Origin of the sequence: Nonomuraea sp. NPDC049129 (genome assembly GCF_040648495.1) — a bacterium.
Lineage (GTDB): Bacteria > Actinomycetota > Actinomycetes > Streptosporangiales > Streptosporangiaceae > Nonomuraea.
This window is the reverse complement of the sequence record NZ_JBEZDU010000008.1, coordinates 111,935-168,313: the sequence shown is the minus strand read 5'-3', so window position 1 is coordinate 168,313 and position 56,379 is coordinate 111,935. Positions and strand designations below refer to the sequence as shown.

52 protein-coding genes (2 of these 52 only partly in view) are annotated in these 56,379 nt (G+C 68.9%); 35 read left to right on the top strand and 17 right to left on the bottom strand.

Annotation, left to right across the window (positions count from 1 at the left end; genetic code table 11):
- On the bottom strand, window positions 1-352 hold the 5' end (the start) of the coding sequence (locus AB0B64_RS26330; protein WP_357957394.1) for an IclR family transcriptional regulator. 440 nt of this gene lie to the left of the window's left edge; the window shows 352 of its 792 coding nt (coding positions 1-352); the start codon lies at window positions 350-352; its stop codon lies off the left edge, out of view.
- Between the two features lie 1,063 nt (window positions 353-1,415).
- Here AB0B64_RS26330 and AB0B64_RS26325 point away from each other — a divergent pair.
- Genes AB0B64_RS26325 through AB0B64_RS26310 form a run of 4 tightly spaced genes read left to right on the top strand, consistent with a single transcriptional unit; the run spans window position 1,416 to window position 7,375 of the window.
- The gene (locus tag AB0B64_RS26325) at window positions 1,416-2,720 is read left to right on the top strand and encodes a hypothetical protein (protein ID WP_357957396.1); all 1,305 of its coding nucleotides are present in this window, start codon (window positions 1,416-1,418) and stop codon (window positions 2,718-2,720) included.
- A 48-nt stretch (window positions 2,721-2,768) separates the two neighbouring features.
- Window positions 2,769-3,965: an OmpA family protein gene (locus tag AB0B64_RS26320; protein ID WP_357957398.1), complete on the top strand. Its 1,197-nt coding sequence runs from the start codon at window positions 2,769-2,771 to the stop codon at window positions 3,963-3,965.
- Entirely contained in the window at window positions 3,962-6,667 is a 2,706-nt protein-coding gene (locus AB0B64_RS26315) for an ATP-binding cassette domain-containing protein (protein ID WP_357957400.1), read from the top strand. Before AB0B64_RS26320 ends, AB0B64_RS26315 begins: the two co-directional genes overlap by 4 nt.
- Window positions 6,668-6,688: 21 nt before the next feature.
- Complete coding sequence (locus AB0B64_RS26310) at window positions 6,689-7,375, top strand: hypothetical protein (RefSeq protein ID WP_357957402.1); 687 nt, start codon at window positions 6,689-6,691, stop codon at window positions 7,373-7,375.
- Here AB0B64_RS26310 and AB0B64_RS26305 read toward each other — a convergent pair.
- Complete coding sequence (locus AB0B64_RS26305; protein ID WP_358180678.1) at window positions 7,343-7,612, bottom strand: GMC family oxidoreductase; 270 nt, start codon at window positions 7,610-7,612, stop codon at window positions 7,343-7,345. The two genes, AB0B64_RS26310 and AB0B64_RS26305, sit on opposite strands and share 33 nt — an antisense overlap.
- Between AB0B64_RS26305 and AB0B64_RS26300 the strand changes: the two genes are divergently transcribed.
- The 3 genes from AB0B64_RS26300 (at window position 7,605) to AB0B64_RS26290 (ending at window position 9,934) form a co-directional block, all read left to right on the top strand.
- On the top strand, window positions 7,605-7,865 hold the full coding sequence (locus AB0B64_RS26300) for a helix-turn-helix transcriptional regulator (RefSeq protein ID WP_358180259.1): 261 nt from the start codon (window positions 7,605-7,607) through the stop codon (window positions 7,863-7,865). The two genes, AB0B64_RS26305 and AB0B64_RS26300, sit on opposite strands and share 8 nt — an antisense overlap.
- 316 nt (window positions 7,866-8,181) lie before the next feature.
- Window positions 8,182-8,781: a DUF3887 domain-containing protein gene (locus AB0B64_RS26295; RefSeq protein ID WP_357957409.1), complete on the top strand. Its 600-nt coding sequence runs from the start codon at window positions 8,182-8,184 to the stop codon at window positions 8,779-8,781.
- A 34-nt stretch (window positions 8,782-8,815) separates the two neighbouring features.
- Window positions 8,816-9,934, top strand: coding sequence for an alpha/beta hydrolase (locus AB0B64_RS26290; RefSeq protein WP_358180256.1), 1,119 nt, complete (start codon window positions 8,816-8,818; stop codon window positions 9,932-9,934).
- A 56-nt stretch (window positions 9,935-9,990) separates the two neighbouring features.
- Here AB0B64_RS26290 and AB0B64_RS26285 read toward each other — a convergent pair whose 3' ends face one another.
- Window positions 9,991-11,616 (bottom strand): ABC-F family ATP-binding cassette domain-containing protein, encoded by a 1,626-nt coding sequence (locus AB0B64_RS26285; RefSeq protein ID WP_358180253.1) that lies wholly within the window; start codon window positions 11,614-11,616, stop codon window positions 9,991-9,993.
- A gap of 270 nt (window positions 11,617-11,886) precedes the next feature.
- Window positions 11,887-12,438: a TetR family transcriptional regulator gene (locus tag AB0B64_RS26280; RefSeq protein WP_358180250.1), complete on the bottom strand. Its 552-nt coding sequence runs from the start codon at window positions 12,436-12,438 to the stop codon at window positions 11,887-11,889.
- A gap of 117 nt (window positions 12,439-12,555) precedes the next feature.
- Between AB0B64_RS26280 and AB0B64_RS26275 the strand changes: the two genes are divergently transcribed.
- Window positions 12,556-13,404: an oxidoreductase gene (locus AB0B64_RS26275; RefSeq protein WP_358180247.1), complete on the top strand. Its 849-nt coding sequence runs from the start codon at window positions 12,556-12,558 to the stop codon at window positions 13,402-13,404.
- A gap of 18 nt (window positions 13,405-13,422) precedes the next feature.
- Here AB0B64_RS26275 and AB0B64_RS26270 read toward each other — a convergent pair whose 3' ends face one another.
- Entirely contained in the window at window positions 13,423-13,758 is a 336-nt protein-coding gene (locus AB0B64_RS26270; RefSeq protein ID WP_357957419.1) for a helix-turn-helix domain-containing protein, read from the bottom strand.
- Window positions 13,759-13,990: 232 nt separating this feature from the next.
- Between AB0B64_RS26270 and AB0B64_RS26265 the strand changes: the two genes are divergently transcribed.
- Window positions 13,991-14,341, top strand: coding sequence for an STAS domain-containing protein (locus AB0B64_RS26265; protein WP_358180244.1), 351 nt, complete (start codon window positions 13,991-13,993; stop codon window positions 14,339-14,341).
- Between the two features lie 173 nt (window positions 14,342-14,514).
- Window positions 14,515-14,775 (top strand): hypothetical protein, encoded by a 261-nt coding sequence (locus AB0B64_RS26260; protein ID WP_358180241.1) that lies wholly within the window; start codon window positions 14,515-14,517, stop codon window positions 14,773-14,775.
- A gap of 124 nt (window positions 14,776-14,899) precedes the next feature.
- Here the strand turns inward: AB0B64_RS26260 and AB0B64_RS26255 are convergent, their stop codons facing one another.
- Window positions 14,900-15,247, bottom strand: coding sequence for a luciferase family protein (locus AB0B64_RS26255; RefSeq protein ID WP_357653615.1), 348 nt, complete (start codon window positions 15,245-15,247; stop codon window positions 14,900-14,902).
- A gap of 161 nt (window positions 15,248-15,408) precedes the next feature.
- Here AB0B64_RS26255 and AB0B64_RS26250 point away from each other — a divergent pair, with 161 nt between their 5' ends.
- The 3 genes from AB0B64_RS26250 to AB0B64_RS26240 are packed head-to-tail and all read left to right on the top strand — an operon-like array spanning window position 15,409 to window position 17,448.
- Window positions 15,409-15,966: an RNA polymerase sigma factor gene (locus AB0B64_RS26250; protein ID WP_358180238.1), complete on the top strand. Its 558-nt coding sequence runs from the start codon at window positions 15,409-15,411 to the stop codon at window positions 15,964-15,966.
- Window positions 15,963-16,667: a hypothetical protein gene (locus AB0B64_RS26245; protein WP_357957427.1), complete on the top strand. Its 705-nt coding sequence runs from the start codon at window positions 15,963-15,965 to the stop codon at window positions 16,665-16,667. Before AB0B64_RS26250 ends, AB0B64_RS26245 begins: the two co-directional genes overlap by 4 nt.
- A gap of 37 nt (window positions 16,668-16,704) precedes the next feature.
- Window positions 16,705-17,448 (top strand): class I SAM-dependent methyltransferase, encoded by a 744-nt coding sequence (locus tag AB0B64_RS26240; RefSeq protein WP_358180235.1) that lies wholly within the window; start codon window positions 16,705-16,707, stop codon window positions 17,446-17,448.
- Between the two features lie 625 nt (window positions 17,449-18,073).
- Here the strand turns inward: AB0B64_RS26240 and AB0B64_RS26235 are convergent.
- A complete protein-coding gene (locus AB0B64_RS26235) occupies window positions 18,074-20,008 on the bottom strand; it encodes a glycosyl hydrolase family 18 protein (RefSeq protein ID WP_358180232.1) in 1,935 nt (644 codons plus the stop codon).
- Between the two features lie 231 nt (window positions 20,009-20,239).
- Between AB0B64_RS26235 and AB0B64_RS26230 the strand changes: the two genes are divergently transcribed.
- On the top strand, window positions 20,240-20,713 hold the full coding sequence (locus AB0B64_RS26230; protein ID WP_357957433.1) for a hypothetical protein: 474 nt from the start codon (window positions 20,240-20,242) through the stop codon (window positions 20,711-20,713).
- 42 nt (window positions 20,714-20,755) lie between these two features.
- Here AB0B64_RS26230 and AB0B64_RS26225 read toward each other — a convergent pair whose 3' ends face one another.
- Genes AB0B64_RS26225 through AB0B64_RS26210 form a run of 4 tightly spaced genes read right to left on the bottom strand, consistent with a single transcriptional unit; the run spans window position 20,756 to window position 25,481 of the window.
- Window positions 20,756-21,652, bottom strand: a complete 897-nt coding sequence (locus tag AB0B64_RS26225; RefSeq protein WP_358180229.1) for a hypothetical protein — start codon at window positions 21,650-21,652, stop codon at window positions 20,756-20,758.
- Window positions 21,649-22,710, bottom strand: a complete 1,062-nt coding sequence (locus AB0B64_RS26220; protein ID WP_358180226.1) for a CU044_5270 family protein — start codon at window positions 22,708-22,710, stop codon at window positions 21,649-21,651. The genes AB0B64_RS26225 and AB0B64_RS26220 overlap by 4 nt, the downstream gene beginning before the upstream one ends.
- Window positions 22,703-23,311 (bottom strand): RNA polymerase sigma factor, encoded by a 609-nt coding sequence (locus tag AB0B64_RS26215; protein ID WP_357957438.1) that lies wholly within the window; start codon window positions 23,309-23,311, stop codon window positions 22,703-22,705. Before AB0B64_RS26215 ends, AB0B64_RS26220 begins: the two co-directional genes overlap by 8 nt.
- Window positions 23,312-23,363: 52 nt before the next feature.
- Window positions 23,364-25,481 carry a glycoside hydrolase N-terminal domain-containing protein gene (locus AB0B64_RS26210; protein ID WP_358180223.1) on the bottom strand — a complete coding sequence of 706 codons (2,118 nt, stop codon included), beginning with the start codon at window positions 25,479-25,481 and terminating at the stop codon, window positions 23,364-23,366.
- A gap of 92 nt (window positions 25,482-25,573) precedes the next feature.
- Between AB0B64_RS26210 and boxC the strand changes: the two genes are divergently transcribed.
- The gene (gene boxC, locus AB0B64_RS26205; RefSeq protein ID WP_358180220.1) at window positions 25,574-27,169 is read left to right on the top strand and encodes a 2,3-epoxybenzoyl-CoA dihydrolase; all 1,596 of its coding nucleotides are present in this window, start codon (window positions 25,574-25,576) and stop codon (window positions 27,167-27,169) included.
- A 1-nt stretch (window position 27,170) separates the two neighbouring features.
- Window positions 27,171-28,571, top strand: a complete 1,401-nt coding sequence (gene boxB / locus AB0B64_RS26200; protein ID WP_358180217.1) for a benzoyl-CoA 2,3-epoxidase subunit BoxB — start codon at window positions 27,171-27,173, stop codon at window positions 28,569-28,571.
- Window positions 28,572-28,575: 4 nt separating this feature from the next.
- Here the strand turns inward: boxB and AB0B64_RS26195 are convergent, their stop codons facing one another.
- Window positions 28,576-29,982, bottom strand: coding sequence for a polysaccharide deacetylase family protein (locus AB0B64_RS26195; RefSeq protein WP_357957444.1), 1,407 nt, complete (start codon window positions 29,980-29,982; stop codon window positions 28,576-28,578).
- 130 nt (window positions 29,983-30,112) lie between these two features.
- Between AB0B64_RS26195 and AB0B64_RS26190 the strand changes: the two genes are divergently transcribed.
- The 10 genes from AB0B64_RS26190 (at window position 30,113) to lysS (ending at window position 40,179) form a co-directional block, all read left to right on the top strand.
- Entirely contained in the window at window positions 30,113-30,619 is a 507-nt protein-coding gene (locus AB0B64_RS26190; protein WP_358180214.1) for a DinB family protein, read from the top strand.
- A gap of 189 nt (window positions 30,620-30,808) precedes the next feature.
- Window positions 30,809-32,434: a TIGR04028 family ABC transporter substrate-binding protein gene (locus AB0B64_RS26185; RefSeq protein WP_357957446.1), complete on the top strand. Its 1,626-nt coding sequence runs from the start codon at window positions 30,809-30,811 to the stop codon at window positions 32,432-32,434.
- Complete coding sequence (locus AB0B64_RS26180; protein ID WP_357957448.1) at window positions 32,431-33,363, top strand: ABC transporter permease; 933 nt, start codon at window positions 32,431-32,433, stop codon at window positions 33,361-33,363. Before AB0B64_RS26185 ends, AB0B64_RS26180 begins: the two co-directional genes overlap by 4 nt.
- Entirely contained in the window at window positions 33,360-34,139 is a 780-nt protein-coding gene (locus tag AB0B64_RS26175) for an ABC transporter permease (RefSeq protein ID WP_358180211.1), read from the top strand. The genes AB0B64_RS26180 and AB0B64_RS26175 overlap by 4 nt, the downstream gene beginning before the upstream one ends.
- A 25-nt stretch (window positions 34,140-34,164) precedes the next feature.
- Entirely contained in the window at window positions 34,165-35,739 is a 1,575-nt protein-coding gene (locus AB0B64_RS26170) for an ABC transporter ATP-binding protein (protein ID WP_357957452.1), read from the top strand.
- Complete coding sequence (locus tag AB0B64_RS26165) at window positions 35,736-36,719, top strand: putative FMN-dependent luciferase-like monooxygenase (protein ID WP_357957454.1); 984 nt, start codon at window positions 35,736-35,738, stop codon at window positions 36,717-36,719. Before AB0B64_RS26170 ends, AB0B64_RS26165 begins: the two co-directional genes overlap by 4 nt.
- Window positions 36,716-37,312, top strand: a complete 597-nt coding sequence (locus AB0B64_RS26160; RefSeq protein WP_357957455.1) for a CMD domain protein — start codon at window positions 36,716-36,718, stop codon at window positions 37,310-37,312. The genes AB0B64_RS26165 and AB0B64_RS26160 overlap by 4 nt, the downstream gene beginning before the upstream one ends.
- Entirely contained in the window at window positions 37,309-37,884 is a 576-nt protein-coding gene (locus AB0B64_RS26155) for an alkylhydroperoxidase domain protein (protein ID WP_357957457.1), read from the top strand. Before AB0B64_RS26160 ends, AB0B64_RS26155 begins: the two co-directional genes overlap by 4 nt.
- Complete coding sequence (locus AB0B64_RS26150) at window positions 37,881-38,507, top strand: VOC family protein (RefSeq protein ID WP_358180208.1); 627 nt, start codon at window positions 37,881-37,883, stop codon at window positions 38,505-38,507. The genes AB0B64_RS26155 and AB0B64_RS26150 overlap by 4 nt, the downstream gene beginning before the upstream one ends.
- A 49-nt stretch (window positions 38,508-38,556) precedes the next feature.
- Complete coding sequence (lysS, locus tag AB0B64_RS26145; protein WP_358180205.1) at window positions 38,557-40,179, top strand: lysine--tRNA ligase; 1,623 nt, start codon at window positions 38,557-38,559, stop codon at window positions 40,177-40,179.
- A 296-nt stretch (window positions 40,180-40,475) separates the two neighbouring features.
- Here the strand turns inward: lysS and AB0B64_RS26140 are convergent, their stop codons facing one another.
- Window positions 40,476-40,967 carry an Lrp/AsnC family transcriptional regulator gene (locus AB0B64_RS26140; protein ID WP_225300123.1) on the bottom strand — a complete coding sequence of 164 codons (492 nt, stop codon included), beginning with the start codon at window positions 40,965-40,967 and terminating at the stop codon, window positions 40,476-40,478.
- A 113-nt stretch (window positions 40,968-41,080) separates the two neighbouring features.
- Here AB0B64_RS26140 and AB0B64_RS26135 point away from each other — a divergent pair, with 113 nt between their 5' ends.
- The 3 genes from AB0B64_RS26135 (at window position 41,081) to AB0B64_RS26125 (ending at window position 43,380) form a co-directional block, all read left to right on the top strand.
- Window positions 41,081-41,545, top strand: coding sequence for a DUF2000 domain-containing protein (locus tag AB0B64_RS26135; RefSeq protein WP_357957463.1), 465 nt, complete (start codon window positions 41,081-41,083; stop codon window positions 41,543-41,545).
- Between the two features lie 121 nt (window positions 41,546-41,666).
- Complete coding sequence (locus AB0B64_RS26130) at window positions 41,667-42,389, top strand: glycosyltransferase family 2 protein (RefSeq protein ID WP_357957465.1); 723 nt, start codon at window positions 41,667-41,669, stop codon at window positions 42,387-42,389.
- Between the two features lie 19 nt (window positions 42,390-42,408).
- On the top strand, window positions 42,409-43,380 hold the full coding sequence (locus AB0B64_RS26125; RefSeq protein ID WP_357957466.1) for a 2-dehydropantoate 2-reductase N-terminal domain-containing protein: 972 nt from the start codon (window positions 42,409-42,411) through the stop codon (window positions 43,378-43,380).
- Here AB0B64_RS26125 and AB0B64_RS26120 read toward each other — a convergent pair.
- The gene (locus AB0B64_RS26120; RefSeq protein WP_357957468.1) at window positions 43,346-43,873 is read right to left on the bottom strand and encodes a DUF6886 family protein; all 528 of its coding nucleotides are present in this window, start codon (window positions 43,871-43,873) and stop codon (window positions 43,346-43,348) included. The genes AB0B64_RS26125 and AB0B64_RS26120 overlap by 35 nt on opposite strands.
- A 106-nt stretch (window positions 43,874-43,979) precedes the next feature.
- Between AB0B64_RS26120 and AB0B64_RS26115 the strand changes: the two genes are divergently transcribed.
- Both AB0B64_RS26115 and AB0B64_RS26110 read left to right on the top strand, forming a co-directional pair.
- The gene (locus tag AB0B64_RS26115) at window positions 43,980-44,462 is read left to right on the top strand and encodes a hypothetical protein (RefSeq protein WP_357957470.1); all 483 of its coding nucleotides are present in this window, start codon (window positions 43,980-43,982) and stop codon (window positions 44,460-44,462) included.
- Window positions 44,463-44,577: 115 nt separating this feature from the next.
- A complete protein-coding gene (locus AB0B64_RS26110; protein ID WP_358180202.1) occupies window positions 44,578-46,473 on the top strand; it encodes a nitrate- and nitrite sensing domain-containing protein in 1,896 nt (631 codons plus the stop codon).
- Window positions 46,474-46,481: 8 nt separating this feature from the next.
- On the opposite strand, the gene AB0B64_RS26105 is transcribed toward AB0B64_RS26110, so the two are convergent.
- Both AB0B64_RS26105 and AB0B64_RS26100 read right to left on the bottom strand, forming a co-directional pair.
- Entirely contained in the window at window positions 46,482-47,231 is a 750-nt protein-coding gene (locus AB0B64_RS26105) for an MBL fold metallo-hydrolase (protein WP_358180199.1), read from the bottom strand.
- A gap of 9 nt (window positions 47,232-47,240) precedes the next feature.
- Entirely contained in the window at window positions 47,241-47,384 is a 144-nt protein-coding gene (locus AB0B64_RS26100; protein WP_357653584.1) for a hypothetical protein, read from the bottom strand.
- A 382-nt stretch (window positions 47,385-47,766) separates the two neighbouring features.
- Here AB0B64_RS26100 and rho point away from each other — a divergent pair, with 382 nt between their 5' ends.
- The 3 genes from rho to AB0B64_RS26085 all read left to right on the top strand — a co-directional run bounded on the left by rho (window position 47,767) and on the right by AB0B64_RS26085 (window position 51,837).
- Complete coding sequence (gene rho, locus AB0B64_RS26095) at window positions 47,767-48,870, top strand: transcription termination factor Rho (protein WP_357957475.1); 1,104 nt, start codon at window positions 47,767-47,769, stop codon at window positions 48,868-48,870.
- 42 nt (window positions 48,871-48,912) lie between these two features.
- Window positions 48,913-49,929 carry a putative RNA methyltransferase gene (locus AB0B64_RS26090; RefSeq protein WP_358180196.1) on the top strand — a complete coding sequence of 339 codons (1,017 nt, stop codon included), beginning with the start codon at window positions 48,913-48,915 and terminating at the stop codon, window positions 49,927-49,929.
- Between the two features lie 141 nt (window positions 49,930-50,070).
- Entirely contained in the window at window positions 50,071-51,837 is a 1,767-nt protein-coding gene (locus AB0B64_RS26085) for a prolyl oligopeptidase family serine peptidase (RefSeq protein WP_358180193.1), read from the top strand.
- Window positions 51,838-51,965: 128 nt separating this feature from the next.
- On the opposite strand, the gene AB0B64_RS26080 is transcribed toward AB0B64_RS26085, so the two are convergent.
- Window positions 51,966-53,510, bottom strand: coding sequence for a GAF domain-containing SpoIIE family protein phosphatase (locus AB0B64_RS26080; protein WP_357957480.1), 1,545 nt, complete (start codon window positions 53,508-53,510; stop codon window positions 51,966-51,968).
- Window positions 53,511-53,630: 120 nt separating this feature from the next.
- Between AB0B64_RS26080 and AB0B64_RS26075 the strand changes: the two genes are divergently transcribed.
- On the top strand, window positions 53,631-56,379 hold the 5' portion of the coding sequence (locus AB0B64_RS26075) for a HAMP domain-containing protein (protein ID WP_357957481.1). Its footprint extends 1,427 nt past the window's final position; only the first 2,749 of its 4,176 coding nucleotides appear in the window; its start codon is at window positions 53,631-53,633; its stop codon lies beyond the right edge, outside the window.

Genomic DNA, 56,379 nt, shown 5'->3' with positions numbered 1-56,379 from the left:
CAACCAACGCCTTGTCATCGGCAGGCATGGCTAGCACCACGTGCCCACGAGTTGACTGGTACAGGTCTTGCAGAACTGGCATAGCGATATCGCGCAGAATCGAGGCGCGCGGGCACCGCGTACCGATCTCCCAGATAAGCCTGCTCAGGCAGTAGCGCCCAGACGGCAGTCGCTCCAGAGCGCCTTGTGTCACAAGCTCTTGGAGCCAGCGATGCGCGGTGCTCGACGCGAGCTGCGTTCTCTCACAGATCTCTGTGAGAGACAGTTCGATCTGATCACCGGCGAACGCCTTCAAGATCGACATCGCCCGGGCAACGCCCGACTGTCCGGAGTTCTTGCCGCTCCCCGCCACTGAGTCTCCAGTCAGTTGCGACCCTGCCATTAAGCCAGGTCAGCCCGCACGATTCCCGCTGAGCGGGATCGTAGTTCATCCGCGGCTCGCGTATCGCACATAGTGTTCCAGCACGCACAAATCGGCATGAATCCCGGACCCCGGCGATGACATGTCTTATTGGGGCATTTTGGGCATATGTTCCAGCCTGGACGTTATATTATCCACGTTCCGGACCTTCGGCACCATATGTCGGATTCACTCATGCCCGCATTGCGATCTTCATGGGCTGGAGGTGTCGGATTGGATGAATGGATGGGCCCACCCGCCAGGGCCCTCCGTTACGGGTTCTTGCTGCGGCTATGGGATGCCTATCAAGGCTTTCAGGACGGGCGCCGCCGCATTCCTTCGATGTCTCATGCCACCGAATCTGAATCTGATTCTAAAACGGCCTCGGAAGTCCGAGTGATCACCCCAAAGCTGGAATACCTGCGCCACCTCGCCCGGGATCAGATTGATCAGGAGCGGAGCGCACTCCTGTCGCGCACTGGATGCCTCCAGCCGGAGCTGGCTGGTGCCGAAGAACGACGAAAGTCGGCCGAGCGCCAAGTTCACATGGCCCGGCAGCGATGGGAGGAGGCACGCGAGCCAGTACCAGAGGAAGACCTCAAAGAGCGGCGGCTGGCCGAGTCTTTCCGGGAAGGGCGGACGGACTCCCTGGTACGGGCACGTCGACTGGCCGACCGCGATAGGAGGCGGACCACGGCCGAGAACGAATGGGCCAAAGCGGAGAAAGACCTAGCCGCAGCGGTGCAAGCAGTTGAGGGACTGAGGCAGCAGATCGCATTTGAGGAGGCGGCCAGCCGGTCGCGGGCGCGGCGCGTGCACGAGTTCATAAGCCGACGCGCAGCCTCGTACCTGCAACAACTCGTCCGAACCCACCCACATGGGCCCGATCTCAACGCCCACCTCGAACTGCTCGGACCCGACCTGCCGAGGTGGGCCCACGAACCGACTGAGCTCTACGGCTCAAATCCAGTTCCTGAGGAATCTGCACGGCATCAAACAGGAGGAGAGACTGCGAATGGCATGGTGGCACCTTAGGCGCGGCGGCTTCCGCCTGCGGCGCGCGCCGGAGCCCAGGCGGTTCGTCCCCTCGGATGTCGACGAGAATGCTGCGCTCGCGGAGATCACGCGTCTGGTGGAGGGACTGGCGCCTGGCGGGGTGGACGAAGCAACTGGGCACTCCCTCGACAACCTCATCAACTCAATGCTGGCGGGCTGGGAGCAGGGAGTCCAGGCGGAATTCGCCGCGTACAGCGCGGAGGCCGCCAGGCTCGTAGGCATGGCGAATGCGGCCGTGATTGAGCGCCAACCAGCAGAGGCCGACGACCGCCAACGCCTCGCGGACGCGTGCCTCGCCCTCAACGCGGCCCGCTCTCGCCTGGTGCAGGGGGACGACGGTTCCTCAAACATTGTGGGTCCCATGAGTAAGGGTGACCCGGCCAGCGATACCGACCTCTCACGCAACGACGACCCGACGAGCGAACCCCACCTTATGATCGACAACGGCTCGGCGGGCGTAGGCCGCTTTGTGCGCTGGGGTGATCGGGGACATTCGGATCCCGCGCTACTGGCTGGGTGGCCGCGGGTGCCACTGCTGCTCCACACTGCGGCGCTGACCATCGCCGTGGGCGCCGACTGGGCCGCTTTCCTACAGGTGGTGAAGCGGGTTATGCCCTCGGAGTCCAGCCCGACCACGTCCCTGGTGGTGGCCGGGTTCACGGGAATCGTGGTCTGGCTCGCGCATTCCGCCGGCGTGATGTTCCGCGACATCAGGGCAGGATCGGCGGGAGCGAGTCGCTTTCTGCCCCTCCTCTGCGTGTTCGCGTGGGTCGCGTTCGGTACCGCAGCCTTCGCGGCTCGCCTCGTGCTCTCCAAGCCGTCCCAGGCGTTCGGTCCGCAGGAAGCGGACGACCACCTCCTTTCTGCGCTGTTCTTCCTGGCTTTCTTCCTCGGCACCGGCATAGTCGCGGGCGTGGGGGCATATCTCACCCATAACCCCCTCCGGTCAGCTTATGGTCGAGCGCTGCGCGTCCACGAGCGCGTACTTCGGCGATCCATCGCCTCAGCCCGCGACCTCGCTCTGGCCGAGACTAACCGGTCCGCCCACGCGAGCGAGCTCATCGCAGCACGTCAAACCCTGCTGCACTCTCTTCAGGTCCGCCTAGCCCTCGCCGAGCGGCTCAAACAGATGGCTCGTGTGCTGATCGCGCAGCGGGCGCAGGACCCGGCCGTCACCGACGCCATCCTCGAACCCGATCTACGGCCCTACGAGTGGCGGCCAGGCACTGCAAACAACACTCCGTCGGCCCGATCAACCTCGTGACCGACCCGGACCTCCTTACTGATCGAATCCCTTCTGGAAGACACGCTGATGCATCCATCCGTACGCTCGTCCGCGACCTTCCTCTCTGTCGTCGCGCTCCTCGGCCTGTCGCTCAGCGCCTGTTCCGAGGATTGGGAAGGCCCGTCTCCCACGCCCGCAACGGCCTCGCTGGGTTGCGAAATATCGGGCAGCGGCACGCTCGCGCTGGCTGTGGGCTCACACGCGAACGCCCCTGCGCCCCGCATAGATCCCGCCCTGGTCGATCTGATGAAGCAGAGCGTCAAGGCCCGGCACAACATCGTCCTTGTACGGGTCGACGGCGCCCCGGAGGTGGTCTTCGATATCCCCTTCACTAGCAGCGCAGGAAACGACGTCAGCCTGGAGGACGACATCAACTCCTACCTCACCGCGGTCGAGCAGAGGATCAAGGGTGACGTTCCTGCTAAGGCGCCGGAAGTGAATGTGCTGTCCGCGTTATCACGGGCGGCCCGTAGCACCGAGCCCGGCGGCAATGTCGTTCTCATCGATCCCGGTCTGCAGACCACGAAGCCTCTCGATTTCCGAGAAGTAATCGACGCGGAACCGTCCGAAGTGGTCGCGCACTTGCGCAAGCAGCAGCTCATCCCTGACCTCACCGGTCGCAAGGTCCTGCTCTCGGGGCTGGGCGACACCGCCTCGCCTCAGCCCAAACCAGATTCCCGCCTTTACCAGAACATCATCGCTATCTGGAAGGCAATCGCACAGGCCGGCGGGGCCGCCTGCGTCGCGATAGACGGCAAGCCGAACGACCAGGCGGCCCCCACAGGTGTCCCGGCCGTCAGCGTCGTTCCCCTGCCATCCGTGCCCGACACATTCACCGCCTGCAGCCAGGCGGATCTGAGCGACGGCAACCACGTCGGCTTCCTGCAGGGTAGGTCGGAGTTCCGCGAACCCGCCGAGGCGAGGAAAACACTCACCAACCTCGCGAGCACCATTCGCAAAGACGACCTCCGGGTAAAACTCATCGGCAACACCTCATCGGAGGGCTCGCAGGAGCACAACCTCAGGCTCTCCAAGGAACGTGCCAATGCGGTGAAGCAGGAGCTCATCAAGCTCGGTGTGTCCGCTGAAAGTATCACCGCCGAGGGCCATGGCGAGAAGGGGCAGAACCGGATCGACGACGTCGCGCCCGACGGCACGCTGCTACCAGGCCCTGCCGCGCGCAATCGCAAGGTCATCGCCCAACTGACTTGCCCATCCACATGAAACCGATCCCCTACGGTCCGCTCGCTCGACTGACCGACTGGTATCACGGCTGGCGCGACGGCTGGGCGGAAATTCCCTCCCCAGCTGTCCACGGTTCGCGGGGCCGACCTGTCACCACCCCACACCGAGATGCCTTAATACGCCGCGCACAAGACGCCTTCGAACACGAACGACTCCGCTACGAAACGGCCCGCACCAGGGCGCTGGCGCGCAGAGCCGCAGTGTCGGTGGTCAAACCGCATGTCCAGGACCGAGCCGCGCGGGCCGAGAAACAGTTGGCCGCCGTATCCACTCCGCTGTCCACCGAGATGCAAACACAACGACGTCTCGGAGAAGAGCGCCACGATGACCCGATCGTGGTTGCCCGTCGGCTGCGCGAGCAGGGCCGGCAGGTGCGCGCTGCGCAGGACGCCGTCCACGACGCGCACGCGGAGCTCGCCTCTCTTGAGGGGCAGATCGCCGCGGCATCCGAGGAGGCCGACGGGGCCCTCAGTGTGACCACAGCACGTATACGGCGCATCCACGAGCACACTCATCGCAGGCTCGCCGTGTATCGGCGAAGGCTAGTGCGTACGCACCGGCATGGTGCCTGGGTCAACGACGTGCTCAGCTCCCCATCCCCGGAGATCCCAGGCTGGGCGCTGCTCGGCCCGCCCGCTCCCGTGCCCACCAACGCACCGCGACCGCGATGGGAGGAGGGGCCATCACCTGACGAGCCGCCGACGTTGCAGCTAATCCCCCTGGGTGACATTACGGTCTTCGGCACCGATCCAGACGCCGATGTCGTGCTCGACGCGATCTCGGCCGCGACGCGACATTTCACGTTGCGGCGGGAGGGCGCCCGATTTCGCCTATTGGACCACGGGCACGGGCACGGGCCGTACATCGCCGGGCAGCCCGTCAAGTCTGCGATGCTCTCGCCGGGCGACTATTTCGACTTCGCCGACCACCGCTACCGCATTAGCGAAGACGGCTCCGGCCTGGAGGAAACTCCTCTCAGCGGCTGCGCCCTCGTCGTCGCAGAGGTGTACGCCAAGAGTGGCGACAAGTCGCGCCTCACTCGTATGTCGTTCGTTCAGCGGGACAACACCCTGCTCGCGATCCTCGGCCCCTCTGGCGCTGGTAAGAGCTCGCTGTTCTCAGCTCTGCTCGGAGAGCTCGAAACGGATGGCGGCGACATATTCTTCCGCAATCTCGACCTCAAAACCCACGCCCGGCAGATCCGGGAACAGCTCGGCTTCGTCCCACAGGAGATCGAGCTGTATCAGACACTCACGGTACGGCGTCTGCTGCAGTACTCAACATGGCTGCGCAGCCCCTGGCGGCGGCCCGAGCGCAATAGGCGCGTCGAGGAGGTGTGCGCCCAACTCGGTCTCGAAAAGCAGATCGACCAGCTCATCACAACGCTTTCCGGCGGGCAGCGCAGACGCGTCTCGATCGCGCTGGAACTGCTCACCAAACCTCGTCTTCTCATGCTGGATGAGCCCACCTCTGGTCTCGACCCCGGCATGGACCGCGAGCTCATGACGTTGCTGCGCGAGTACGCCGACGACGGCAATACCGTCATCGTCATCACTCACGCGACCGAACACCTGGACAGGGCAGGGCACGTGCTCGTCGTCGTCCAGGACGGTCGGCCGGTCTACTCGGGGCCGCCGGAACTAGTCAGGAGCACGCTTGAGGCCGAGAGTTACGCCGACCTCATGAAGTCGCTCACCCACAATCCATTGCCGCCCGCCCTGCGGTACGCCGACGACAGCCAAGCCGCCGAGGCGGTCGCGGAGGCTGAACGCGCGAGAATGTCGACGGCCCCTCCACCCCGCATGCGCCATCGCGGCACGGCCCGGACCTTCATTCGACAGCTCTCGGTGCTCGTCCTGCGCCAGATTTCCCTCCTGGCCACGCGTGGCGCGTCCAGGAATCGCGGCGATGACGATCGCAAGCTCATCGAGTGGACGGGCAGGAGCAGGGTGGTCCTAGCGCCGTTCATCATCGCCAGCATCTCGGCGGCGCTGGCCGGCTGCGTGACCGGCAAATCCGGCCTTGGCGGCAGCGCGGCGCCGACGGCTCTGAGCCTGCTCACCACACTCTGCGTGCTCAGCGGCCAGGCGCTCACTTATAGCGACATCGTTTCGGACTACCCGATCATTCGAAGGGAGCGCCGCACCGGGACGTTGACACTGGCCGTGTTGCTGGCTCGGTGGCTGGTCTACGCCGTCGTCGCTGTGGCGGAGGCGCTGCTGATAGCCGCGCTGTTCGTCTGGATCAGGCCGGGGCCCGCGCACTCGCTGGTTTTCGGGCCAGCGGTGGAGCTCTTCGTCAGCCTGGCAGCCCTCACCGTGGCGGCGATGTCGCTCGGCTTGCTTATCTCGGTGGTCGCACGAAGGCTGGAACAGGCCGTCGCGCTGGTGACAGCAACGTCAGTCGCGCAGATCGCGCTGAATGGCGTCACGGCTGACCTGTCCGGCAGCCAGCCTTTGACCGCCCTGTCCGCCCTTCTTCCAGACCGGTGGGGACTGGCCGCCGCAGCCTCCTCGCTCGATCTGCGTGCCCTGACCGGTCCCGGAACGCCGAAAGACGCACTGTGGCGGCACGACCTCCACCAGTGGCTGTTCGACCTCTTCGCGCTCGGGATAGTGACGCTCGCCTGCTTTGCGGGGGCCACCCTGTGGCTCTTGCGACGCCTCAGTAGACACCAGTGAACAACTCCAACGGAGACATTCATGTCATCGCCCATCATCTGGCTGATTGCCTGCGTGGCAGCAGGATCATTCATCTTTACGATCCGGTACGTACGCAAGAAGCGGGTCAGCGCCGCCGGAAGCAGGAGACAGGAGGCAGACCAACCCGCGTCATCGTTCTGGACGTGGATGGAGCGCATCGGGTGGCTCTTCAGCATCGTGTCTGGGATCGCAGCAGTCTGGACTCTCGTTGCCCCCGCCTCGCCCGGCCCCGCCTCGGCGAAACCTCCCTCCCCAGATCCATCGTCCGTGGCCACGAGCAGCAACGACTATCTGCTGAAACCCTGCTCGTGGACCATCGTTTGCAACGACGGCGACAAGGTGGACCTTGACACTGGCACCCCTGGGCACGGCAGTTCCTCCATCCAAGTGGGAGCAGCCAGGGAGGGCGGACTGGCCGAAATCATTCTCGAAGATGACCACATCCACGGGCCCGACACGACCCGGCGCTTCGTAATTGCTCCCGGCACGGCCGCCAGTGCCGACGATTGCGTGAACCTGCTTGCGCATGAGAACTACCGGCAGCTCGAGGTTCGGATGGACGATCTCAAGCAGGGCGCCAAGGTCTGCGTTGAGACGAACGAGAAGAAGGTGGCGCTGGTGAGCGTCATGCGGGTCTCATACGAGCCAGTCGAGCTAGAGATCGCCTTCACGACGTGGGAGGTCTAGGTTAGTGGCGGCCACGATCGAGGGCATGACCGACCCGTCGGCGATCCGCAGACCCACGATGCCCCGGACACGCAACTCCAGATCCACGACGGCACGTTCATCAGTGCCCATGGCGCAGGTTCCCACGTGCTGAAAGAACGAACCCGTCGCCAGCTTGACGTACTCGCGGAGTTCTTCGTCGCTTGGGACCGGTCTCGGTGGTGATCGAACCGCGGCCTCGGCACAGATCGTGCCCATCATCGTGGAGGCGTACTCGCTGACGCCACGCGAACGAGAGGTCACCGAATGCGTGGCCCGCGGGCTCAGCACGTCGGAGATCGCCACGCAGTTCCACCTGTCGCCGCACACCGTGCGCGACTACCCCAAGGCGATCTTCGCCAAAGTGAACGTCAGCAGCCGCAGCGAACTGGTGGCCAAGTTGTTCGGCGAGCACTACGGGCCCCTGCTGCACGCGGACGACGCGGATCTGGTGCACGTCTACGACTCCTGAAGTCCGGTGCGGATCGGTCCGTTCAAGCGCGGCCTTCCCCAGGCGATCAGTCGCCGGATGCTTTTCGTGCTGCCGCAGCGTATTATTACGTGCCACAGAAAACAGCACGATATTAAGGAGCACCAGCGTGCTGAAACCGCGTGGCACCGAGGTCTGTCAGCATTGCGGAAAACCCTTCTCCTCCCAGTCAGCACGTGGACGCAGGCGTGAATACTGCGACTCCACCTGCCGTAGCGCCGCGCGACGCATCCGCGACCGCGCCAAGGATGTAAATGAAAGCTTGACATTCTCATCTCGTAAAGCAAATATTGACGACGTGACGGAAGTGGCGGCACCGACCGACCTGGCGGACACAGCCCGGAGGCTGGTGGAGCGACTGAGCGCTCCGGATGCGTCCCCGCTGGACGCGGTGGTCGTCACCCGGGACCTCGCGCGTGCGGTCGACCAGGCCATGCGGGCAGCGGTCGACAGAGCACGCGCGACGGGACACACCTGGCAGGAGATCGGCGACGTGCTCGGCTCCAGCCGGCAGGCGGCGTTCCAGCGGTTCGGCCGGCCACTCGACCCAAGGACAGGAACACCCATGATCGACAAGATTCTGCCCGGCGCCGCCGACCGCGCTGCCGCCCTGGTCGCGGACCTGACCGACGGCCGCTGGGAGGAAGTACGCCGCGACTTCGACGAGACGGTCGCCGCCGGCCTGAGCGCGACCAAACTGGCCGCGACCTGGGCACAGGCGGTCGGCATGGTCGGCGCGTACGAAGGCATGGGTGAGCCGGTGCCCCACCAGGCGGGTGACCACACCATCGTGGACATCCCGCTTTCCTTCGAGGCGGGCGAGCTGACCGCCCGCGTCGCCTACGACGGGGACGGCAAGGTCGCCGGGCTTTTCCTCCGGCGTCCCGACACTGCGTAAACCACTCGAATCAAAGAGATGAAGTGACCCTGTGATGTTCTTACGTGAGTTCGTACGCGCACGGAATGATCGCGCGCCGCGTCTGGGCGCCGGTCTGTGCGCGTTCGCCCTTCTGGTGAGCGGGTGCGGGAGCGGGTCGGCCACCCGCGTAACCGCCTCCCCCATGGCCGCCGTTTCTCGTACGACCCCCGCCTGGGTCGAGGAGGAAGTGAGCTTCCGGGTGGACGGGATGACCGTTTACGGCACCTGGCGCCATCCGGCCCGGCCGGGTGCGAAGGTCCCAGCTGCCCTGATCATCGCGGGCAGCGGTCCCACCGACCGCGACGGCAACAGCGCCGGGCTCAGCGGGATCGACACGTACAAGACCCTAGCCGGGGTGCTGTCTGCCGGCGGCGTGGCGAGCCTGCGCTACGACAAGCTCGGGAGCGGCAAGACCGGCCTCGGGCCGTACGCGTCCAAGATCGCCGACATCGGCATCGCCCCATTCGAACACGAGGCCAGGGCGGCGCTGGACTTCCTGGCCCGGCGGCCCGAGACCGACAAGCGGCGGCTCACGGTCATCGGGCACAGCGAGGGCGCCCTGTTCGCCCTCCTGCTCGCCACGAAATCGAGATCGAAGACGCGCGTCAACAGCCTGGGCCTGCTCGAACCGCTGAGCCGCCGATACCTCGACATCCTCAGCGGTCAGATCACCACCCAGATCAAGGCCCAACAGCAGGCAGGTACGATCACCGGCGCTCAGGCGGCCGAGGTCGAGGACGCCCTGGCCAGGGCCGTCGCGTCGCTGCGCGCCAACGGCACGGTCGCGGCGAACCTGCCCGGCGGATTGTCGAACGTGTTGTCCCCGGCGAACGCGAAATTCCTGTCGGAGGTCGACCGCGAGGACCCGGCCAAAGTGGCGGCCCGGCTCAAGGCGCACACCCCGGTTCTGCTGAGTTGCAGCGATGCGGACATCCAGGTGAGCTGCGACGACGTCGAGCACCTGGCCGCCGGGCTGGCGAAAGCCCCCGCCGCCACCGACTTCATCCGCCTGACCGGGATCAACCACGTACTCAAGGAGGACCCCAGCCGGACCGCGACCCACTACACAGAACCCCTGCCGTTCTCGTCCCAGCTCAAGCAGGCGCTCCCCGCGTTCGTCCGGGCTTACTGAGGACGTTCATGGCAGGCGAATGTGGTGGCCCTGCCAGCGGGCGCGCCACCAGCGCGTCACTCACCGGCGGGACCCCCGGTCTCCAGGAGGCGACCGTCCGCCAGCTCCAGCCACCGTTGTACGCCGATCGCGGCGAGAAAGCGTTCGTCGTGGCTGACCACCACGAACGCTCCCTGGTACGCGATCAGCGCACCCTCCAGCTGCGCCACGCTGACCAGGTCGAGGTTGTTCGTCGGCTCGTCGAGCAGCAGGAGCTGAGGCGCCGGCTCGGCGTACAGCACGCAGGCCAGGGTGGCCCGCAGCCGTTCACCGCCGGACAGCGCCGCCACCGGCAGGTGCGCACGCGCGCCGCGGAACAGGAAGCGGGCCAGCAGGTTCATCCGCTCCGCCGCCGCCATGCCGGGGGCGAAGGCGGCCAGGTTCTCCGCCGCGGTGCGCTCGACGTCGAGCAGGTCGAGTCGCTGCGACAAGTAGGCGACCCGCCCGTCTGCCCGCCTGGTCGTGCCGCCGTCCGGCTCCAGCTCGCCGCTGATCAGGCGCAGCAGGGTGGACTTGCCCGCACCGTTGGGGCCGCTCAGCGCGATGCGCTCGGGGCCGCGTACGGTCAGGTCGACGCCCGGCTCGGCGAACAGGCCGCGAGTCCGCAGGTGTTCGCCGAGGAAGACCGTGCGTCCGGCGGGTACGTTCGTCCCCGGCAGCTCCAGCGCGATCCTCTGGTCGTCGCGCAGCGCCCACCCGGCCTCCTCGAGCCGGGCCTGGGCGTCGCTGACCCGTGAGGCGTGCATCTGGCCCGCTCGGCCGGCCGACTCCTGGGCGCCGCGTTTCATGTTCCCGGCGAAGATGCGCGGTAGCCCGGCGTTCTTGAGGTTGCGGGCGGCGTTGCCCGCCCGGCGCTCGGCCCGCTCGCGGGCCTGCTGCATCTCCCGCTTTTCGCGCTTGAGGTCCTGCTCGGCGCTGCGCACGTTCCGTTCGGCGGCTTCCCGCTCGGCGCGTACGGCCTCCTCGTACGCGGTGAAGTCGCCGCCATAGAAGCGGACCTCGCCTCGGTCGAGCTCGGCGATGCGGTCCATGCGGTCGAGCAGGGCCCGGTCGTGGCTGACGACGAGCAGGCAGCCGGTCCACTCGCCGAGTACGTCGTAGAGCCTGCGGCGCGCGCCGAGGTCGAGGTTGTTCGTCGGCTCGTCGAGCAGGAGTACCTCGGGACTTTTGAGCAGCTGCGCGATCAGGCCGAGCGAGACGACCTGGCCACCACTGAGCGTGCCCAGGCGCCGGTCGAAGCCGATATCCGCGAGGCCGAGCCGGTCGAGCTGGGCACGGGTGCGCTCCTCGATGTCCCAGTCGTTGCCGATCGTGGTGAAGTGCTCCTCGCTCGCGTCGCCTGACTCGATGGCATCCAGCGCGGCGATCACCGGGGCGATGCCGAGCACTTCGGCCACGGTCGGCTCACCGACGAGGGGCAGGTTCTGCGGCAGGTAGCCGAGCACCCCTTCGACGGCGACGCCGCCGGAGGAGGGCCGCAGCTCGCCGGCCATCAGCTTGAGCAGCGTGCTCTTGCCCGCGCCGTTCGGGGCGACGAGGCCGGTACGGCCGCCGCCCACGGTGAAGGACAGGTCGTTGAAGACAGGGGTGTCGTCAGGCCAGGAGAAGGACAGGCCGGAACAGATGATGAACGCATCGGACATGCGACAGACCTCGATACGAGACCCGGGCGCGCGAATGGGCCCGGCAAAGGGACAGGGTTGGGGGTACGACGACGAGGGCCACGTCGGCGGCGGTCATGCGCGCCTGCCGGGGCCGGTCAACCTCCGGTATCACCCGGAGATGTCGTCGTCACCTGCCATGTCTGGTCTCCTAAGGTCTGAACACGAGCGTTTATCACCGTAGCAGCCGTCGGGGCCAGAGCGCGTCGGCCGTCTGCCACTTCTTCTCGCGCAGCCCGGTAAGCAGCCGGGTCAGCGGGCCGGTGGGGTGCCGACTCCTCGCAGCAGGGTGTCGACCACGATGTCGGCGGCCTGTGCGGCGCTCAGCTCGGACAGGTTCGCCGCGGCGTGTTCCATCAGCGACGGCAGGACCGTGGCCACCCAGCCGCGCGGCAGGTCGGAGCGCAGCAGGCCCTCGTCGGTGGCGCGCCGCAGGAAGGCGTCGACCTCGTCGATCAGACTGCGGCGACGCTCGCGGATCGCCATCTCGCGGAGCATGAGGCTCGTTTCCACGGGCCATTTGCGGTTGACGGCGATGATGCCCTCGACGTAGCGATGCAGCGCGACCGCGACCGGGGCCTCGCGCAGTCTGGCGGCCTCGATGGCCTGCTCGACCGCGTCGTAGCGGGCTCCGTAGACGGCGGCCATGAGGTCTTCGCGGGAGGCGAAGCGGCGGTAGACCGTGCGGCGGTCCACCCCCGCCTCGGCGGCGATGGCGGCGATGGTCGCTGAGGGGTCGTCTGCGAGCATGCGGGCGCCCGTGCTCAGGACGCGTTCCAGGTTGCGTGTCGCGTCTGCTCTCACCTGCCCAACATACCCCCCTCGCGTAGCACATGGCATAGCTTTACGTCACAGTTGTGCTGAGATTAAGTCAGTAAGTGCTACATTTATGTGACAGCTAATCGAGCAAAGGAACCACCCATGACCAAGACATGGCTCATCACTGGCGCCTCACGCGGCCTCGGACGCCGCCTCACCGAAGCCGTCCTCGAAGCGGGCGACCAGGTCATCGCCACCGCACGCAACCCCAAACAACTCGATGACCTGGTGGCCCGCCATGGCGACCGGATCCGAGCGGTCGCACTCGACGTCACCGACGCCGCCGCGGCCTCCCGAGCGGTCAAGGCGGCCACCGACGCCTTCGGCGGCCTCGACGTGGTCGTCAACAACGCCGGCTACGGCAACAGCGCACCGATCGAAGAGATGGCCGAAGACGACTTCCGCGCCCAGATCGAGACCAACCTCTTCGGCGTCGTGAACGTCACCCGGGCCGCCCTGCCCGTCCTGCGCACCCAAGGATCAGGAGTCTTCGTACAGTTCTCCTCCGTCGGAGGACGTGTCGGCGGTACCCCCGGAATGGGCGCTTATCAGACCGCGAAGTTCGCCGTCGAAGGCTTCTCCGAAGTCCTCGCCAACGAAGTCGCACCCTTCGGCATCAAGGTCATCATCGTCGAGCCGGGGGCGTTCCGTACCGACTGGCAGGGTTCCTCCATGGAGATCCACCCCGTCGGCCCCGACTACGAGCAGACCGTGGGCGCCATCCACCGCTTCCGACGCGACACCGACGGCACCCAGCCCGGCGACCCCGCCCGCGCCGCCAAGATCATCATTGACGTGGTCCGGGACGACCACCCACCTCGGCGGCTCCTCCTCGGTAGCGACGCCGTCGCCCTCGCCCAGAAGGCCGCCGAGATCCGCGCCGCCGAGACCGAGAAATGGGCCGACGTCAGCCGCTCGGCCGACTACCCCGCCGATGCCGACGAACGCTAGCCACCAGAAACCCGTGCGTCACTCGTGTGGTTGTGGGGTGGTGGGGCGCCCGGGCAGGTCGTGCTGGGTGAACATGTCGATCAGCAGCCGGATCGGCAGGCCGGCCTCGGTCGGGTAGCGGAAGTGCTCGTCGAGGTTGAGGCTGTAGTGGTTGCGGCGGCCGACTCTGTCGCGGGAGAGGTAGCCGGCCTGGTGCAGGTCGGTCACGATGCCTTGCACGGCGCGTTCGGTGATGCCGATGCCGGCGGCGATGTCGCGCATCCGCGCCTGTGGGTCGCGGGCGATCTCCAGCAGGACGCGGGCGTGATGGGTCAGGAACGTCCAAGTGGACGAACGGTCGTCGGATGCGCTCACGGGTCTTCACCTTCTCCGCCCCCGGCGGTTAACAGCAGCTGCGGGGCGGACTGTACCCTCTCTTCCCAGAAGATCCTATGGGGAAAAGTCTTTCCGGTATCGGTCTTCGGGATTAAAGTTCGGATGCGAGGAAGGAATCGCGCCCGTACTCGGCCAGCCCTGAGAGGACGTCATGACCGTCGTGCCGCAGTCGGCCGCCTGCTGAGCGGGCCGTCAAGCCGCCATGCCCCCTTTGAGCCTGGACAGCCAACGCCTGATCACCGGCGTGCTGATCACCGTGACCGGCGAGGTGGACACCACCAACGCCGCCCAATTGGAGACCTACCTCAGTCGGCAGGTCCGTGCCGGCGAGCCGTTGCTGCTCGACCTGGGCGGGCTGACCTTCCTCGACAGCATGGGCCTGCACCTGCTGATACGCCTCAACGCGGCCTTGAGCGAACAGGGTGCCGCACTCCATCTGGCGGCCGTACGCGGCGCACCCGCCCGCATCCTCGAGATCACCGGCCTGTCATCGGCCCTGAACATCCACACCACCGCGGAGCAGGCCATCACCAGCATCCTGGCCGAGCAGGCCCAGCCATAGGAGCCTGCCCAGGACTCATCCGCTGCTCATGCTGGTACTTGACTTCATGTCGACATGAAGTCGCATGCTTGCCCCCATGTCTTCCGAACAACAGGAATCGCTCATCCGGCTGCTGGACGTCGTCGACGCCCTGCCGGACGCTGTCGGGTTGCGCGCACGGTCGTACGAGCTGCTTGATCTTCCGCACGGCTCCGCCGTGGTGGATGTCGGGTGCGGCGCCGGGCGGGCGGATCGTGCTCATCGGGCAGGACTGGGACACCCTCGTCATCGACTCCGACGACCCGGCGCTCACGCGGACCATCGTCCACGCGCGCGCCGACCAGGTGACCAACCCCCGGGCCGCCCGTTCCTATCGCAACCTGCTGCTCGACGCCGGGTTCGAGGATGACCGCCGTGGAGACTGCCGAGCCGGTCTCGTCGAAGGTGCTCTATGAGGCGGTCGGGCCGGTGGGTGGCTCGGCCAGGCGGCTGTTCAAGGTGTGGCGGAAGGCCGGTCTGCGGGTTCACGCGGCGGCCTGACGTCGGCCTCCTGTTAGCGGCGGCCAGTCGGCTCCAGATTTACGAGGCGTGTGCCTTGATCGCCACGCTGGTCAGGGCGAGGAGCAGTTCGAGGTCGGGTTCGGCGTCCACCTGCACGGCCACCCAGGCGCTGTCGGCGCAGGCGTGCACCTGGTCGCAGACCCGCAGATGCGGTTCGAGCCGGTCGATCGCCGCCGCCGTCAGACGCAGGTGCACCTCGTCCCGGCCGGACGGGCGCAGGATCTCGGTGCCCCGCACCGCGAAGGCCACGCCGCGCCGGGTGTCACTGACCGCCAGAGCCGGCCAGGAGCGCAGCTCGGCCATCGCCCGGGCCACATAGGGCCCGTGACGCAGACTCGCCCGCCGCCAGACGGAGATCCCTGCCACAACCTCAATGCTGCTCTACTGCACACCGCATCGCCATGCCGCGTTCTTCAACCGTTATCTGTTATTCAGACGCAAGGGGCCCCCGGGCACGGGTGGAAACACTTGCGGAGATGCCGGACACCTAGTGAGGTGTTCCGGCATTCTTCGGTTAGGAGACACCCGTGCAGGATCAACGCGTGCCACCCGACACGCGAGATCGTTTCGAGGCGCTCTATCTCGCCTGTTATCCGGCAGTACATCGCTATGCGATACGTCGTACCGATTCCGTGGACGACGTCGCCGATGTGATCGCGGAGACCTTCCTCGCCGCGTGGCGGCGGCTGGATGACGTACCCGAGGGCGAGGCCGCCGTGCTCTGGCTGTACGGCGCGGCCCGGCGGGTCCTGGCCAATCACCGGCGCGGCGAGTCGCGCCGTACCGCGCTGGCCTCGCGGCTCCGTGGCGAACTGGCCGTCGGACAGGGGCAGACGGCCGCCGACCCACGGACCGAGGCTGTACGCACCGCTTTCGCCGCCCTGAACGCGGCCGACCGGGACGTGCTCGCCCTGGCCTGCTGGGAGGAGCTGACCGGCCCGCAGATCGCCAAGGTGCTGGGCTGCAGCAGCACCGCCGCCCGGCTCCGGCTGCATCGGGCCCGCAAACGACTGGCTCGGCTGCTCGACACGACCGCGACGGACGAGGTCACCGTGATGACCGCGCTGAGGGGAGAAACCCGATGAACAAGATCGACCGCATGGTGTCCGCCATCGATCCGGCCGCCGAGTACGCCGAGCCTTCCATGGGCCAGGGCGTTCAGGACCTCCTCGCGGAGATCGTGGCGACCCCGCCCGCCCGCCGTCGGCCCTCCTGGACGCCGATGCGTCGTCCCGTGCTGGCGGGGGTGGCCGTCGCGGGCATCGCCGCGGCCGCGCTGGTGGCCGTGCCGTTGGTCTCCGGGGCGCCGAGTGCGGCGTACGCGGTGGTGAAGAACGCCGACGGCACCGTTCAGGTGACGGTCAAGGAGTTCCGGGACCCCGACGGGCTGGAGGCCATGCTCAGGAGCGCGGGGATCGTGGCTGACGTGACGTTCACGGAAGCGGACAAGCAGTGCGCCCGTGGGCGTTTCGTCGGCGCGGACCTGGCCTACGACCCGCCGAGCACCAAGAACATGACCGAGCAGCAGCGCAAGGAGTTCGACAAGCCGGACAACTGGCGCTCCCGAGACGTCGCCGCGCCGATCAACAAGGACACCTTCGTGATCTCCCCCCGTTTCATGCGCCCGGAGGAGACGCTCGTCCTGGAGTTCCGACCGGGTAACTACGCCGGAATGGACTATGCGTTCCTCCCCTATCTGGCCAAGGCCGGCAGCCCGATCGCGCCCTGCCGGCTCGTGAAGGCGAACTCCGATGAGGAGCTCGCCAAGAAGCTGGCCGGAAACTGAGTACAGCCGAGCACGCTCTGCGGCATACCGTGGCCTGATGGCTGACGATATGTTCGAACATCCGCGTCTGGCCTCGATCTATGACGCGCTCGACCCCGACCGTGGTGATCTGGACGCGTATGTGGCCATCGTCCATGAGCTCGGTGCCCGTACCCTGCTGGATGTGGGGTGCGGGACGGGGACGTTCGCGCTGCTCCTGGCCGGTCGCGGCGTCGACGTCATAGGCGTCGACCCGGCCCGCGCGTCGCTCGATGTCGCGCGGGCCAAGCCGAACGGCGAGCGGGTGCGCTGGCTCCACGGTGACGCGACGGCCCTTCCCCCGATGCAAGTCGATCTGGCCACCATGACGGGAAATGTCGCCCAAGCGATCATGGACCCGCGCGATTGGGAGGGGACGTTACGTGGGGTCTACGACGCGTTGCGGCCCGGTGGACATCTCGTGTTCGAGACCCGGGATCCGGCGAAACGCGCTTGGGAGGGGTGGGATCGCGCGGCGACGTACAAGGTCACCGAGATTCAGGGCGTCGGCGCGGTGGAGAGCTGGTGCGATGTGCTCGACGTCAGCGGGCCACTGGTGACCTTCCGCGGGACGCACGTCTTCGGCTCGGACGGGCAGGTGCTGACCTCGCACTCGACCCTGCGCTTCCGCGAGCGTGACGAGGTCGAGGCGGCGCTGGTCGCCCATGGGTTCACCGTGGAGGAAGTACGTGGTGCGCCCGACCGGCCCGGCCTGGAGTTCGTGTTCTTCGCCCGGCGGCCCCCGGCGGTCAGTGTTCTTTGAACAGGGTCCTGCACAGCCGTGCCCTGAGTCCCTGCAGCCGGACGCAAGCCGAGCGGTGCTTGGCCCTCACATGACGGCGGGTCTTCGCGGTCTTGACGCGATGTTTCCGCTCGACAGCAGGATGGGCAGCCTTCCGAACTACCCGATGAGCAACTCGATGAGCAGCCGGACGGGCAACTGGGCGGGCAGCGGGAGGGGCAGCGGGCTTCGGCGCCGCGTTGACCTGCTCAGGGGCTGACGGCGCGGCCTCACCGGTCGTGACCGACATCGCCGCCACCCGTGGCCGCAGCGACGATTGACGCTCCTGTACGGTCCGGCCCACCGAGTATCCGAGCCCGCTACCGAAGCCCATGGCCCCGGCGAGCGCCAGCGCCATGCACGCCGATCCCCACCGCCGTCGTGGCGGGGTCGGTGTCCTGCGAATGAACGCTGACGGCGGAAGCATGTCCATCATCATCACCCCCGGAGATCATGAGCTGACAGTTAGTGGGCGATCACGAAGCGTTATGACTTCAAGATTTCCACGCAGCTCCCGGGTCAACCCTCCAACCGGGCAGGAAAGCCGAAAGGGCCGGCCCCGCGACGCGGAACCGGCCCGGACAAGGCCCTCAGAAGGTGAGGATGGTCACCCCAGGCCGCTCTTCATGGCGGTGATCAGCTCACCGCCGGTGGTGTCGCCGCTGAGCTCCCAGAAGAACGCGCCGCCCAGGCCCTGGCTCTTCGAGTAGCTCATCTTGCCGCCGATCGTGCTCGGGGTGTCGTAGCTCCACCATTGGCCCCCGCAGTAGGCGTACGCGGTGCCGGCGACGGTGCCGGTGGCCGGGCAGCGGGTCTTGAGCACCTTGTAGTCCTCGATGCCCTGTTCGTACGTGCCGGGCGCCGGCCCTGTCGCCGTGCCGCCGGGGGCGGACTGCGTGACCCCGCTCCAGCCGCGGCCGTAGAACCCGATGCCGAGCAGCAGCTTGTTCGACGGCACGCCCTTGCTCTTGAGCTTCTGGATGGCGTTGTCGGAGTAGAAGCCCGGTGTCGGGATGCCCGCGTACGAGGTGAGCGGCGAGTGCGGGGCCGTGGGGCCCTGCGCCGCGAAGGCGCCGAAGAAGTCGTACGTCATGACGTTGTACCAGTCGACGTACTGAGCGGCGCCGCCGTAGTCGGCCGCGTCGATCTTGCCACCGCTGGTGCCGTCGGCGGTGATGGCCGCGGTGACGAGGTTGCCGGACCCGAAGCGGGAGCGCAGGGCCGACATGACGTTCTTGAACGCCGCCGGGCCACTGCTGTCGCAGCTGAGACCGCAGGCGTTCGGGTACTCCCAGTCGATGTCGATGCCGTCGAACACGTCCGCCCAGCGCGGGTCCTCGACCAGGTTGTAGCAGGAGTTGGCGAAGGCGGTCGGGTTCTGCGCGGCCTGGCCGAAGCCGCCGGACCAGGTCCAGCCGCCGAAGGAGAACAGCACCTTCAGGTTCGGGTACTTCTTCTTGAGCTTGCGCAGCTGGTTGAAGCTGCCGCGCAACGCGCCCGCGTCCCAGGTGTCGGCGACGCCGTCCACGCTCTCGCCCGCCTGGTAGAAGCGGTCGTAGTCGGCGTAGCTGTCGCCGATGGCGCACTGCCCGTTCGTCACGTTGCCGAAGGCGTAGTTGATGTGGGTCAGCTTGGCGGCCGAGCCGCTGGTGTCGATGCTCTTGACGTGGTAGCCGCGCTGGTAGACGCCCCACTGGACGAAGTACCCGAGCACCTTGTTGCCGCCGCCGGTGCACCCGGTGGTCGCGCCGGTGACCTGGGCGCTGGCCGCGGACTCGCCCACCGAGTTGTACGCCTTGACCGTGTACGTATGCGACGTACAGGCGCCCAGCGACCCGATGGTGGCCGACGTACCGGTCACGGTCGCCTTGACCGTGCTCCCCTCGTAGACGCGGTAACCGGTGACGGTTCCGGAAGAGGCGCCCCACGACAGGGCGATCGAGCTGCCGGTCGTGCCGGTGACACTGGGCGTGCCGGGCTGGCCGGGAGCGCCGGTGCCGCCCGGGGTGGTGGCGGTGACGGAGTTGCCGGCGGCCGAGACGTTCCCGGCGGCGTCACGGGCGCGGACCGTGTAGGTGTAGCTGGTGGCGGCCGCGAGCCCGCTGTCGGTGTAGGAGGTGCCGGTGACCGTGGTCACCCGCGTCGAGCCGCGATAGACGTCATAGCCGGTGACGCCGACGTTGTCGGTGGCGGCGTCCCAGGCCAGCGAGACGCTGCTGGAGGTGGTGCCCGTCGAACGCAGGTTGCCGGGCACGGACGGCGCGGTGGTGTCGGTGCCGCCACCGGTGACCGGTTTCCACAGGGCGGGTACGTTCGGCGGCTCCCAGCCGGGCTGGGACGTATGACTCTGGACGCACTCGTAGTCGACGCCGTTGTAGGTGACGCGGGTCCCTGCCGTGTACGCGGTCCACGGGGCCCAGGCGGCGGCGAAGGCGACCGAGCTGGCGCCGTACGCGCCGGTAGGTGCGGCGACCGTCGCGGTCAGCGGCAGGAGCAGCGCCGCCAGGACCGCGAGGCCCTTCTTCAGGATCGTGTGTCTCATGGTGGTCCGACCTCCGGCGGTTTTGGGGGTGGGTGGGAGGCCCGACAAGAAACTTATAGGAAAGTTTCCTGTCAATTATGAGACGACGCTAGCCGCCGCCTGCGAGATCGTCAATACGGGCGGTCAATTTTTGTCATACACGGAATTAACACCCGGCCCGGCAGTCTTCATCGTGACCGGCCGGTCGTCACAGCTCACAACCCTCAGAGAACCGTCAGAGAAGAGAGTCACATGAGACGCGCACTCGGTGCCGCCATCATCGCCGTGGCGGCCTTCGGCACCACCGCTGCCGTGTCCGCCCCCGCATTCGCCTCGGACGACCCGTCACAGCCCCAGCTGATCACCAGCGACCAGGTCGCGCCCATCCTGGAGTGCTCGGAGCCCGACGTCATGTTCAAAGGCGAGGAGGGCAAGAGGATCAGCCTCAAGGACGGCCGGTTCGAGGATGAGGACGGCAAGCTCATCAGGGGTAAGAAGATGCGCGTCTTCTCGGAGCGGCTGGGCCCCGAGGACGACGCCTGCGGGCCGGACGAGAAGATGAAGTGCGTGGTCAAGCACCGCGAAGGCGGCCGGGTCAATGTCCGGTTCCGCGATGAGAAGGGCGTTCTGCACAAGCGCGCCTTCAAGAGCAAGAAGGGCGCGGAGTTCTTCACGAAGAAGGACAAGCACGTCATCAAGTGGGTCGGCTGCACCGTCGTGCGCTGATGCCTGACGAGGACTCGCCCTGACGGGCGAGTCCTCGTGGCCCTACTTGCCGTCCGGGACGGCGGGCTGCTCGTTCGTCCAGCCCACCTTGTACGTCTCCACCTTGGTCTTGGCCGGGAACGGCTTCCCGTCGACCGTGGTGTCGGTGTACTCGGCCAGCAGCGTCATGGTCTTGGCGTCTATGAGGAGTTGCTGCTTGAGCACCGTGCCCTTGGTGGTGAGCGTCGGCAGGGCGAACTTCTGCCCGGAGCGGTTCAGCGGATCCTGGGCCCGCCCGACGTCGGTGACGCCCTTGGTGGTCTTGAACGCCTGGAAGGCGGCGCTCCTGACCTTCTGCGGGACCGGGTTCTCCCAGAGCATCCGGCTCAGATCGATGGCCACGTAACGGTCGAGGTGGGACTCCCAGTCCTCGATCTTGGAATTCGGGGCGGTGGTCTTCGCCTCGTCCGCGGCCTCCTTGATCCAGGTCTTCACGCCGGCGACGACATACTTCTTGAGGGCGACCGGATCCGACGGCAGATCCTGGAGCTGCTGGTACGTCACGTACCTCTCGCCCAGGCGGAAGCCCTTGGGGGCGTCTTTCGTCGGCCCCACGTGCCCCTCACCGGGCTCCGTGGACAGGGAGATCTTCATGCCTTCCGTACGGTAGGTCCACGAGGTCGGGGAGCCGTCGGCGCGCCAGGCCGCCTCGTCCTTCTCGGTCTTGGGCCGAGCCCCAAGCGGCCGGAAACCGAACCAGCTCTTGCCCTCAGGTGACTGCCAGACGGTGGACGCCTGCCGCTCCGCCAGCCAGTAGCCGCTGCCGACCGGACGCGGATGGGTCCTGCTCAGGATCGTGTCGACCCGCCAGTACTTGCCCTCGGGCGGGGTCGCCTGCGCGGGTACGGCGAGCGCTCCGGTGAAGGCCAAACCGGCGACTGCGGCGATCAGCGATCTCACTTGTGCTCCTTCAGTGGGTTGTCATCTGTCCAGACGCTCTCCTGGATCGCGGTGAACTCCAGGAGACGGCCATCGTCCGTGGCGCGCGTCTCGATCGAGAGGGGCTTCCCGGTGGCCGGATCGATCACCAGCCGGGTACGGGTGCCCCCCGCGTACTCGGTCACGGGACGCTGCGCGGACTGGTATTCGAGGGCCTGCCCGATACGCCCGAGCGTGTCCGTCACCTGCCCGACGGCCGAGACCCCGGGCATCGACGCGAGCAGCCGGTAGGCGGCGGCCCGGGTCTCGCTCGTCACCGGCGCGTACACGAGCAGGCTCACGGCGTTGTCGACGAGCACCCGATCGTCCACGTCGGAGAAGAGCGCACGCAGCCCCTCGGGAGTCGTCGGCACCTCGTTCATCCTGGTCAGCGGCTTACCGGCCAGGAGGATGCGGAAGTCCCAGTCCTCGCTGGAAAAGGTCCACGGCTTGCCCCGCGCCGCCCGGACGATGCCCTCGGCCCGGTCGTCGGTGATCAGGCCGGGCGTCTTGCCCTGTCCGTAGATCCAGGTCGTCGGCGCGCCGGCCGCCCGCCAGGCGGCCGCGCCCTCGGAGCCCACGGGCACGGCGCCGAGGTAGGTCTCGCGGTACCAGGTAAGGGCCTCCGGATCCGCTGGGATCCAGGATTCCATCGACTTGCTCTGCCGCAGCAGGTAGTGGTGGCCCGGGTCGTAGAACTCGCGGCCGTCGACCACCTTGCTGCCCCACCAGGAGCCCGCGTCGGGCGTCGCGGCCACCGAGGTCGCGGCGGCCAGCAGGATCTGGTTGGCGCTCATCGGGGCGACCGCACCGTGCGTGGCGGGCGGCCCGCCCGGCGACACGGAGGTGGTGGCCAGCAGGGCCACGGCGGCCGCCCCGGCCAGGCCGAGCCCCAGCGTGCTCCATCTGGCGGCCCTGCGGCGCCGCCGTGCCCCCTCGTGAGCGAACGCGCCGACCAGCCGTTCGCGCCCGGCCCGCCGGACCTCCGGCGACAGCGGCGGCGCGGGCAGCAGTTCGCGCACCGCCCGGTAATCATCCATCAGAGCCTCCAAGCAAGGGATTGACGCCGCCCAGGGCGGCACGAAGCTTCCTGCGCACCCGTGACAGACGGGACCCGACGGTGCCGTACGGGATGCCCAGCGCCTCGGCCACCTCCCCATGGCTCAGCTCGCCCAGGGCGCTCAGCAGCAGCACGTCCCGGTCGCCGTCCGAGAGCGCCTGCAGCTCCGCCGTGAGCCGCGCCTGCTCGTTCGCGGCGTCGACGCGGCTGACCACGCGTTCCTCGTGACCGTGGTCCGTGCCCGCGGGAGCGGCCGCGCTGCGGCGCAGCGCGGCCAGCTTCCTGGTCTCGGTACGGCGATGGATCGCGATCAGATTAGAAGCGATGCCGTACAACCAGGGACGCACCTCCCCGCGTTCGCGATCGAACGTGGTGCGCTTCCTGAACGCGGTGAGAAACACCTCGGCGGCGAGGTCGTCGGCGGCCTCCTGACCGAGCCGCCTGCCCAGGTACGCGTGGATCTCTCCGATATAGCGGTCGTAGAGCTCCCCGAACCGCTCGGGTTTTCGGTACGACGCCTCCACCAGGTCCGCGTCGCTGATCGCCCCCGAGGGATCAACGAGCCGGAGCCGAGCCGTCATGTTGGCAGTCACACCTGTACTCAACCGATGGGGCGATCTGCTTTCACGGCCCTCAGCCGTCGATGGCCACCAGGTGCGGTTCGCCCGCGACCAGCTCGACCTCCTCCCGTTGCCCGGAGGCGCGGTGGATCAGGGTGATCCGCTGGTCCACGGGCGAGCGCAGCACCGCCCGCACGCTCCCCTCTCCCCAGGTCAGCTCCTCGACGACGACCCGCCCCCGGCAGGTGACGCCGCGGATCGTCCCCTTCGGCAGCAGCTCGGGTACGGCGGGCAGCAGCTCCACGACCCCCGGCCGGGAGTCCACCAGCAGCTCGATGACCAGCCCGTGCAGGGTGTGCGCGGCGTCGGCGTTGTAGATCTCCCGGCCCGGGTTGTGCGAGGTCATGAGCGATCGGAACAGCATGTCTGTGCCCAGGATCTTCATCAGGTTCGCCTGGGCCAGCCCCGCGTCCTTCAGCCGGGCCGCCGCCAGCGCCCGGTGCAGGCTGCCGTGAGCCGACAGGTTCTCGTCGCCGCGCAACTCCAGGGCGCGGTGCGCGGCCGCGGCCAGCTCCGGCTCGTCGTCGGGGTTGATCTCGTGCAGCGGCCACACCGGATAGAGGTGGCTGACGTGCCGGTGATCCTCGTGCGGGGCCGCCTCCCACGCCCACTCCGTGAGCGCGCCCCGCTCGTCGATCCGGTACGGCGGCAGCCGCTCGGCCAGCGGTGATCCGGCCAGGCCCAGGGCGTGCCGGGCCGCCGCGATGTCCATCGTAGCGTTGACGCTCGCGTACGAGGAGCCCTCGGGACCCACCTCGGGCGAGAACGACGGCACGATCACGAAGTCGGCCCCGGCCAGGAACTCCTCCCAGAACGCCGCCGCCTCCGCCAGCCAGCCGGGCAGCTCTTCGGGCAGGTCACCGGTGACCTGGTGGTGCTCGTGGAGCGGGTACAGCAGCCAGTCGGCCCCGGCCAGCCACATCGTCCACGGCCAGTCCTCGTCGAAATGGAACAGGTAGCCGCTCTCCCCGTCGGTACGGCTCGGCGCGAGGATGCCGTCGACGCCGTAGATCTCGCGGGCGTTGACCCGCCAGTGGTCGATCTGGTCGCGGATCAGGGCGGCGTACCCCGTCATGAGCTCGGGCATCGCGCCGATGTTCACCCCGGCCATCTGCAGGTTGAGGTTGGCGTCGGTGGTGAAGTCGCCCGACCAGGCCGCTCCCCACGCGCCGAGCCAGAGACCGGTGAGCCGGGGTGGCAGCACGCCCGATGAGCTGAGCAGCAGGTAGCGGCCCGAGTGGAACAACCGCTCGACCAACGCGGGACCAGGCTCAGCGATCAGCTCGCGGACCGGCGGGTCCCCGGCCACACCCAGGTCGAGGGTGACCCGCTCGTAGATGGGCCGATGGATGGCGACATGCCGCGCCAGCAGCTCGTCGTACCGATGCCCGGCCAAGGTTGTGAGAGCGGCCTCCAGCCGGTCGGTGCCCCAGCCGGGCTCCTCGTACCGGTCCAGCTTCGTCAGCAGCAGCGTCTCGCCCCGCGTCACCACCGCGTCGCCGGACACGGAGACGTCGGCGGCCAGGACGAGCGTCAGCCCCTCGAACCCGGCGGCGCCCAGCCCGGCCGGATAGGCGCCGCGAGCACTCAGGAAGACGTGCCCATCCTTCTCGTAAGCAGTGGTCTGGTAGAGGACGTCGTCGGGCTTGCCCGGCAGCTCGCCCGTCAGACGCAGCCTCAGCTCACCGGTCAGCCGCTGGACCACGACGGAGTCGGCCCGCGAGACGAACGCGTGGTGTGCGCGCCCACCCGACGTGACCGCGATCTCCCCGGTCGCGAAGTCGGTGACCCGCCGATACGGCCCGGCGGCGAACGCGCCCTCGACGACCAGCTCGTACCCCGGATGGAACGCCTGCGTCCAGGCCAGACTCCGCCCATCGGCCACCACCCGCTGCGCCTCGGCGGCCCGCCCGGACAGGATCAGCTCGCGGATCTCCTCCAGCCGGTCGGCGATGGCGGGCGGGCGCAGGTCGCGGGAGCCGTTGGGCAGGACGAAGCGGTGATGGTCGAACACCACGCGCTGGGCGTGCGGCTCGCCGTAGACCATGATCCCGTACTCGCCGTTGCCGGAAAGGAACGCGTCCTCCCAGGTCAGCGCGGGCTCTGTGTCGTGAATGCGGTGCGCGGGCATCGGACCTCCGGCGGCGGGAAGCGCTTTCCCAGCCACCCTATTAAATGCTACACATGCTTGACGCAGCGAAAAAAGGATGTCGAAATAGGGACGTGTCCGAGACAGCGCCCGAGGTGTCCTTCGACACCCACCCCGACCGCTACCGCCACCTCCGCGTCGAGTACGACGGCGAGATCGCCCGCATCGTCCTCCAGGTGGATGAGCACGGCGGCCTGGTCCCCGGCTACGAGCTCAAGCTCAACTCCTACGACCTGGGCGTGGACATCGAGCTGTACGACGCGGTCCAGCGCCTGCGCTTCGAGCACCCCGAGGTCCGCGCCGTGATCATCACCGGCGGCCTGGAGAAGGTGTTCTGCGCGGGCGCCAACATCAGGATGCTGGCCGGGTCATCGCACTCCTGGAAGGTGAACTTCTGCAAGTTCACCAACGAGACCCGCAACGGCATCGAGGACGCGACCGCGAACTCCGGCCAGACCTACCTCGCGGCGATCAACGGCACGGCGGCCGGCGGCGGCTTCGAGCTGGCGCTGGCCTGCGACCGGATCATCCTGCTGGACGACGGCTCCACGGCCGTGTCGCTGCCGGAGGTGCCGCTGCTCGCCGTACTGCCCGGCACCGGGGGCCTGACCCGGCTGGTCGACAAGCGCGGCGTACGCAAGGACCTGGCGGACGTGTTCGCCACGCGCAGCGAGGGCGTGCGCGGCTCGCGCGCGGTGGAGTGGGGCCTGGTCGACGAGGCGGTGCCGCGCAGCAGGTTCGAGGAGACGGTACGGCAGCGCGCCGCCGAGGCCGCCGCCCGCTCCACCCGCCCGCGCGACGCCAAGGGGATCGCGCTGACCCCGCTGGAGCGCGAGGTGAGCGCCGACGCGATCCGCTACCCGAACGTCACCGCGGACCTGGACCGGGCGAACGGGCTGGTCACCATCACGGCGTACGGCCCTCGACAGGACATCGAGTCCTGGCCACTGGCGCTCACCAGGGAGCTGGACGACCTGATCCTGCGGCTGCGCACCAACGAACTGGAGCTGGGCACCTGGGTGATCAAGACCGAGGGCGACGCCCGGCGCGTACTCGAAGCCTGGGAGGGCGACGGCTGGCCGGCCGACGAGATCCGGCACTATTTCAAGCGCACGCTCAAACGCCTGGACGTGACGAGCCGCAGCCTGATCGCGCTGATCGAGCCGGGCAGCTGCTTCGCCGGGCCGCTGCTGGAGCTGGCGCTGGCCTGCGACCGCCAGTACATGTACGACGAAGAGGGCACGGCGATCACCCTCACCGAGGCGAACTTCGGCGCGTTCCCCATGGGCAACGGCCTGTCCCGGCTGGCCGCCCGCTTCCTCGGCGATCCCGGCCACCTCGCCAAGCTGCGGCAGGAGACCGGCCGCGAGATCGACGCCGCCGAGGCGGAGGAGCAGGGCCTGGTCACCTTCGCGCTCGACGACATCGACTGGGCGGACGAGGTACGCATCGCGCTGGAGGAGCGGGCGGCCCTGAGCCCGGACGCGTTGACCGCTATGGAGGCCAACCACCGCTTCGCCGGCCCCGAGACGCTGGAGACGAAGATCTTCGCCCGGCTCACCGCCTGGCAGAACTGGGTGTTCAACCGGCCCAACGCCGCCGGTCCCGAGGGCGCGCTGCGCCGCTACGGCACCGGGCAGCGGCCCGCCTTCGACCGGAAACGAGTGTGAGATGTCCATCGACTACGGCGAGCGCATCCCGAACAACGTCAACCTGGCCGAGGACCGGCGGCTGCAACGGGCGCTGGAGTCGTGGCAGCCCGGCTTCCTGCGCTGGTGGGGCGAGATGGGACCGGCGCTGCCGACCCAGGACGTCTACCTGCGTACGGCGGTGGCGGTGGGCCGGGAGGGCTGGGCGCACTTCGGCCACGTGGCGCTGCCCGAATACCGGTGGGGCATCTTCCTGGCCGAGCGCGACCCCGACCGGCGCATCGCCTTCGGCCAGCACCGAGGACAGCCGGTCTGGCAGCAGGTGCCCGGCGAGTTCCGCGCCGAGCTGCAGCGGCTCATCGTGGTGCAGGGCGACACCGAGCCGGCCAGCGTGGAGCAGCAGCGCCGCCTCGGGCTGACCGCGCCCAGCCTGTACGACCTGCGCAACCTGTTCCAGGTCAACGTCGAGGAGGGCCGGCACCTGTGGGCCATGGTCTACCTGCTGCACGCCTACTTCGGCCGCGCCGGTCGCGACGAGGCCGACGCGCTGCTGCTGCGCAACTCCGGCAGCGAGGACTCGCCGCGCATCCTGGGCGCCTTCAACGAGGAGACGCCGGACTGGCTGTCGTTCTTCATGTTCACCTACTTCACCGACCGCGACGGCAAGTACCAGCTGGGCACGCTGAAGGAGAGCGCGTTCGATCCGCTCAGCCGTACGTGTGAGTTCATGCTGAAGGAGGAGGCCCACCACATGTTCGTCGGCACCACCGGCGTGGACCGGGTGGTGGAGCGCACCGCGACGCTGATGCGCGAGCACGACACCGACGACATCCAGAAATATGGCGGCATCCCGCTTGATGTCATCCAGAAGTACATCAACTTCCACTACAGCGTCAGCCTGGACCTGTTCGGCGGCGAGACCTCCACGAACGTGGCCAACTACTACACGGCCGGGCTCAAGGGCCGCTGGCAGGAGGAACGCCGCAAGGACGACCACCTGCTCACCGAGGCGGCCACCACCGTCCAGCAGGTCGTGGACGGCCGCCTGGCCGACGTGCGCCTGCCCGCGCTGACCGCGCTCAACGCCGACCTGCGTGGGGAGTACATCGCCGACTGCGCCACCGGCCTGACCCGGTGGAACCGCATCCTGGACGGCGTCGCCACCCTCTACCTGCCGCATGTCGGCTTCAACCGCCAGGTCGGCGCGTTCGCCGGGCACCACCTCACCCCGGACGGCCGCCTCGTCGACCAGGCGACCTGGGAGCGCGACCGGGACCGCTGGCTGCCCACTCCCGCCGACAAGGCGTACGTCCACAGCCTGATGCGGCCGGTCTACGAACCCGGCAAGATCGCCGCCTGGCTGGCCCCGCCGCGCAACGGCATCAACGGCCGGCCGCTCGACTACGAGTACGTCCACCTCTGAGGGGTCATGGATGCCTCGGGCTCGGGCCTTGGACGGCGACCGCGGGGGGACGGCCACCGTACAGCTCGCTGACCGTCACGAAGTGGAAGCCGCGCTTGGACAGCCTCTTCAGCACCTGGGGGATCGCCGCCACGGTGGTCGGCCTGATGTCATGAAAAAGAATGATTGATCCGGGTCGCGCTGGGCCGACCGCGGCACGGGTCACATGGCCGCTGTTGCGGTACAACCAGTCCAGGGTGTCCACGCTCCACAGCACCAGCGGGTGCGGCGACTGCCTGCGTACGACGCGGTCGAAGGCACCGTACGGCGGGCGGACCAGCGTGGGCGTCACCCCGGTCGCCTTTCGGATCGCCTGGTCGGTCCTGGCCAGGTCCGCTCGCACCGCACGGGCGGACAGCCTGGTCAGGTCGCGGTGCGACCAGCTGTGGTTGCCGATCTCGTGCCCGGCCCGCAGGGCGCCGCGCACCACGCCGGGGCGGGCGACCACGTTCTGCCCGACGACGAAGAACGTGGCCCGCGCCCGGTACCTGGCCAGATACTGGAGCAACCTGGGGGTGTACGGACTCGGGCCGTCGTCGAAGGTGAGCGCCACGCACTTGACCCGGCGGCAGTCGACCGAGCCGTCCGCCGTATATCCGGGCAGCGCCATGCGGCCGGACGGACGCATGACCTGGGCCTGCGCCCGCCGGCCGAAGTCCGACAGCAGCGGCTCCACCTCGGCGCGCGGCAACACGGCCTGCACCTGGCCGACGGCCCCCGCCGCCACCTCCCCTTCGTCGAAGGTCACGACCAGATCGCCGTCCTTGGTGAAACCCAGGTCGTCGAGCGTCTGGGCGCTCCGGTCGGCGAGCCGCGCCTCCTCGGTCAGCGCCTTCTCGGTCAGCACCTTCTCCGTCAGCGCCTCGAACCCGCTCATGGACGCCGCGTCGATGAGCGACATGGCGGGCACGACCTGGCCCTTGACCCCGTCGTACCAGAGCGACGTCGTCGACTTGCCGTCGCCCGCGCCCCCGAGCTGGTAGACGGTGAACCGGACCCCGATCACATCGCCCGAGGCCGCCACGAAGCCGAACCCGACGTTCAGCTCGGGCGCCTTCCCGTCCTGCTCGCCGCACCCGCTCTCCCGCGCCCACTTCAGGAACGTGGCCCGCCGCGCCTCGACCAGCCGGCGCAGCGCGTCCGTCAGCGGCTGCGCGCCCGGCACCTGCGGGTACGTGGTCGACCAGGCACAGGATCCCTCGTTGCCGTTGTCGCGAACCACCCGCAGCCCGCGGATCCACGTCGGCGCGACCGTCACGACCGGGTCCTCCGAGCGGACGGAGGCCTGCCACACCTCGGACGCCTGCCCGATCCCCCCGCACGATGTCGATGTCAACGTGACCACCGCCAATGCGGCCACCAGACCCCTCATGATCACGACCCCCCGCCGTTTCCGCCCCTGACCCGTTCGACTCCTCGTTCCAGCTATTGGTTCGCCAAACAGACCATCCTGGATGGTCTACTTCGACGGTAACTCGGCCGGTCAGCTACGTTTGCGCAGCATGAGTGACAATCGCATCCCGCCCCCCTTCATCGCCGACGAGCGCGCCATGCTCACCAACTGGCTCGACTGGCATCGCGAGACCCTGGCCGTCAAGTGCGAGGGCCTGTCGGAGGAGCAGCTGCGGCACCGTTCCGCCCCGCCGTCGACCATGTCGCTGCTCGGCTTGGTCCGTCACATGGCTCACGTGGAGCGGGCCTGGTACCGGGGGGTGCTGAACGGCGAGGACGTCCCGAAGCTGTGGGGCAAGGACACCAACCAAGACGCGGACTTCGACGACGTTGACACCGCCTCGGCCGACGAGGCGTTCAAGACCTGGCAGACCGAGATCGAGCACGCCCGCGAGGTGTCGGCCGAGGTGCCGCTCGACGCCCTGGGCAAGGCACAGCGCCACGGGCAGGACTGCTCCCACCGGTGGATCCTCGTCCACATGATCGAGGAGTACGCCCGCCACAACGGCCACGCCGACATCCTGCGTGAGCAGATCGACGGTGTGACGGGCGAATAGCGTCCCCCGCTGACGTCCCCCGCCCGGCACGCGGCGCTCAGCTAGGCCGCCGAGCACGCGGCGCTCGATCAGGCCACTGAGCACGCGGCGCTCAGCCAGGCCGCTGAGAGGGCAGAGGTGGGTTATATACCTACTATCTAGGTAGGATATGGTGGTTTTAGTTCCAGCGACCACCGTGAAGGATGTCCCATGCGTTCCGCCGCGCTCACCATGCTCACCGCCTCGGGGCTGGCCGTCTCGGGGCTCCTCGCCGCCTGTGGCAGCAGCGGTCCCGCCGTCCAGGCGCAGGCCGCCGGCGGGGCACCCGTCTACGGGGGCACGCTGACCTACCTGGAGCATCAGCCGCCCACCTGCCTCTACCTGCCCGCCGCCGGTTTCTATCCGAACGGCGGCGTGCTGAACCAGCTCACCGACAAGCTGACCTGGCAGGACCCGAAGACGCTGCGGATCGAGCCGTGGATCGCCACCAAGTGGGAGGTGAACAAGGACGCCACCGAATACACCTTCCACCTGCGCGACGGCGTGACCTTCAGCGACGGCAGCCCGCTCGACGCCTCGGCCGTGGCCGCCAACTTCGACGTGTACGGCCTCGGCGACACCGACCTCAAGCTGCCCCCGGCCGAGTTCGTCAACAACTACGAACGTAGTGAGGTCATCGACAACAGAACCGTGCGCTTCCATTTCAAGAAGCCGTCACCCGGTTTTCTGCAAGGAACCTCGGTCATCGGCGCGGGCCTGGTGTCGAAGAAGACGATCTCGCTGCCGTACGAACAGCAGTGCCAGCTCAAGAACGTCATCGGGTCCGGCCCGTTCACCGTGGCGAAACAGGTCGTGGACAAGGAGATCGACCTGACCGCCCGCAAGGACTACAACTGGGCGCCGGCGTCGTCGAAGCACCAGGGCCGCGCGTACCTCGACACCATCAAGATCATCGTGACGCCCGAGGACAACGTGCGGGTGGGCGCGCTCACCTCCGGCCAAGCCGACTACGTCCGCTACGTCCAGGCTTATGACGAAAAAACCGTCAAGGACGCGAATTTCAAGATTTATGCGGAGCCGACCAGAGGCGTGAACAACGGCCTCTACCTGCGGCCCGGCAACAGCATCCTCAGCGACCTCGACGTACGCAAGGCGCTCCAGGCCGGAACCAACGCCAAGGAGGTGGTCGACACCCTGTTCACCCCGAGCTACCCGGTCGCCACCTCGGTCCTCAGCCACCTCGCCCATGGGTACGTCGACCTGTCCAAGGAGCTCGCCTACGACCCGGCCAAGGCCAACGCCCTGCTCGACAAGGCCGGCTGGGCGCGCGGCGCCGACGGCATCCGCGCCAAGGACGGCAAGCCGCTCCAGCTGGGCGTCTTCGTCTCGGGCCCGCAACCGCTGTCCAAGCAGACCCTCGAACTCATCGCCCAGCAGTGGACCAAGATCGGCGTGAAGCTGGAGATCCGCCCCGCCGACGCCGGCACCCAGGCCGTCGACATCAAGAACGCGGAGAAGACCGCCATCGCCCACTCGATGGTCGGCCGCGCCGACGAGGACGTGATCAAGAGCCACTTCCACAGCCAGAACCGCGACGTCATCCTGTCCAAGGACACCAAGCTCGACAAGCTCCTGGAGGAGGAGTCGGCCCTGGCGGACAAGGCCGCCCGCGACGCCAAGGTCGGCGAGATCCAGCGCTACGTGGTGGACCAGGGTTACGCGATCCCGCTGTTCGAGGAGCCGCAGGTCTACGGCGCCGCCCCGTACGTCCAGGGTGTCGCCTTCGAGGCGGTGGCCAGGCCCACGTTCTACTCGGTCTGGCTGTCGAAGCGGTGACCCGATACGTCCTGCTGCGCGTCGGGCAGGCGGCGCTGGTGCTGTGGGCCGCCTTCACGGCGGGCTACGTACTCCTCCAGCTCCTGCCCGGCGACTCGATCCTGATCAAGTTCCAGAACCCGGAGCTCGGGCTGTCGCCCCAGCAGATCGCCGAGATCCGCGCCTACTACGGCGGCGGCGACCCGCCGATCATCGGCTACCTCCACACGCTGCTCGGCTTCCTGCGCGGCGGCTTCGGCTACTCGATCGACACCGGCACGCCGGTGGTCGAACGGCTGGCCGAGGCGCTGCCGGAGACGGCCAAGCTGGCCACGGCGGGGTTCGCGCTGGCCCTGCTGATCGCCGTGGTGCTCGCCTTCGCCGCCGGGTACAGCCGTACGTCCTGGCTGCGCGGGGCGCTGCTGGCGGTGCCGTCGCTGTTCGTCTCGGTGCCCGCCTTCTGGCTGGGGATCCTGCTGATCCAGGTGTTCTCCTTCCGGCTCGGGCTGGTGCCGGTGATCGGCGGCAGCCCGACGCAGCAACTCCTGCTGCCGGTGCTGACGCTGGCCGTGCCGATCTCGGCGCCGATCGCGCAGGTGCTGGCACGCGGCATCGACCAGGTGTACACCCAGCCGTTCGTACCCGTCGTGGCCGCCAAGGGCGCGTCGCGGTGGTGGATCCTGTGGCGGCACGTGGCTCGCAACGCGGTGCTGCCCGCGCTGACCGTCGCCGGGATGACGTTCGGCGAGCTCATCGCGGGGTCGGTCGTCACCGAGACGGTCTTCGGCCGCAACGGCATCGGACGGCTGACCGAGCAGGCGGTCAACGCGCAGGACACGCCGGTGATGCTGGCCGTCGTGGTGCTCGCGAGCACCGTGTTCGTCCTGGTCAACCTGGGCGTGGACCTGCTGTTCCCGGTGCTCGACCCCCGGCTGAAGGCGGCGGCGTGAAGATCCTGTCCTGGTTGACGATCGCTCTCGTCGTGCTCTGGGCCGTCGTGCCCGCCCTGTTCACCGGGTACGACCCGCTGGCCGGGGTGCCGGCCGAGAAGCTGCGCCCGCCGAGCCCCGAGCACCTGTTCGGCACCGACGCCGTGGGCCGCGACCTGTTCGCCCGCGTGGTGCACGGCTCCGTGCACTCCCTGTCGGGCGCGTTCGTCGCCGTCGCCGTGGGTCTGCTCGCGGGCACGCTGCTCGGTCTGCTGGCCGGGTCGACCGGCGGGTTGCTCGACGACGCCGTCATGCGGGTGGCCGACGTCCTGCTGTCCGTGCCCGGCCTGCTCCTGGCGCTGACGGTGATCATCCTGCTCGGTCCCGGCACGATCAATGTGGCGATCGCGGTGGGCATCGGGTCCGTCGCCGCCTTCGCCCGCCTGTCGCGCTCGGAGGTCGTACGGGTGCGCCGGTCCGACTACGTGGAGGCCGCGTTCGGCAGCGGCGGCCGGTTCCCGGCCGTGCTCTGGCGGCACGTCCTGCCCAACTCGCTCGGCCCGGTCATCGCGCTGGCCGCCCTGCAGTTCGGGGTGGCGATCCTGGCCATCTCGACGCTCGGCTTCCTGGGCTACGGCGCCGAGCCACCGACGCCCGAATGGGGACTGCTCATCTCGGAGGGCCGCAACTACCTGGCCACCTCGTGGTGGCTGACGACGCTGCCCGGCGTGGTGGTCGTGGCCGTGGTACTGGCCGCGAGCCGAATCAGCCGCTCGATCGGAAGGAACACGACATGAGCTGGTCGATTGGAGGCCCCAACCAATGAGCCTCCTGGACGTACGCGACCTCGCGGTCTCCTACGACGCCCGGCCGGCGGTCCAGGGGATCTCCTTCACGGTCGAGCCCGGCGAGGTGGTCGCGGTGGTCGGCGAGTCCGGCTCCGGCAAGACGACCACCGCCCACTCGATCATCGGCCTGCTGCCCCCTAACGCCACCCTCGACAGCGGCCAGATCTTGCTCGGCGACTCCGACCTGGCCACCTGGTCCACCCGCCGGATGGAATCGATCAGGGGCGCCCAGATCGGCCTGATCCCGCAGGACCCGTCCAACTCCCTGAACCCGGTCAAGACCGTCGGCGCCCAGATCGGCGAGGTCCTGCGCATCCACAAACGCGGCGACCGTCGTACGATCTCCCGCCGCGTCGTGGACCTGCTCACCCGCGTCGGCCTGCCGGACCCGGAGACGCGCGCCCGCCAATACCCGCACGAGCTGTCCGGCGGGATGCGTCAGCGGGTCCTCATCGCCATCGCCATCGCCCTGGAACCGCGGCTCGTCATCGCCGACGAGCCGACGAGCGCACTGGACGTCACGGTGCAGCGGCGCATCCTGGATCTCATCGACGACCTGCGCGCCGAGTTCGGTACGGCGGTGCTGCTGGTCACCCACGACCTGGGCATCGCCGCGAACCGCTCGGACCGCCTGATCGTCATGAAGGACGGCCGGATCGAGGAGCAGGGCCCGTCGAGCCAGGTCCTGTCAGTTCCGCAGGCCGCCTATACCGGGCAGCTGCTGCGCGACGCGCCCGCGCTGTCCGTGCGCGAGTTCCGCGCGGTAGCGGAGGCCACAGACGAGGAACCCGCGATCGTGGTCCGCGACCTGGTCAAGGAGTTCCGCGTCGGGAGACGTCCGTTCCGCGCTGTCGACGGGGTGTCCTTCGAGGTACGCCCCGGCACCACGCACGCTCTCGTGGGCGAGTCCGGATCGGGCAAGACGACCACGGCCCGCATGGTCGTACGCTTCGCCGAGCCCACCTCCGGCACCGTCACGATCGCCGGAGCGGGAACGGTCGTCGGGGGGAGAGCGGGGCGCGACTTCCGGCGCCACGTGCAGCTCGTCTACCAGAACCCCTACGGCTCGCTCGACCCCCGGCAGTCCATCGCCGCGATCGTGGAGGAGCCGCTGCGCAACTTCCGGCTCGGGGACCGCGCCGCCCGCCGCCGCAGGGTGCGTGATCTGATGGAACGTGTGGCGCTCCCCGAGAGCCTGCTCGACCGCAGGCCACGCGAGCTGTCCGGCGGCCAGCGGCAGCGCGTGGCCATCGCCCGCGCGCTGGCCGTCGATCCGGGGGTCGTGGTGCTCGACGAGGCGGTCTCCGCGCTCGACGTGACCGTACAGGCGCAGATCCTGGACCTGCTCGAAGAGCTCCAGCGTGACCTGGGGCTGACTTATCTGTTCATCTCGCACGACCTCGCGGTGGTGCGCCAGATCTCACACACCGTTTCCGTCATGAACAAGGGACGCATAGTGGAATTCGGAACCACACAACGGGTCTTCACCGACCCACAGCACGACTACACCCGCGAACTCCTGGCCGCGATCCCGGAGCCGGTGCGATGAGGCTGGGATTCTTCAGCCGACTGCTCGACGAGGTGCCCGCTGACGAGCGCTACCGGCTGGCCGCCGAGCAGATCGGGCACGCGGAGTCCTTCGGGTTCGACACGGCGTGGGTGGCGCAGCACCACTTCGACGGCGCGGAGGGCGGGCTGCCCGCGCCGCTGGTCTTCCTCGCGCACGTCGCCGCGCGTACCAGCCGGATCAGGCTCGGCACCGGCATCATCACGCTGCCGCTCGAACATCCGGTACGCGTTGCCGAGGACACCGCCGTACTCGATCTGCTGACCGGCGGCCGGCTCGAAGTGGGCGTCGGCAGCGGCGGCACGCCGTCGTCGTTCACCGCGTTCGGGAAGGAGAGCGCGCGGCGGGCGGCCGTCTACGCCGAGCATCTGGCGGTGCTCGTCGACGCCTGGTCGGGCCGCGACCTCGGCGGCGGCAACCGGCTCTATCCCGCGGCGCCGCGCCTGCTCGACGCCGTCTGGGAGGCGACGTTCTCGGTGAGCGGCGGCGCCAGGGCGGGGCGGGCGGGCAACGGGCTGATGCTGTCGCGTACCCAGCCACGCCCTGAGGAGCATCCCGAGGCGACGCTGGCGGAGATCCAGCGGCCCATCGTGGACGCCTACTACGAGAACCTGCCGGCGGGCACCGCGCCCCGGATCGTGGCGTCGCGGACCGCGTTCGTGGCCGACAGCCGGGCCGAGGCGCTGCGGTACGCCGAACGCGGGCTGAGCCGCGCCCGGCTGCCCTTCGAGACCTCCCGCGACCGCATCACCGCCTTCGACGTGCACGTGGGGACCCCGCAGGACGTCATCGACAGCCTCAAGGCCGATCCCACGCTCGACCGGGTCACCGACCTGGTCCTGCAGGTGCACTCGGTCGACCCACCGCACCCGCTGATCCTCCGCTCCATCGAACTGCTGGCGACCGAGGTCGCCCCCGCGTTCGGCTGGGCCCCGAACACCACGGAATTGAGCACCACATGATCGACGTGATCGACCACCTGGTGGGGATCGAGCCGGACTCCCCGCTCGATCGCCTGCGTGACCGGCGGCCGGACGCCCGCGAGCACGCCCAGCGCGGCTTCGACGCGCTGCTCACCCCTGACGTGCCCGGCGCGGTCTCGCTGGTCGAGCGGGACGCGGTGGCGGCCTTCGTGACGGGCCTGCACAGCGATCCCCGTACCGCCCGCTTCTACGCCGACCGGCTCGCCGAGCTGGCTCCCGAACTGCTCGGCGCGGTCCGGCTGGAGATCGAGGCCGGGAGTACGACCGGCCCCTACGGCGCCTACCCCGCCGACGGACCGCTCGCCGCCGAGAGCGACGAAGGGCTGCGCTACCGGGCCCGGCAGCCCGAAGCGCTCGGGGCGCGGCTCGCCGCCGCCTTCGAGCACGCGCACCTGCTGGTGTTCCGCCCGCGCGAGGCCGACCCCAAGGACCTGCGGGCGCTCGCGGACGCGGGCTGGAGCGACGCGGCCATCGTGACGCTCTCGCAGCTCGTGGCCTTCCTCAGCTTCCAGATCCGGGTGGTCGCGGGCCTGCGGCTGCTCGGCGCCGCCCAGAAGGAGACCACCGCATGACCGGCTTCACCACCGACCAACTGGGCTGGAAGCCGTGGCTGGCGCCGCTGGCCGAACACGAGCTGACCGAGGCCCACCGAGAGGCCCTGGTAGACGCGTCCCGGGCCGCATCCCCGTACTTCAGGCTGCTCGCCCGCGACCCGGAGATCCTGCACGCACGGACCAAGACCGACAACGACATCTTCTACAACACCAAGGGCGGCCTGCCGCGCCCGGAGCGCGAGCTGGCCGCCACCGCCACCTCGCGCCGCAACGGGTGCGTCTTCTGCGCCTCTGTGCACGCGCGGTTCGCGGCGCACTACTCCAAACGGCCCGACGACGTACGACGGCTGCTCGACGAGGGCGTGGCGGCGCCGCAGGACGGGCGGTGGCGGGCCGTCATCGACGCCTCGGTGGCGCTGGCGGCCACGCCGTCCGAGTTCGGCGCCGAGCACATCGAGGCGCTACGCGCGGCCGGGCTGGACGATCTGGCGATCAGCGACACGATTCACGCGGCGGCCTTCTTCAACTGGGCGAACCGGCTCATGCTCTCGCTAGGAGAGCCCACCAGCGACCGGAAGGCAGACCAGTGACCGATCCGCACCTCGACCACCTCGTCTACGCCGTACCCGACCTCCTGCTCGGCGTCGCCGACTTCGCCGCGCGCACCGGAGTCACCCCGGCGGCCGGAGGCCGTCACCCCGGCGGCACCGCCAACTACCTGGTCTCCTTCGGCGATACCTCCTACCTGGAGATCATCGGGCCAGACCCGGAGGCCGAGGACGGCCTCCAGCGCTCCGTCTTCGACCTGGAGACCCTGTCCGAGCCACAGCTCATCACCTGGGCCGTACACCCGACCGACCTCGACAAGTCCGTACGGCAGGCCCGCGAGCACGGCTACGACCCCGGCGACGTCGAGCCGCTGTCCCGGCGCACCCCCGACGGCACCCTGCTGGAGTGGCGGCTCACCAGGCGGGACGATTCCGCGCCGGTCAGGCCGGTGCCGTTCCTCATCGACTGGGGCGGCACCACCCACCCCGCGGCGTCGGGACTGCCCCGGCTGGGCCTGGCCGCCTTCAGCGCCGTACACCCGGAGCCCTCCGCGCTCCGCCGCGACCTGACCGCGCTGGGCGTCGAGCTGGACATCGCCGAGGGCCCGGAGATCGCGTTGCGGGCGGTGCTGGACACCCCTCTCGGCCAGGTGACCTTGGCCTGAACCGCCCATTTCGTTGGCTTGATCGCGGGCTAGCCGCAAGAATGGCGCGATGGCTGACACTACGGAGACCGACTGGGTCTCCAGGTTCGCGGATGAGGTGATCTCCGAGGCGGAGCGTCGTGCCCCGGGGAAACCGATCGTCTGCGCCTCCGGATTGAGCCCGTCCGGGCCGATCCACCTGGGTAACCTGCGGGAGGTCACGACTCCGCACCTGGTCGCCGACGAGATCCGCCGCCGCGGCCTCGACTGCGTGCACCTGCTGTCGTGGGACGACTACGACCGCTTCCGCAGGGTGCCCGCGGGCATCGACCCGTCCTGGGCCGACCACATCGGCAAGCCCTTGACCTCGGTGCCCGCCCCGCCGGGCAGCCCGTACGCGAACTGGGCCGAGCACTTCAAAGCGCCGATGATCGAGGCGCTGGCCGGCCTCGGCATCACCTACACCGGCATCAGCCAGACCGAGCAATACTCCGCCGGCACCTACCGCGAGCAGATCCTGCTCGCCATGCGCGAGCGGGAACGGATCAACGCGGTCCTGGCCCGCTACCGCACCAAGGAGACGGCCCGCACCGAGGCGGTGGATTACTACCCCTACAGGCCCTATTGCGAGATGTGCGAGCGGGATCTCACGACGGTCACCGCCTATGACGACGACAGCACCGAGCTGGCGTACGTGTGCGAGTGCGGGTTCGGGGAGACCGTTCGCCTGGCCGAACACGACCGCGGCAAGCTGGTGTGGAAGGTCGACTGGCCGATGCGGTGGGCGTACGAGGGCGTGGTGTTCGAGCCCTCGGGCGTCGACCATCACTCCCCCGGCTCGGCCTGGGTGGTCGGCGGGCAGATCGTGGGCGAGGTGTTCGGCGGCGAGCGGCCGATCGGCCCGATGTACGCCTTCGTCGGCATCACCGGCATGGCCAAGATGAGCAGCTCCAAGGGTGGCGTGCCGACTCCGTCCGACGCGCTGGAGATCATGGAGGCGCCGGTGCTGCGCTGGCTGTACGCGCGGCGCAAGCCCTCCCAGTCCTTCAAGATCGCCTTCGACCAGGAGATCCAGCGGCTCTACGACGAGTGGGACAGCCTCGGCCGCAAGGTCGCCACCGACGCGGCCCAACCCGCCGAGCTGGCCGCCTACGAGCGGGCCGTACGCACGGCCGAGGGCCCGCTGACCGCCACGCCGCGGCCGGTGCCGTACCGGACGTTGGCCTCCGTCGTCGACATCACCACGGGCGACGACGACCAGACGCTACGGATCCTGCGCGACGTCGACGGCGAGCTCACCTCGCTCGACGAGGCCCGGCCCCGGCTCGACCGCGCGCAGCGCTGGGTCGACACCCAGGTGCCCGCCGACCAGCGCACCCGCGTGCGCGAGTCGCCCGACGCCGAGTTGCTCGCCGCGCTCGACGAGGACGAACGTGACTCGCTGCGGCTGCTGGTCGACGGACTCGACGAGCACTGGTCACTCGACGGGCTGACCACGCTGGTCTACGGCGTGCCGAAGGTACGAGCCGGGCTGGCGCCCGACGCCAAGGCCACGCCCGAGCTGAAGACGGCGCAGCGAGCCTTCTTCGCCCTGCTGTACCGGCTCCTGGTCAACCGCGACACCGGCCCGCGCCTCCCCACCCTCCTCCTGGCCGTCGGCGCCGACCAGGTCCGGAAGCTGGTCGGCGCTTGAGCCGGCTCCGCCCGCGTTACCGGCTCGCCGCCGCCGCGACCGATCTCTACTTCCGTGGTGCTTGGCGCGGACCTGGAGCTGTTGGCCGGGCTGATCCGGAGCCGTCCGCTACATGTGGTCGTGCTGGCCCCTGACGCCCGCCGAGACGGTCGACGAGATCCTCGCCAGGGCCGCGGAGGCCGTCGTCCACGTGGAGCCCGCCGCCTGACCGACGCGGTCGCACAGTCGCCATCAGACGGTCGCCGTCGTGCGGTCGCCGCCTGGCGGACGCCGTCAGACAGTGGCCCATCGGACGGTCACTTGCGGCCGGTTCGGGGTGGGCTGGGGCGTTCAGGCGGCAGGACCTCGACCGAGGTCTTGCGGATGTGGTCGTAGACCAGCGACGTACGCACGTCGGCGATGTTGCGGTGCCGTGAGACGTGGTCGAGCACGAAGTCACGCAGGTGGCCCGTGTCGCGCACGGCCACTTGGATGATGAAGTCGTCGCCGCCCGACACCACGAAGATCGCCAGTGTCTCGGGCAGCGTGGCCACGTAGTCGCGGAACCCCTCGACCGACTCTCGAATCTTGGGGTGCAGCCGTACGTGGATGAGCGCCTGCACCGGACGGCCGATGGCGGCCAGGTTGACCTCGGCGTGGAAGCCTTCGATCACCCCGTTGCCGCGCAGCGACCGCACCCGTTCGAGGCAGGTCGAGGGCGCGATGCCGATCCGCTCGGCGAGCTCGCGGTTGGTCTGGCGGCCGTCGCGCTGCAACTCGACGACGATGGCCGTATCAAGTTCGTCCACGCCCGCATCCTGCCACGAATCTCCGAACTTTCTTCGGAATCCGCCACCCCGACTTGTCGATCCAGCAGCGAAAAGTGCAATCTCCCCTCATAAGTTCGGAGAAGGAGAGATGGATGACCGTGCTCGCCGACTGGATCGACCGCCTCGACCACCGTAGCGACCTGCCCACCCGGGAGCTCCCGGTGAAGTGGGTGATGGTGATGGACCGCGACCTGCCCCGCGGCCTCCAGGCGAACGCCGCCGCCTGCCTCGCCGCCTCCGTGGGCCGTACGGTGCCCGCGATCCTCGGCCCGGGCGGCACCGACGCCGGCGGCCACGCGCATGCCGGACTGCCGTGGATCGGCTGCACGGTGCTGGCCGCGCCCGCCGCGATCGTCAGCCGGGTGCGGGCCGACGCCGCCGCCGAGCCCGACCTGGTCGTCACCGACATGGCGGCCATCGCCCAGCGGACGAACGTCTACGACGACTACCTGGCCGAGCTCGCTCGCACCGAGGACCCGCCCTATTACGCGGTCAGCCTGCTCGGCCCGCGCGCCGCGGTGGAGCGCCACACCGGGCGGCTTCCTTTGCTCCGCTAAATATCCGGCTGCCTCAGTTGGGCTGAAACCCGGGACTATATAAGCGGACATATACATATAACCGCAATCGATGCAAGAAGCTGTCAAGCGGCTTGCATGCGGGCCAGCGCACCTTCGGGGCATGAACAAGCCCTTCGCCGTGAGCGTCACTGTAGTCGTTCCTGCGATGAACGAGGCAGGCAATCTCCCTCACGTCTTCGCGACGCTGCCCACCTGGATCGACGAAGTAGTCCTCGTCGACGGCAACTCGACCGACAACACGGTAGCCGTGGCCCGGCGGCTCCGGCCCGACCTGCGCGTGGTGGCGCAGTCGGGACGCGGCAAGGGCAACGCCCTCATTGAGGGATTCGCGGCGGCACGTGGCGACATCATCGTCATGATCGACGCCGATGGGTCGACCGACGGTGGAGAGATTTTCTCCTTCGTCAGCGCCCTGGTTCAAGGCGCCGATTTCGCCAAGGGCTCCAGGTACGCCCCTGGCGGTGGCTCCGACGACATCAGCCCGCTGCGCTCGCTCGGCAACAAGGTCCTCACGGGCCTGACGAACCTGCTGTACGGCACCCACTACACGGACCTGTGCTACGGCTACAACGCGTTCTGGGCCCACCACCTGGACGCGATGGCACTGGACTGCGACGGTTTCGAGATCGAGACGCTGATGAACGTCCGAGCCGCCCAGGCCGGACTCCGCATCAGCGAGGTGCCCAGCCACGAGCACTCCCGCATCCACGGCGAGAGCAACCTGCACGCCGTACGCGATGGCTGGCGCGTACTCAAGACGATCCTCCGGGAGCGCACCAGAGGGGCGATGGCTCCGCACGCCCAGGTGGCGCTCGCCGAGTGAACGGTGCCATTCTCGGACGATGCGCTACATAGTCATCGGAGCAGGAGCAGTTGGCGGCACTATCGGGGCACGGTTGTTCCAGGGCGGGCACGAGGTCGTGCTGGTCGCGCGCGGCGCCCACTATGAGGCGCTGAAGAGCGGCGGGCTGCGCCTGATCACGCCCGACTCCACCGAGACCCTGGACGTGCCCGTGGCCGACGGCCCTGTGCCGACGCGCGACGACGACGTGCTGATCGTGGCGACCAAGTCGCAGGACACGATCAGCGCGCTCGACCCGTGGCCCAGGCACCTGCCGGTGGTGTGCGCCCAGAACGGCGTCGACAACGAGCGGACCGTCCTGCGGAGGTTCGAGAAGGTTTACGGCATGTGCGTGTGGCTGCCCGCCTCACACCTGGAGCCCGGAACGGTCGCGGCCTTCGGCCACCCGTACTCGGGCATGCTGCATGTCGGACGTTATCCACAGGGTGTGGATGAAATCTCCCGGCAGCTCGTCACCGACCTCAACAAGAGCGGCATGTACGGGCTCGACGCACCAGACGTCATGCGCTGGAAGTACGCCAAGTTGCTCGGCAACCTGAACAACGCCGTCGACGCGGTCTGCCGGAGCGGTTCCGGCGGCGAGGCGCTGACCGAGCAGGCCAGGGCCGAGGGCATGGCCGTGCTGGAGGAGGCGGGCATCCCCTACGCCACGCCGAGCGAGCAGGCGGAGGTCCGCGGCAACAAGGTGGACAACCGGCCGATCGAGGGCATCGAACGCGGCGGCGGATCCTCCTGGCAGAGCCTGGCCAGGTCCAGCGGCTCGATCGAGGCCGACTACCTCAACGGCGAGATCGTGCTGCTCGGCCGCGAGTACGGGATCCCGACCCCGGCCAACGAGGTGCTCCAGCGCGAGGCCAACCGCCACGCGCGCGAGAAGCTGCCGCCCGGCTCGATGTCGGCCGCCGAACTGGCCGCGCTCATCGACGAGCGTTCCGCAGCCGTATCCCGCTGAAGCCCAGCGTGCTGGCCGTCACCTCGTTCCAGAACGGCCAGAGGTTGTCCAGCACGCGCAGCTGGATCCCGGCCTCCTCGTGCAGGTCCAAGAGATCCGGCACCGGCTCAGCCGGGCCGAGCGGCTTCACCGGCACCTCGGCCACGAGCGCGTGCCCGTCGTCGCCGATGGCGCGGAAAGGGCCGGCGGGCAGCCGGTAGGCGTAAAGGCCGACGTCCATGAGGGCCTTGAGCCAGCCGTACTCGATGGCGTGCACCCGGTCGCCGCAGCCCGCGCCGATGATCCGGTCGGCGTCTGCCTCGCTGGTGCCGGCCGTTTTCCAGGCCATCGCCCGCGGGCAGGCCCGCGGGAACCAGTAGTCGGGACAGCGCTCGTAGCCGACCGCCCAGACGTACGGCTCGCGCAGGGCGGAGGTCGGCGCCACGTGCGGCACGAACAGCTCGATCGTCGGGTCCTCGGAGAAGTGCAGCACTTGGCCGGGCTCAGGTCTCATGATCTCCATGATGACCGGCAACCCCGGCCGGATCGGCGATCGCGGGGCATAGTCCGCCCGAGCCGGGGCAGTAGAGACTCGCTCTGACGACAGGGAGTGAGCTGAAATGATCTTGCTGGGTCTACTCCTGGTCCTGCTCGCCGGTGGCGCCATCGCCTTGGTGGCCGCCGAGGAGACCTCCAGGTACATTCTGTTCGGCTACACGTTCGAATTCAATTCGTTCGGCATGTTCATCGCCGGTGCCGTGACCACGGCCGTGCTGCTGCTGGGCATCGCGATGATCAGCTCCGGTTCCCGCCGGTCGGCCAAGCGTCGCCGCCAGAAGCGCGTGGCGAGCGCCGAGGCCTCCAGCCGGGTGGCCCGGCTCGAAGAGGAGAAGCGCGAGCTGGAGCGGAAGCTGCAGCACGAGCACGCCGCCACGCGCGAGCCTGAGCACGCGCGTGAGCCGGACATGCGCGAGACGCAGAACCTGCGCGTCCCCGAGCAGGTGCGCGCGCCTGAGCACGCACGCCGGGCCGAGCCTGTGAACGAGTCCGAGTCGACCGACCGGCTCGTGGCCGGTGGCGCCGAGAACACCAGGCGGCGGTAGCCCTGAGCGCGGCAGGCGCGGGGGCGTCAGGGCCCTCGCGCCGAGCCGTCGCCAGAAATCCCGGCAAAAGGGGGTGTACTCTGCGAGGCGATCTCATCATGCCTCCGGAGGTCGCATGCCCCCCACGCGTGGCCGTCCCATCGCCATCAAGCTCCTCATCCTGCTGATCGTCCCGCTCACGTCATTGGTCGGCCTGTGGGCCTTCGCGGCGACACTGACCGGCGGCGACGGCCTGCGCCTGCTGGAGATCAACGATCTGGTGACGAACCTGGCCGACCCGTCCGAGCAGATCAACGTCGAGCTCCAGAACGAGCGGCTGGCCTCCGTCGAGTTCCTGACGACCAAGCGCGGCACCACCCAGCTGGCCAGGCAACGCGCCCGGACGGACAAGGCCGTCGCGGACTTCCGCAAGCTGGCCGGCGACCAGCAGGCCATCTCGTCCGGGATGGCCGTGCAGCTCAGAGCCCTGTACGACCGGCTCGACGCGCTACCCGCGATCCGCCGCCAGGTCGATGGCGGAAACCCCGCCCCGCTCGACGTGATCGACGGCTACAGCCAGATCGCCGACGCCTCCTTCCGCATGTACGACGCGATGATCCTCATGCCGGACATGACGCTCTACCGGCAGGCCCGCGCCGTCACCATGCTGGGCGAGGCCAAGGACCTGCTGTCGAGAGAGCGGGCGATCATCGCCGTAGTCCTGGACAGGGGCAAGGCGACCACCCTTGAGCGCCGTGAGTTCACCGGCATGGTCGCCACCAGGCGCCTGCTCTACACCCAGGCGCTGTCCCACCTCGACTCCGAGCTGCGCGGGCCGTACGAGCAGCTGGTCTCCTCGCCCGCCTACCGCGAGTTCATGCGCGCGGAGGACGCCATCATGGGCCAGGCCACCACGAACGGCCTGCCCGCCACGGCGGCCACCTGGCCCGTCGACGCGAGCAACCTGTGGACGGCCGTCGATCGCAACCAACGCCAGGCCGTACGGGAGATCACGCAGCGCGTCACGCCCGCTGCCGTCAACGTGCTGATCAAGATCGGCGTTGCGGGCGGCGTCGGCCTGCTCGCGGTCCTCGCCTCCATCCTGCTGTCGCTCCGCTTCCGCGGTCGCCTGGTACGCGAGCTCGCCGGGCTCCGCGACGCCGCCACCGAGCTGGCTGAGGTACGCCTGGTGGCGCTGGTCAAGCGGCTGCGTACGAACGTCGGCGCGCCGACGCCTGACGAGCTGCCGCCGCTGGAGGTGAAGACCGACACCAGCGAGGTGCTGGACATCGTGCAGGCGTTCAACAACGTGCAGGCCACGGCCGTGACAGCGGCGCTGAGCCAGGCCAGGCTGCGTCACGGCGTCAGCCAGGTCTTCGTCAACCTGGCCCGGCGCAACCAGACGCTGCTCCACCGCCAGTTGCTGCAGCTCGACAGCATGGAACGCGGGGCGGAGGAGCCCGAGACGCTCGGCGACCTGTTCAAGCTCGACCACCTCACGACCCGTATGCGCAGGCACGCGGAGAGCCTCATCATCCTGTCCGACCAGGCGCCCGGCCGGGGCTGGCGCAACCCGGTGCCGATCCACGACGTGCTGCGCGCGGCCGTGGCCGAGGTCGAGGAGTATCCGCGGGTCGAGGTGCTGCAGCCGCCGCCTGTCTCCCTGGTCGGCTCGGCGGTCACCGACGTCGCCCACCTGATGGCCGAGCTGATCGAGAACGCCACGCTCTTCTCGCCGCCGCAGACCCGGGTGGACCTGCGGACCACGATCACCCCGCATGGAGTGACCGTCGAGGTCGAGGACCGCGGTCTCGGCCTGACCAGGGTCGAGCTCGACGAGCTCAACACGCGGCTGGCCGAGATGCCGGAGTTCGACCTGGCGCAGAGTGACCAGCTGGGGCTGTTCGTGGTGGCCAGGCTGGCGGCCAGGAACGGGATCAAGGTCACGCTCGACGTCTCGCCGTACGGGGGGCTCACCGCTCTCGTCAGCCTCCCCGCCGACCTGCTGGCCGACCAGCCGGTACCCGCCTGAGGACCCTCCTACGGAAAGCTGAGGTCCAGGAACGGGTCGCTGAAGTGGGCGGTGGCCAGGACCGCGCGCTCGGCCCGCAGCGCGCCGAGCACCTCGGCGCGGGTGGCGGCGGCCGCCGCCGGGTCGTCGTCGTAGACGTAACGGACGCTCGGATCGGCCAGCTGCGCCGGGTGCAGCACCAGGTCGCCGATCATCGCCAGCTCGCCCAGCCGGACGATCTGGTGGCCTGGGGTGTGCCCCGGGGTGAGCTGGACGCGTACGCCCGGCGCGACCTGGGAATCGCCGTCGACCACCTGCAACTGGCCCTTGATGGGAGTGACGATCTGGTCGAGCATCGCGCCGTGGGCCGCGTCGACCTCGGCCTGCTGGAGAACGTACCTGGCGTTCTCGAACAGCGGCCGGCCGTCCGCGACCGCGCCACTGGCGTGGTCGCTGTGCAGGTGCGTGAGGATCACGGTGCCGACGTCGGCCGGTTCGACCCCGGCGGCGGCCAGCTCACCGGGCAGTGTCCCCGGCACCGGCGCCCAAGTCGACGCCGGTGAGTCCGCGGCGCCGATGCCGGTGTCGACCAGGGTGACCCGGCCCGCCCGGTCACGTAGCAAGTAACAGTGGAAGTGCAGGATCCACGGCTCGTCCGCGAGCCCTCCCCCCGGAAACATCTCGGTGAGCGGGCGGCGGATCGCCGGGCCCATGGGACCCACGGCGTCGCAGAGAGGCGTCACTTCGACGCCGGAGATCGTGCGCGGCTTGTGTGGCATTCGCCCAGATTAGGCGGCCACGCGCTGGCGCGGAACGTACTCGTTCTCGACGTCGGCGGCGTAGACGGCGCGGCTGCAGTGGGCGCACCGATAGATGATCGGGCCCTCGTCGAGCTCGTTGTGACACCGTGGGCAACGGGTGCTGGTCTTCATCGTGATCCCCCCAAGGAGTTCGTGGTTCTATGAAAGCCTCATCGGATTGCAGCGGCCCTGCATCTCACTTGACAGGTTGCCGGTGCGTTGATGGGCGATCTGTGTCGTCGTGCACACCTGCTGCGGGTAATTCGCAGCACTCGGGCACCGAGGAGAACATTGTTACGCCGCGCCCCCGGCGGCGAGGCGGAAGAGCCGAGAACCCCCCGGGAATAGCCCAAGCGGGCTAGGTGTTGTATGGGCCGGAACGTGTGATACGTTGCCAGCGGCGTTGAGCTTCCAGCTCCGCCACTTCCCCCATAGCCCGCCCGGTGTTCCCGGGCCCGGCTCATTCTTCACACTCGCCGGCTTTCTTCGGCGGTGCCCTCGAGGAGGGTTCATCATGTCTGTTCAAACCATTCCCAAACCGCGCTCCGGTGCGCCCATTCGGCAGGTCAGTGGCCTGCTCGACGTACGGGAGAAGGGCGCCTTCATCCGCGCGGGACACCTGCCCGGCCCCGATGACGTCCGCGTGCCGCCCGACCGGGTCAAGCAGCTCGGCCTGCGCCCCGGCGACCACGTCGTCGCCACCGTCGCGGGCGGCAAACCGGTCGAGGTCGAGTCCGTCAACGGCACCGCCGACTGGCGGTACCGCCCGCACTTCGCGGACCTGATCCCGATCCATCCCACCGAACGCCTGCGCATCGAGACCGAGTCGCTCAGCACCCGCGTCATCGACCTGTTCGCGCCCATCGGCAAGGGCCAGCGCGGGCTCATCGTGGCCCCGCCCAAGGCCGGCAAGACCATGGTCATGCAGGCGCTCGCGGCGGCCATCGCGCGCAATCACCCGGAGACGCACCTCATGGTCGTGCTCGTCGGCGAGCGGCCGGAAGAGGTCACGGAGATGCGCGCCTCCATCCAGGGCGAGGTCTTCTACTCGACCTTCGACCACCCCGACCGCGACCACACCGCCGTCGCCGAGCTGGCCATCGAACGCGCCAAGCGCCTCGTGGAGAACGGCGAGGACGTCGTGGTACTGCTCGACTCGCTGACGCGGCTCGGGCGCGCGTACAACAACCTGGCCCCCGGCGGGGGCCGCGTGCTCACCGGCGGCATCGACGCCACCGCGCTGTACCCGCCGAAGCGCTTCTTCGGCTCCGCGCGCAACGTGGAGGGCGGCGGCTCCCTGACCATCCTGGCCACCGTGCTGGTGGACACGGGGTCGCGCATGGACAACAGCCTGTACGAGGAGTTCAAGGGCACCGGGAACATGGAGGTGCACCTGGCCCGCGACCTGGCCGAACGACGCCTCTTCCCCGCGGTCGACCTGGGCATCTCCGGCACCCGCCGAGAGGAGATCCTGCTGCCGGCCGGCGAGCGGCAGGTGGTCTGGAAGCTGCGCCGGATGCTCGGCGCGCTCGATCGGCAGCAGGGGCTGGAGCTGCTGGTCGGCAAGCTCCGCGAGACGCCCTCCAACGCGGCCTTCCTGCTTGAGGCCGGCGCCTGACCCCCTGGCGCGTCAGGTCCCCCGGGCCATGACAATGGGCGCATGCTTGCTGACATCATCAAATACCTGGCCTGCCCCGTCTGCGCCCGTGAGATGTGGTCGGCGGGTGACACGCTCCGCTGCGCCGAAGGCCATGCGTACGACGTGGCCAAGCAGGGCTATGTGAGTCTCCTGGTCGGCTCGCGGACACCGGGAACGGCTGACAGCGCGGCAATGGTGGCGGCGCGGGCCGAGTTCCTGGGAACCGGACACTACGCTCCGCTCGCCGACGCGCTCGCCGAGAGTGTGCGGTTGAGGATATTCGGCGCCAATGGCCGGGAAGACGATGCTTTCCGTAGGGATAGGTTCTCGGCACTGCCGGACGCGGCGGCCGAGAAGGCGTACCGTAGTGCCGCAGTGGCTCGTGGAGCAGGGACGGCGCGGCAGGACGCCGATCACGCGCCGGAGCCCGTGATCGTTGATGCCGGAGCCGGGACCGGTTACTACCTGGCGACGGTGCTGAGAGCGGTGGACCGTGGCATCGGGATGGCATTCGACGTTTCCAAGCACGCCGTGCGGCGTGCCGCTCGGTCGCATCCGAGGGCCGGCGCCTTCGTGGCCGACGTGTGGCGGCCGTTGCCCATCAGGGACGGGGTGGCCGACGTGGTGATCGACGTGTTCGCGCCGCGGAACGGTCCCGAGTTCCGGCGCATTCTGCGGCCTGGCGGCGCGGTGGTCGTCGTGACACCCGCTCAGGCGCATCTGAGCCCGCTCGTCGAGGAGCTGGGGCTGCTCTCCGTCGATGAGGAGAAGGAGCGGCGGCTGGCCAGGAGCCTGGAAGGCTTCGAGGAGACCGAGCGGCGGACGGTCGAGTTCGATCTGGAGCTGGGTCCCGACGAGGTCGCCGGTGTGGTGGGGATGGGACCGAGCGCGTGGCACACTGAGGCGGCCGAGCTGGCGGAGCGGATTTCGAACTATCTGTCACGGGATGCCGTGAAAAAGCGGGAAAAAGTGGCGGCCAAGGCCGCGTTCCACCTGTCTATCTTCGAGGCCCCGCCGCGATCAAGGGCTGTTCCTTGACGGACATCTGGGACTCGTGTTAATGATGGGGCATTTAGCCCGAAATTCCCCCACATTCCCGGAGTATTTCCGCGAGACAAGCGCAATACTGGACGGCAACCCACGCCCGGAGGCGGGGCGAGAGGGAGGGGGGCGCGCCGGATGAAGGCCGAGGAACGCTGGCAGGCCAGGTTCCGAGCGTCGCGCATGACGTTGCCCTCCTGGGCACGGCTGGCCCCGAACCGCTCGATCTATCGCTCCAACGCCACCGGCACCTGGGAGGTCTACGCCTGGGACCGTGCCAGCGGCGCCAACCGCCAGGTGACCGACCGGCCCAAGGGCACGGCCCACGCCGCGATCGACCCCACCGGCCAGTGGATCTACTGGTTCGCCGACACCGAGGGCGATGAGTTCGGCACGTGGTGGCGCCAGCCGTTCACCGGCGGCCCCGACGAGCCGGTCGCTCCCGACCTGGAGCCCGGCCAGCCGGGCGGTATCGCCCTGTCCATGGCGGGCCACGCGGCGATCAGCCTCGCCAGCGAGGGCTCGTTCAGGATCCATCTGGTACGGCCCGGCGAACCGTCTCGCCTGCTGTACGAGCACGCCGAGGCGGCCTGGGTCGCCGACATGTCCCTCGACGGCTCACTTATCGCGATAAATCATGCCGAGTATGGCGACTTCCGTCATCCGGCGCTCCGCGTCGTACGCCCGAACGGCGACGTCGTCGGCGAGCTCTACGACGGCCCCGACAAGGGCGTGATCGGCCTCAAGTTCGCCCCGGTGCCGGGCGACCGCCGGATGCTCGCCCTGCACGAGCGCCGTCAGCGTCAGGCGCCCCTGGTCTGGGACCCGGCGACCGACGAGCAGCGCGAGATCTGGATGAAGGACTCCGGCGAGCTGACCGCCAGCTGGTACGACGACGGCCGCGGCCTGCTGATCCTCCGCGACAACCGCGCCCGCAGCTATCTGCACCGCTACGACCTCGCGGGCGGCGGGCTGACCCTGCTCGAGACGCCCCACGGCGTGATCGACGCCGCGGCCCCGCGCCCCGGCGGCAACGTCGAATACTCCTGGTCCAGCGCCTCCCGGCCACCGGTGATCCGCTCCAGCAACGGCCAGGTCGTGCTCAACTCCAGCGGCCCCTCGGCACCGCCGAGCGTGCCCGTCGAGGACCTCGACGTGCCCGGCCCCGGCGGCAGGATCCACGCGCTGGTCTCCCGTCCCGAGTCCGGCGCCGCGCCGTTCCCGACCGTCTTCCTGCTGCACGGCGGCCCGACGACGCACGACCGCGACGCCTTCTCCCCCGAGGTCGCGGCCTGGGTGGACGCCGGCTTCGCGGTGGTGCGGGTCAACTACCGCGGTTCGACCGGCTACGGCTCGGCCTGGCGCGACGCGCTCCACAGCGACATCGGCCACATCGAGCTGGCCGACGTCGCCGCCGTACGCGAGCACGTCGTGGAGCGCGGTATCGCCGACCCCGCCAGAATGCTGCTGACGGGCACCGCCTGGGGCGGCTACCTCACGCTGCTCGGCCTCGGCACCCAGCCCGAGCTGTGGACGGCCGGCATCGCGGCGGTGCCGATCGCCTGCCACGAGACCTCCTACGAGGACGAGGCCGAGAGCCTGCGCGCCTACCACCGCGCGCTGCTGGGCGGCTCGCCCGACGAGCAGCCCGAACGCTATGCGGCCAGCTCTCCGATCACGTACGTGGACCGGGTGGAGAGTCCGGTGCTGATCCTGGCCGGCGAGAACGACAGCCGCTGCCCGTTGCGGCAGATCGAGAAGTATGTGGCGAAACTTGCTGAGCACGGGCGGGAGCATGAGGTTTACGCCTACGACGCCATCCGTGGCTCGCTGGTCATGTCCGAACGGATCGCACAAATCGCGCTACAGCTTGAATTCGCCCGCAAGCATGTAAATCCACACTGATAATCGACCATTCGCCAAGTCGGCAGTCAGCCGAAAAGGCCCACGAGGGTCAGCGGACGTGAAGGACATCGAGGGGTCCGCGGGCGCGGAGGACGTCGAGGGATCAGCAGGGGCGGAGGACCTCGGGGTCAGCGGGCGCGGAGGACCACGATCGCGAGGTCGTCCGCGCTCGGCTCCGTGGCGAAGTCGGCCGCCCCTCGGCGGATCCGCTCGGCCACCGCGCGGGCCGACAGCCCGGCGCACTCGGCGAGCAGCTTGGCCAGCCCGCCGTCGTCGTCGAGCAGCCGCCCGCCCGAGCGCCGCTCCGTCACCCCGTCGGTCACCGCCAGCAGCACGTCGCCGTGGTCGAGATGCAGCGTGTCGGCCTCGAACACCACCTCGTGGAAGACCCCGAGCAGCGACTGCGGGGTCGTCACCGTCTCGACCACGCCGCTCGGCTTGAGGCGCAGCGCCTCGGGATGACCGGCGGACACCAGGCGTACCTCAAGACCGGTCGGCACCGGCGTGATGTCGCCGTGCAGCAGCGTGAGGAACCTGGCCCGCTCGCCCTCCTCCAAGATCGCCTGGTTGAGGCGGCCGAGCACCGCCGCCACCCCGTAGCCTTCGCGGGCGAGCAGGCGCAGGGTGTGGCGGGCCAGACCGGTCACGGCGGCGGCCTCCGGGCCGGTGCCGCACACGTCGCCGATCGCGAACCGCCAGGAGTCGTCGCCGGCCTTGAACAGGTCGTAGAAATCGCCCCCGACCTCGTTGGCCTCGCCGGCGGGCTCGTACACGACGCCGTAGTCGAGGCCGGGCACCTCGGGCTCGTTCGGCGGGAGCAGGCTGCGCTGGAGCGCCCGGTTGGCCGCGGCCTGCTGGGCGTAGACGCGGGCGTTGTCGGTGGCCAGCGCGGCCCGCCTGGCGATGTCCTCGGCGAACTGGATGACCTCGTCGGGGAAGCGGTCGGGCCGGCCCAGGCACATCATGCCCAGGCCCCGGCCGCGCGCGGTCAGCGGGACCGCGAGCACCTGCGAGTCGGCCAGGTGGACGGTGGAGGTGACGTGGGCGTCGGCGATCATCGCGTCCATGTCGCCCAGTTGCTCGCGCAGCCCGTCGATCCTGGCCTCGTCGGCGTGCCAGAGGTAGACCAGCCGCAGCGGTCCGACAGCGGTGTCAGAGGTGTAGACGGCGCACCAGCTCGCCAGTCGCGGCACCACGATCTGGGCGATGATGGCGGGCACCATGTCGGGGTCGAGAGTGCCCGCGAGGAGGTCACTCGCGTCAGCCAGGAACCCCAGCCAATGCGGCCCTCTGGCGCTCTCCTCCAGCCATTCGGATGCCACTCTGTCCGTTGAGCCGGGTAGCGTGAGTCTTGCCCAATGGACACGAGAATCACCTGCGAAGGTGATTCCCCACTCCTCCACCCCCACAGACGGAGCCTTCGGGTCGCCCTGCGAGGTGCTCCGCTGTCTCAACTCGACCTGCACGGCGTCACCAAAATGCTTCCAGATGACTTCGAACGGCTCGTCCACCACCTGTTGTGCCAGGTCACCCGCGACCTGCTCGGCCAGATGCAGCACGCTGCCGACTGCCCACGCGGTCATCACCTCACGGGTGAACCTCATCGCAGCCGTCACGGCGGTGTCGCCGGGCGCGAACGTAGCGGCCAGCACCGCATGGGGAGTAGCAGTCATCGCATCGTGCCTACCACACTTCCTGCTGACTTGGGGTAAATCCAAGGACGCGACTATGAGCTACTCATCGTGACAGACTTGACTCACTCGCGGTGGCACCCCGGGAGTGAAGGAGGCCCCATGACAACGGCCAAGGCCGCATTGAGCTCTGAGGAGAGGACTTACACCGAGTCGGACCTCGTCCCGATCCTGGAGACCCTCTTCTCCTGGCGCGACGGCGACTTCCGCCGCCGGGTCCCGCATGCCCCGGCCGGCATCCTCAGTGAAGTGCGGTTGCTGCTCAACGAAGTGGCCGATCGTCGCGAACATCTCGCCAACGAGCTGGTGCGCGTACGCAAGGAAGTTGTCAAGGAGGGCCGCTTCGGCGAGCGGCTGACACCGGGGCCGGGAGTCGGCGCCTGGGCGGAGAGCGTCGAGTCGGTCAACATGTTGATCGACGCCCTGGTGAGCCCGGTGAGCGGTGCCGCCGACGTGATCGACGCGGTGGCCAAGGGCGACCTGTCGCGGCGGATCGACCTCGACCGCTCGGCCCGCGGCGAGGTGCGCCGCCTGGGCAAGGCGATCAATGGCATGGTCGACCAGCTCGCGCTGTTCAACTCCGAGGTCACGCGGGTGGCCAGGGAGGCCGGCACCGAGGGCCGGCTGGGTGGCGGTGCCAACCTGCGCGGCATGTCCGGCAGCTGGCGCGACCTCACCGAGGCCGTCAACACGATGTCCTCCCGGGTGGCCGCGCAGGTGCGTGACATCGCGGTCGTGACCACCGCCGTGGCCAAGGGCGACCTGAGCCGCAAGGTGACGGTCGACGCCGTGGGCGAGATGTTCGAGCTCAAGAACACCGTCAACACGATGGTGGACCAGCTTTCCGGCTTCGCCGAGGAGGTCACCCGAGTCGCCCGCGAGGTCGGCACACAGGGCCAGCTCGGCGGCCAGGCCCGGGTGTCGGGCGTGTCGGGCGTCTGGAAGGACCTCACCGACAACGTCAACTTCATGGCCAACAACCTCACCAGCCAAGTACGCAGCATCGCGACCGTGGCCACGGCGGTGGCCCAGGGCAACCTGTCGAAGAAGATCACCGTCGACGCGGAGGGCGAGATCCTCCAGCTCAAGGACACCCTCAACACGATGGTCGACCAGCTGTCGTCCTTCGCCGACGAGGTGACCCGCGTGGCGCGCGAGGTCGGCACCGAGGGCAAGCTGGGCGGGCGGGCCGAGGTGAAGGGCGTGTCGGGCGTCTGGAAGGACCTCACCGACAACGTCAACTCCATGGCGTACAACCTGACCTATCAGGTACGCAACATCGCCCAGGTGACGACGGCCGTGGCCAACGGCGACCTCACCCGCAAGATCGACGTGGACGCCCAGGGCGAGATCCTGGAGCTCAAGTCGACCATGAACACGATGGTCGAGCAGCTGTCGTCGTTCGCCTCCGAGGTGACCCGAGTCGCCCGCGAGGTGGGCACCGAGGGGCAGCTAGGCGGCCAGGCACAGGTACGCGGCGTCTCCGGGGTCTGGAAGGACCTCACGGAGAACGTCAACTCCATGGCCAACAACCTGACCTCCCAGGTGCGCCAGATCGCGGCGGTCTCCTCCGCGGTGGCCCAGGGCGACCTGTCGAAGAAGATCACCGTTGACGCGCAGGGCGAGATCCTCCAGCTCAAGGACACCCTCAACACGATGGTCGACCAGCTGTCGTCCTTCGCCGACGAGGTGACCCGAGTCGCCCGCGAGGTCGGCACACAGGGTCAGCTCGGCGGCCAGGCCCGGGTGCAGGGCGTGTCGGGTGTCTGGAAGGACCTCACCGACAACGTCAACTTCATGGCCAACAACCTGACCTACCAGGTACGCAACATCGCCGAGGTGACCACCGCGGTCGCCAACGGCGACCTCACCCGCAAGATCGACGTGGACGCCCAGGGCGAGATCCTGGCGCTCAAGACCACCATCAACCGGATGGTCGACCAGCTGTCGTCGTTCGCCTCCGAGGTGACCCGAGTCGCCCGCGAGGTGGGCTCCGAAGGCCAGCTCGGCGGCCAGGCGCGGGTCGAGGGCGTGGAAGGCACCTGGAAGCGGCTCACCGAGAGCGTCAACGAACTGGCCGGCAACCTCACCACGCAGGTACGCGCGATCGCCACCGTGACCAGCGCCGTGGCCAGAGGCGACCTGACCCGTTCGATCGCCGTCGAGGCGCAGGGCGAGCTGGCGGAGCTCAAGGACAACATCAACTCGATGGTGGCCAACCTCCGCGAGACCACCCAGGCCAACCAGGAACAAGACTGGCTCAAGTCCAACCTGGCCCGCATCTCCCGGCTCATGCAGGGCCACCGCGACCTGTTCGAGGTGGCCAAGCTGACGATGAGCGAGCTGACGCCGCTGGTGTCGGCCCGCTATGGCGCCTTCTACGGCGTCGATCCCGAAGGCGAGCACGAGCTGCTGCTGATCGGCGGCTACGGCGTACGCCCAGACCGTGGCCCGCGCCAGCGCTTCGCGGTCGGCGAGGGCATCGTCGGCCAGGCCGCGGCCCAGGGCCGGCACATCGTCCTCGACGACGTGCCGCCGCGGTTCATCACCATCGACAGCGGCCTCAGCCAGTCGACGCCCGCGCAGATCGTCGTACTCCCGATCCTGTTCGAGAACCGCGTCCTGGGCGTGCTGGAGCTGGCCTCCTTCACCCCGTTCGGCGAGGTGCACCTCGACTTCCTGACCCAGCTCGTCGAGACCATCGGCGTCACGATGAACACCATCATCGCCAACTCGCGCACCGAAGACCTGCTGACGGAGTCGCAGCGGCTCACCCGCGAGCTGCAGGAGCGCTCCGACGAGCTGCAGCGCCAGCAGGAGGAGCTGCGCAGGTCCAACGCCGAGCTGGAGG

Bases quoted from the DNA above. Each gene is read 5' to 3' on its own strand.
- AB0B64_RS26325 (WP_357957396.1), top strand. From the start codon at position 1,416: ATGGCATGGTGGCACCTTAGGCGCGGCGGCTTCCGCCTGCGGCGCGCG.
- AB0B64_RS26320 (WP_357957398.1), top strand. From the start codon at position 2,769: ATGCATCCATCCGTACGCTCGTCCGCGACCTTCCTCTCTGTCGTCGCG.
- AB0B64_RS26315 (WP_357957400.1), top strand. From the start codon at position 3,962: ATGAAACCGATCCCCTACGGTCCGCTCGCTCGACTGACCGACTGGTAT.
- AB0B64_RS26310 (WP_357957402.1), top strand. From the start codon at position 6,689: ATGTCATCGCCCATCATCTGGCTGATTGCCTGCGTGGCAGCAGGATCA.
- AB0B64_RS26305 (WP_358180678.1), bottom strand. From the start codon at position 7,612: ATGGGCACGATCTGTGCCGAGGCCGCGGTTCGATCACCACCGAGACCG.
- AB0B64_RS26290 (WP_358180256.1), top strand. From the start codon at position 8,816: ATGTTCTTACGTGAGTTCGTACGCGCACGGAATGATCGCGCGCCGCGT.
- AB0B64_RS26285 (WP_358180253.1), bottom strand. From the start codon at position 11,616: ATGTCCGATGCGTTCATCATCTGTTCCGGCCTGTCCTTCTCCTGGCCT.
- AB0B64_RS26275 (WP_358180247.1), top strand. From the start codon at position 12,556: ATGACCAAGACATGGCTCATCACTGGCGCCTCACGCGGCCTCGGACGC.
- AB0B64_RS26245 (WP_357957427.1), top strand. From the start codon at position 15,963: ATGAACAAGATCGACCGCATGGTGTCCGCCATCGATCCGGCCGCCGAG.
- AB0B64_RS26240 (WP_358180235.1), top strand. From the start codon at position 16,705: ATGGCTGACGATATGTTCGAACATCCGCGTCTGGCCTCGATCTATGAC.
- AB0B64_RS26235 (WP_358180232.1), bottom strand. From the start codon at position 20,008: ATGAGACACACGATCCTGAAGAAGGGCCTCGCGGTCCTGGCGGCGCTG.
- AB0B64_RS26230 (WP_357957433.1), top strand. From the start codon at position 20,240: ATGAGACGCGCACTCGGTGCCGCCATCATCGCCGTGGCGGCCTTCGGC.
- AB0B64_RS26220 (WP_358180226.1), bottom strand. From the start codon at position 22,710: ATGGATGATTACCGGGCGGTGCGCGAACTGCTGCCCGCGCCGCCGCTG.
- AB0B64_RS26215 (WP_357957438.1), bottom strand. From the start codon at position 23,311: ATGACGGCTCGGCTCCGGCTCGTTGATCCCTCGGGGGCGATCAGCGAC.
- AB0B64_RS26210 (WP_358180223.1), bottom strand. From the start codon at position 25,481: ATGCCCGCGCACCGCATTCACGACACAGAGCCCGCGCTGACCTGGGAG.
- boxB (WP_358180217.1), top strand. From the start codon at position 27,171: ATGTCCATCGACTACGGCGAGCGCATCCCGAACAACGTCAACCTGGCC.
- AB0B64_RS26195 (WP_357957444.1), bottom strand. From the start codon at position 29,982: ATGAGGGGTCTGGTGGCCGCATTGGCGGTGGTCACGTTGACATCGACA.
- AB0B64_RS26190 (WP_358180214.1), top strand. From the start codon at position 30,113: ATGAGTGACAATCGCATCCCGCCCCCCTTCATCGCCGACGAGCGCGCC.
- AB0B64_RS26185 (WP_357957446.1), top strand. From the start codon at position 30,809: ATGCGTTCCGCCGCGCTCACCATGCTCACCGCCTCGGGGCTGGCCGTC.
- AB0B64_RS26170 (WP_357957452.1), top strand. From the start codon at position 34,165: ATGAGCCTCCTGGACGTACGCGACCTCGCGGTCTCCTACGACGCCCGG.
- AB0B64_RS26165 (WP_357957454.1), top strand. From the start codon at position 35,736: ATGAGGCTGGGATTCTTCAGCCGACTGCTCGACGAGGTGCCCGCTGAC.
- AB0B64_RS26160 (WP_357957455.1), top strand. From the start codon at position 36,716: ATGATCGACGTGATCGACCACCTGGTGGGGATCGAGCCGGACTCCCCG.
- AB0B64_RS26155 (WP_357957457.1), top strand. From the start codon at position 37,309: ATGACCGGCTTCACCACCGACCAACTGGGCTGGAAGCCGTGGCTGGCG.
- lysS (WP_358180205.1), top strand. From the start codon at position 38,557: ATGGCTGACACTACGGAGACCGACTGGGTCTCCAGGTTCGCGGATGAG.
- AB0B64_RS26135 (WP_357957463.1), top strand. From the start codon at position 41,081: ATGACCGTGCTCGCCGACTGGATCGACCGCCTCGACCACCGTAGCGAC.
- AB0B64_RS26130 (WP_357957465.1), top strand. From the start codon at position 41,667: ATGAACAAGCCCTTCGCCGTGAGCGTCACTGTAGTCGTTCCTGCGATG.
- AB0B64_RS26125 (WP_357957466.1), top strand. From the start codon at position 42,409: ATGCGCTACATAGTCATCGGAGCAGGAGCAGTTGGCGGCACTATCGGG.
- AB0B64_RS26120 (WP_357957468.1), bottom strand. From the start codon at position 43,873: ATGAGACCTGAGCCCGGCCAAGTGCTGCACTTCTCCGAGGACCCGACG.
- AB0B64_RS26115 (WP_357957470.1), top strand. From the start codon at position 43,980: ATGATCTTGCTGGGTCTACTCCTGGTCCTGCTCGCCGGTGGCGCCATC.
- AB0B64_RS26110 (WP_358180202.1), top strand. From the start codon at position 44,578: ATGCCCCCCACGCGTGGCCGTCCCATCGCCATCAAGCTCCTCATCCTG.
- AB0B64_RS26105 (WP_358180199.1), bottom strand. From the start codon at position 47,231: ATGCCACACAAGCCGCGCACGATCTCCGGCGTCGAAGTGACGCCTCTC.
- AB0B64_RS26100 (WP_357653584.1), bottom strand. From the start codon at position 47,384: ATGAAGACCAGCACCCGTTGCCCACGGTGTCACAACGAGCTCGACGAG.
- rho (WP_357957475.1), top strand. From the start codon at position 47,767: ATGTCTGTTCAAACCATTCCCAAACCGCGCTCCGGTGCGCCCATTCGG.
- AB0B64_RS26090 (WP_358180196.1), top strand. From the start codon at position 48,913: ATGCTTGCTGACATCATCAAATACCTGGCCTGCCCCGTCTGCGCCCGT.
- AB0B64_RS26085 (WP_358180193.1), top strand. From the start codon at position 50,071: ATGAAGGCCGAGGAACGCTGGCAGGCCAGGTTCCGAGCGTCGCGCATG.
- AB0B64_RS26080 (WP_357957480.1), bottom strand. From the start codon at position 53,510: ATGACTGCTACTCCCCATGCGGTGCTGGCCGCTACGTTCGCGCCCGGC.